The sequence below is a fragment of the Prosthecobacter sp. genome, assembly GCF_014879935.1.
Classification (GTDB): Bacteria; Verrucomicrobiota; Verrucomicrobiia; order Verrucomicrobiales; family Verrucomicrobiaceae; genus Prosthecobacter.
The window spans coordinates 1-56,018 of record NZ_JACSRD010000189.1; the positions used below are offsets into that span (position 1 = coordinate 1).

At 61.5% G+C, this 56,018-nt stretch carries 37 protein-coding genes, 3 tRNA genes and 1 other RNA gene; 17 read left to right on the forward strand and 24 right to left on the reverse strand.

Annotated elements, in window-relative coordinates:
• Nucleotides 1-654: 654 nt before the first annotated feature.
• Entirely contained in the window at nucleotides 655-1,230 is a 576-nt protein-coding gene (locus tag IAE77_RS20635; protein WP_294230889.1) for a Uma2 family endonuclease, read from the reverse strand.
• A gap of 169 nt (nucleotides 1,231-1,399) precedes the next feature.
• On the opposite strand from IAE77_RS20635, the gene IAE77_RS20640 reads away from it, so the two are divergent.
• Nucleotides 1,400-2,407, forward strand: a complete 1,008-nt coding sequence (locus IAE77_RS20640; RefSeq protein ID WP_294230891.1) for a metallophosphoesterase — start codon at nucleotides 1,400-1,402, stop codon at nucleotides 2,405-2,407.
• A 133-nt stretch (nucleotides 2,408-2,540) separates the two neighbouring features.
• Here IAE77_RS20640 and IAE77_RS20645 read toward each other — a convergent pair whose 3' ends face one another.
• From IAE77_RS20645 to IAE77_RS20700, 12 genes are all read right to left on the reverse strand, one after another.
• On the reverse strand, nucleotides 2,541-3,173 hold the full coding sequence (locus tag IAE77_RS20645; protein ID WP_294230893.1) for a DUF2959 domain-containing protein: 633 nt from the start codon (nucleotides 3,171-3,173) through the stop codon (nucleotides 2,541-2,543).
• A 95-nt stretch (nucleotides 3,174-3,268) separates the two neighbouring features.
• Entirely contained in the window at nucleotides 3,269-3,625 is a 357-nt protein-coding gene (locus tag IAE77_RS20650; protein ID WP_294230895.1) for a glutaredoxin, read from the reverse strand.
• A gap of 84 nt (nucleotides 3,626-3,709) precedes the next feature.
• Entirely contained in the window at nucleotides 3,710-5,992 is a 2,283-nt protein-coding gene (locus IAE77_RS20655; protein ID WP_294230897.1) for an ATP-binding protein, read from the reverse strand.
• Between the two features lie 138 nt (nucleotides 5,993-6,130).
• Entirely contained in the window at nucleotides 6,131-6,277 is a 147-nt protein-coding gene (locus tag IAE77_RS20660; protein WP_294230899.1) for a hypothetical protein, read from the reverse strand.
• An 11-nt stretch (nucleotides 6,278-6,288) separates the two neighbouring features.
• Nucleotides 6,289-15,021 carry an IPT/TIG domain-containing protein gene (locus IAE77_RS20665; RefSeq protein WP_294230901.1) on the reverse strand — a complete coding sequence of 2,911 codons (8,733 nt, stop codon included), beginning with the start codon at nucleotides 15,019-15,021 and terminating at the stop codon, nucleotides 6,289-6,291.
• Between the two features lie 140 nt (nucleotides 15,022-15,161).
• Nucleotides 15,162-15,938: a LuxR C-terminal-related transcriptional regulator gene (locus IAE77_RS20670; protein WP_294230903.1), complete on the reverse strand. Its 777-nt coding sequence runs from the start codon at nucleotides 15,936-15,938 to the stop codon at nucleotides 15,162-15,164.
• A 91-nt stretch (nucleotides 15,939-16,029) separates the two neighbouring features.
• Nucleotides 16,030-18,264 carry a hypothetical protein gene (locus IAE77_RS20675; protein WP_294230905.1) on the reverse strand — a complete coding sequence of 745 codons (2,235 nt, stop codon included), beginning with the start codon at nucleotides 18,262-18,264 and terminating at the stop codon, nucleotides 16,030-16,032.
• Nucleotides 18,265-18,329: 65 nt separating this feature from the next.
• Entirely contained in the window at nucleotides 18,330-19,094 is a 765-nt protein-coding gene (locus tag IAE77_RS20680; RefSeq protein ID WP_294230910.1) for an SWIM zinc finger family protein, read from the reverse strand.
• Nucleotides 19,095-19,103: 9 nt separating this feature from the next.
• The gene (locus IAE77_RS20685) at nucleotides 19,104-21,761 is read right to left on the reverse strand and encodes a DEAD/DEAH box helicase (RefSeq protein WP_294230912.1); all 2,658 of its coding nucleotides are present in this window, start codon (nucleotides 21,759-21,761) and stop codon (nucleotides 19,104-19,106) included.
• Between the two features lie 26 nt (nucleotides 21,762-21,787).
• Nucleotides 21,788-22,099: a type II toxin-antitoxin system RelE/ParE family toxin gene (locus IAE77_RS20690; protein ID WP_294230914.1), complete on the reverse strand. Its 312-nt coding sequence runs from the start codon at nucleotides 22,097-22,099 to the stop codon at nucleotides 21,788-21,790.
• Nucleotides 22,096-22,329, reverse strand: coding sequence for an addiction module protein (locus tag IAE77_RS20695; protein WP_294230916.1), 234 nt, complete (start codon nucleotides 22,327-22,329; stop codon nucleotides 22,096-22,098). The genes IAE77_RS20690 and IAE77_RS20695 overlap by 4 nt, the downstream gene beginning before the upstream one ends.
• 49 nt (nucleotides 22,330-22,378) lie before the next feature.
• Nucleotides 22,379-23,071 carry a Uma2 family endonuclease gene (locus IAE77_RS20700; RefSeq protein WP_294230918.1) on the reverse strand — a complete coding sequence of 231 codons (693 nt, stop codon included), beginning with the start codon at nucleotides 23,069-23,071 and terminating at the stop codon, nucleotides 22,379-22,381.
• A gap of 216 nt (nucleotides 23,072-23,287) precedes the next feature.
• Between IAE77_RS20700 and IAE77_RS20705 the strand changes: the two genes are divergently transcribed.
• From IAE77_RS20705 to IAE77_RS20735, 7 genes are all read left to right on the forward strand, one after another.
• Nucleotides 23,288-26,809 carry a DEAD/DEAH box helicase gene (locus IAE77_RS20705; protein WP_294230920.1) on the forward strand — a complete coding sequence of 1,174 codons (3,522 nt, stop codon included), beginning with the start codon at nucleotides 23,288-23,290 and terminating at the stop codon, nucleotides 26,807-26,809.
• A gap of 151 nt (nucleotides 26,810-26,960) precedes the next feature.
• Nucleotides 26,961-27,033: transfer RNA gene (locus IAE77_RS20710), tRNA-Ile, on the forward strand.
• 87 nt (nucleotides 27,034-27,120) lie between these two features.
• On the forward strand, nucleotides 27,121-29,307 hold the full coding sequence (locus tag IAE77_RS20715) for an N-6 DNA methylase (RefSeq protein ID WP_294230922.1): 2,187 nt from the start codon (nucleotides 27,121-27,123) through the stop codon (nucleotides 29,305-29,307).
• A complete protein-coding gene (locus tag IAE77_RS20720; RefSeq protein ID WP_294230924.1) occupies nucleotides 29,304-30,545 on the forward strand; it encodes a restriction endonuclease subunit S in 1,242 nt (413 codons plus the stop codon). The genes IAE77_RS20715 and IAE77_RS20720 overlap by 4 nt, the downstream gene beginning before the upstream one ends.
• A 53-nt stretch (nucleotides 30,546-30,598) precedes the next feature.
• Nucleotides 30,599-31,390, forward strand: coding sequence for a hypothetical protein (locus IAE77_RS20725; RefSeq protein ID WP_294230926.1), 792 nt, complete (start codon nucleotides 30,599-30,601; stop codon nucleotides 31,388-31,390).
• Complete coding sequence (locus IAE77_RS20730; protein ID WP_294230928.1) at nucleotides 31,390-31,899, forward strand: hypothetical protein; 510 nt, start codon at nucleotides 31,390-31,392, stop codon at nucleotides 31,897-31,899. Before IAE77_RS20725 ends, IAE77_RS20730 begins: the two co-directional genes overlap by 1 nt.
• A gap of 159 nt (nucleotides 31,900-32,058) precedes the next feature.
• On the forward strand, nucleotides 32,059-35,445 hold the full coding sequence (locus IAE77_RS20735) for a type I restriction endonuclease subunit R (RefSeq protein WP_294230930.1): 3,387 nt from the start codon (nucleotides 32,059-32,061) through the stop codon (nucleotides 35,443-35,445).
• Nucleotides 35,446-35,452: 7 nt separating this feature from the next.
• On the opposite strand, the gene IAE77_RS20740 is transcribed toward IAE77_RS20735, so the two are convergent.
• Nucleotides 35,453-35,526, reverse strand: a tRNA-Arg gene (locus tag IAE77_RS20740).
• A 53-nt stretch (nucleotides 35,527-35,579) separates the two neighbouring features.
• Complete coding sequence (locus tag IAE77_RS20745) at nucleotides 35,580-36,323, reverse strand: HAD family hydrolase (protein WP_294230932.1); 744 nt, start codon at nucleotides 36,321-36,323, stop codon at nucleotides 35,580-35,582.
• A gap of 107 nt (nucleotides 36,324-36,430) precedes the next feature.
• Here IAE77_RS20745 and ndk point away from each other — a divergent pair, with 107 nt between their 5' ends.
• The 5 genes from ndk to IAE77_RS20770 all read left to right on the forward strand — a co-directional run bounded on the left by ndk (nucleotide 36,431) and on the right by IAE77_RS20770 (nucleotide 40,062).
• Nucleotides 36,431-36,856: a nucleoside-diphosphate kinase gene (gene ndk, locus IAE77_RS20750; RefSeq protein WP_294230935.1), complete on the forward strand. Its 426-nt coding sequence runs from the start codon at nucleotides 36,431-36,433 to the stop codon at nucleotides 36,854-36,856.
• 43 nt (nucleotides 36,857-36,899) lie between these two features.
• Nucleotides 36,900-36,985 (forward strand) — tRNA-Leu (locus tag IAE77_RS20755).
• Nucleotides 36,986-37,187: 202 nt separating this feature from the next.
• Nucleotides 37,188-38,042, forward strand: a complete 855-nt coding sequence (locus IAE77_RS20760) for an AraC family transcriptional regulator (RefSeq protein WP_294230937.1) — start codon at nucleotides 37,188-37,190, stop codon at nucleotides 38,040-38,042.
• Nucleotides 38,043-38,341: 299 nt separating this feature from the next.
• Entirely contained in the window at nucleotides 38,342-39,499 is a 1,158-nt protein-coding gene (locus IAE77_RS20765) for a Gfo/Idh/MocA family oxidoreductase (RefSeq protein ID WP_294230939.1), read from the forward strand.
• A 71-nt stretch (nucleotides 39,500-39,570) separates the two neighbouring features.
• A complete protein-coding gene (locus IAE77_RS20770) occupies nucleotides 39,571-40,062 on the forward strand; it encodes a GNAT family N-acetyltransferase (protein ID WP_294230941.1) in 492 nt (163 codons plus the stop codon).
• Here IAE77_RS20770 and IAE77_RS20775 read toward each other — a convergent pair whose 3' ends face one another.
• Together IAE77_RS20775 and IAE77_RS20780 are read right to left on the reverse strand one after the other, a co-directional pair.
• Nucleotides 40,063-40,461, reverse strand: coding sequence for an HNH endonuclease (locus IAE77_RS20775; RefSeq protein WP_294230943.1), 399 nt, complete (start codon nucleotides 40,459-40,461; stop codon nucleotides 40,063-40,065).
• 20 nt (nucleotides 40,462-40,481) lie between these two features.
• Nucleotides 40,482-40,742, reverse strand: a complete 261-nt coding sequence (locus IAE77_RS20780; protein ID WP_294230945.1) for a hypothetical protein — start codon at nucleotides 40,740-40,742, stop codon at nucleotides 40,482-40,484.
• A gap of 157 nt (nucleotides 40,743-40,899) precedes the next feature.
• On the opposite strand from IAE77_RS20780, the gene IAE77_RS20785 reads away from it, so the two are divergent.
• The 3 genes from IAE77_RS20785 to IAE77_RS20795 all read left to right on the forward strand — a co-directional run bounded on the left by IAE77_RS20785 (nucleotide 40,900) and on the right by IAE77_RS20795 (nucleotide 45,075).
• Nucleotides 40,900-42,270 carry a DUF1501 domain-containing protein gene (locus IAE77_RS20785; RefSeq protein ID WP_294230947.1) on the forward strand — a complete coding sequence of 457 codons (1,371 nt, stop codon included), beginning with the start codon at nucleotides 40,900-40,902 and terminating at the stop codon, nucleotides 42,268-42,270.
• Nucleotides 42,267-44,024 (forward strand): DUF1549 and DUF1553 domain-containing protein, encoded by a 1,758-nt coding sequence (locus tag IAE77_RS20790; protein ID WP_294230949.1) that lies wholly within the window; start codon nucleotides 42,267-42,269, stop codon nucleotides 44,022-44,024. The genes IAE77_RS20785 and IAE77_RS20790 overlap by 4 nt, the downstream gene beginning before the upstream one ends.
• Before the next feature lie 76 nt (nucleotides 44,025-44,100).
• Entirely contained in the window at nucleotides 44,101-45,075 is a 975-nt protein-coding gene (locus IAE77_RS20795; RefSeq protein ID WP_294230951.1) for a hypothetical protein, read from the forward strand.
• A 38-nt stretch (nucleotides 45,076-45,113) separates the two neighbouring features.
• On the opposite strand, the gene rnpB is transcribed toward IAE77_RS20795, so the two are convergent.
• The 6 genes from rnpB to gcvT all read right to left on the reverse strand — a co-directional run bounded on the left by rnpB (nucleotide 45,114) and on the right by gcvT (nucleotide 52,437).
• An RNA gene (gene rnpB / locus IAE77_RS20800) (RNase P RNA component class A) lies at nucleotides 45,114-45,551 on the reverse strand.
• A gap of 45 nt (nucleotides 45,552-45,596) precedes the next feature.
• On the reverse strand, nucleotides 45,597-47,123 hold the full coding sequence (locus tag IAE77_RS20805) for a sulfatase (RefSeq protein ID WP_294230953.1): 1,527 nt from the start codon (nucleotides 47,121-47,123) through the stop codon (nucleotides 45,597-45,599).
• A 32-nt stretch (nucleotides 47,124-47,155) separates the two neighbouring features.
• Nucleotides 47,156-49,984 (reverse strand): aminomethyl-transferring glycine dehydrogenase, encoded by a 2,829-nt coding sequence (gcvP, locus tag IAE77_RS20810; RefSeq protein WP_294230955.1) that lies wholly within the window; start codon nucleotides 49,982-49,984, stop codon nucleotides 47,156-47,158.
• 48 nt (nucleotides 49,985-50,032) lie between these two features.
• Nucleotides 50,033-50,857 (reverse strand): aspartyl/asparaginyl beta-hydroxylase domain-containing protein, encoded by an 825-nt coding sequence (locus IAE77_RS20815; RefSeq protein ID WP_294230957.1) that lies wholly within the window; start codon nucleotides 50,855-50,857, stop codon nucleotides 50,033-50,035.
• Nucleotides 50,858-50,928: 71 nt separating this feature from the next.
• On the reverse strand, nucleotides 50,929-51,309 hold the full coding sequence (gene gcvH / locus IAE77_RS20820; protein ID WP_294230959.1) for a glycine cleavage system protein GcvH: 381 nt from the start codon (nucleotides 51,307-51,309) through the stop codon (nucleotides 50,929-50,931).
• A 12-nt stretch (nucleotides 51,310-51,321) separates the two neighbouring features.
• The gene (gcvT, locus tag IAE77_RS20825) at nucleotides 51,322-52,437 is read right to left on the reverse strand and encodes a glycine cleavage system aminomethyltransferase GcvT (RefSeq protein ID WP_294230961.1); all 1,116 of its coding nucleotides are present in this window, start codon (nucleotides 52,435-52,437) and stop codon (nucleotides 51,322-51,324) included.
• A 129-nt stretch (nucleotides 52,438-52,566) separates the two neighbouring features.
• Here gcvT and IAE77_RS20830 point away from each other — a divergent pair, with 129 nt between their 5' ends.
• The gene (locus IAE77_RS20830) at nucleotides 52,567-54,687 is read left to right on the forward strand and encodes a M3 family metallopeptidase (protein WP_294230963.1); all 2,121 of its coding nucleotides are present in this window, start codon (nucleotides 52,567-52,569) and stop codon (nucleotides 54,685-54,687) included.
• Between the two features lies 1 nt (nucleotide 54,688).
• Here IAE77_RS20830 and IAE77_RS20835 read toward each other — a convergent pair whose 3' ends face one another.
• Complete coding sequence (locus IAE77_RS20835; RefSeq protein WP_294230965.1) at nucleotides 54,689-55,897, reverse strand: MFS transporter; 1,209 nt, start codon at nucleotides 55,895-55,897, stop codon at nucleotides 54,689-54,691.
• Between the last annotated feature and the right edge of the window lie 121 nt (nucleotides 55,898-56,018).

The following is a 56,018-nucleotide window of genomic DNA, read 5'->3' on the forward strand; positions in this document are numbered from 1 at the left end:
GGCGCGCCACGCGCCTCCAGCTAAACGAGTCTTGCCTCCGCCTCCTGCTCGGATACACTCCTTCACGATTCCATAATGCATTCGCGAGATTGGCGGACGATTTTGGGCGAAATAAGATCGCACTAGGATTTGCTCACTCAGCAGGGGCAGGAGCTATACGAGCTATCCAGAAACGAGTTGCCGCCACCGGTGCAAAGATGGCAGGGCCGCATATGCGCTTTGTCTTTGGCTTGGGAATGGATGGTCAGACATCGCCTGGCAACATCTAGACGATCTGGCGCAGGGAGTAGAAGGCCTTGCTGGGTGCGGCTGGAGGACGGGAGGTTCTTCAAGTTTTTAGAGATCATGTCATCGATCCTTCGTCACCAGAACTCGAACAACAAATTGAGAAGCTCCTGAAGAGGCTATCCAAAACATCGAAGTGGCTGTCAGTGCAATTGATGAGCGGCTAATCTCGACCACATGGGAGGCATTTGATTTACTGCCCGACCTTATGATTTCGAGAGCCGTGCAGCTTGTCCGATCTGGATAGCAGGCAACGTAGTTTTTTCGCGTTTTGCCCCTTAGAATTTGAAATCATGGCAAGCAGCCGGGTTTCACCATCACGGCAACACAATGCCTGACACAATCAATCGAAGCTCATGGCGCCGAGCGTCACCAGCCGAGCTCGTCCACCTTCACGATGACATCCGGGAAACCGGGCATCGTGAGGCTGTCTCCCGACTTGCAGAGGCGTGACTGCGTGTAGGCAGCGCCATCTGGCCTGGTAAAGACGGTGATCTGGCGCGTGACGAGATTCACCAGCCAGACCTCGGGAATGTCGGCAGCGGCGTAGAGCGGGATTTTGGCGTTCAAGTCGTAGGACAGGCTGCTGTCGGCGACCTCGACCACAAGCAGGATGTCGGAGGGCGTGGGATGCTTCTCGCGATAAAAATCCTCGCGAAAGCGGACCACCACGATGTCCGGCTCCGGCTCGGAATATTCGTTGATGGTGACTGGATCCTGCACGGCGACGATGGCACGGTCCCCCAGGCGGCGGCTGAGGAGAAAGTTCAACGCCTTGACGGCTCCCGCGTGGTTTGGTCCGATGGACATCTTCTGAATGAGATAACCGTTGATGAGCTCCAGACGGTCGTCCTCGGTGAAGGCTCCTGACCGGATCAGCGCATGATATTTCTCGCAGGAGATGCGGGCCAGCGGCAGTTCGGGTGGAGTCGTCAGGACGGCCATGCGGCAGAGTTAACATCTCAAGCAGCGCTTTGCCAAGACTTTGCTTTTGGAGGATGATGCCGGGCAGAATTCAGGTGCCGTGGCAAAGTCGCCACAGGGGGCGAAAGCCTTGCTTCCAGGTGGAAACGACTGCGAGATGCCGGGAGGGCCACGCGTTTGAGGCTCCACGATGAATTCCAACCTGCTTTCCCGCCGTCGCGCCATTCAAACGCTGTTCTGCTCGTCTGCCGCGCTTGCCTTGAACCTCCGCCCGGATCGCGCCGCGGCCGAAATCGCGAAGGAGGCGCTGCATCTGCTCATGATTGGTGATTTCGGCACCGGCTCGGCGAATCAGGTGAAGGTGGCGGAGGGCATGAAGAAGTTCGTCGCTGACAAGAGCCTCAAAACGGAAGGCCTGCTGCTGCTGGGTGACAATTTTTACAGCCTGGACAAGGGAGGCTTCAGCACGGAGTCGCCACGCTGGCGGAAAGAGATCGAGGACATGTATCCCTCCAGCGTGTTTCCGGGGCCGATGTGGTCGGTGCTGGGGAATCACGATTACCATGACAATCCTGGTGGCGAGAAAGTGCAGCTCGCTTACTCGCAGAAGCCGGGCGTGCGCTGGAAGATGCCCGCGAAGTGGTATCGCTTCGATCTCGGGCCGGTGGGCAAGCCGCTGGCGACCTTCATCTGCCTGGACAGCAATCTGCCGGCGGTGTCTGGAGGAAAGGACAAGAAGACCGGCAAGCCGAAGCCCCACATGAGCGCCGACGAGGAGAAGGAACAGCTCATCTGGCTGAAGGCGGAGCTGGCAAAGCCGCGTGCGCCTTTCACCATCGCGGTGGGGCATCATCCGCTCTACTCAAACGGATCGCATGGCGACACGAAGGCCCTGCTGGCGCAGTGGGAGCCGCTGTTTGAGGAGCACAAGGTGCACGCGTATCTCTGCGGGCACGATCACGACCTGCAGCACCTGGAGATGAAGGGCCGCTTCACCACGCATCTGCTTTCCGGCGGTGGCGGGGCCAGCACGCGCAAGCTGCCCAATGAGCGTAAGATGCCCTTCGGCAAGGACATCCACGGTTTCACGCATCTGCAAGTCACCCCGGAGGCGCTGACCTTCACGCATCACAGCTTTGACGGTAGTGTACTGCACTCGGTAACGAAGAAGCTGGACGGCAGCTTCGTGGTCGGCTGAGGACCAGACCCCAACGCCATTCGCGTGAGCGTTTTGGAGTGCTCCAGCCCTCTGGAGCTTTGCGCAGCCTGAGGGACACTCGAAAGCGGCGGAGGTCCGCCGCAGTCCAGGACGCTGTCGCGTGCGCTGCGGATCAGAGCGTCTGGATGAAACGATCGGCCTCGGCGATGGAGCGGTTCATCTGCTCCAGCAGTCGCTGGATGTCGCCCTGGATGTCGTCGGCCTTGCCCCGGAGCGAGCCGATGGCGGCGGCGTTCAGATTGTGCTTCAAATAGAGGACTTGGTCGCGGAATTGACGCAGCACCGGGTCCATCGTCGATTCAGCGGCATGGAGGGACCGGGAGAGCTGCTCGAAGCGGGAACGCGTGTCCGCCAGCTTGCGCCGGCTGTCGGCGGCCAGGGAGGCGTTCTCATACTGGCGGATTTCCTTCTCCCATTCGCGGAAAAGGTCACGGGCGACGGTGTCCACCTCGCGGATCTGGCTGCGTACGGCCGTGGCCTGAGCCTCGCAGTCCTCGTATTCGCCTCTGAAGCGGTTGTAGGCGCTTTCGAGGTTGCCGCCGCTGTAGCCCGTGAGCTTTTTGAGCTGGGTGAGCGCGTCCTGGAACTCCTCGCCGGCCTCTTTTTGCTCGCCACGGGCAGCTTTGACGGCGCTCTTCAGCAGATCCCGCTTCTCGTAGCCGAGCTTCTCCCAGGCGGCGTAGTAGATGGAATTGCAGGAGGCCAGGGTGGAAAGGCAGAGGGCGAGGACGAGGCGGCAGTTCATGGGAGGTGGCGAGAGGAACGAAAAACGGATTAACAGGAGGCGAGCGAGAACTCAATCCTGTTAATCCGTTCGAAACGGGCGTGGAAGCCAAAAAATCAGCCCACGAACTTCAGCGTGCCCACCTGACCGGCGGCCATGGCGGCGTGCTGGGCATCGGAGCAGGCAGAATTCGTCGGGGCATCGGCGACGGCATCGCTTTTTTCGAGCAGGCCGTTTTGACTCATCCAGGCCTCCACCTCGTCGCCGCTGATGTCAGCGAGCATGGTGCCGTTGATTTCGACGCAGGGGGAAAGCGGCTGGCCGCTCTTCTGTTCCATCTCCCAGCGGAAGGCGGGATTCTTGATGATGTCCTTCTCCTCGTAATCGAGGCCGTATTTGCGGAAGATGGCGCGGACGCCCTCGCTCCAGCCACAGTAGGTTTTGAGATAAGCGGTGATTTTGGGTGTTTGCATGATGCGTTGGGTGGATACGCCGCGAGCGTAGCGGACGACGCGTCGAATGCAAACGGGCTGTCGCTCCGGGTGCCGCTGCCTCGGTCAATTCAGCGCCGTGTGCAGCGTGGCGAGCATGGTCTGCGCGGAATACGGTTTCGGCAGCAGATGCTTCACGCCCATCTCCGCCGCCGTGGCCAGGCCGCCCTGCTGCGTGATGCCGCTGGCGGCGATGATCTTCACGGAGGGATTGATGCGCTTCAGCACCTGGATCGTGGCGGGACCGGACATGACGGGCATCATCATGTCCGTGAGCACGGCGGCGATCTCATTGTTCCGGCGGCTGTAGATGGCCACGGCCTCCACGCCGTCAGCCGCCGAGAGCGTGCGATAGCCGAGCGCCTCCAGCGTGTGCTGGGTGACGCTGCGCACGTTTTCCTCGTCATCGACGACGAGGATGAGCTTCCCGCCACCGCTGGGGAGCTGCTCTTCGACCACCGCCTCGGCGGAGGCTTTCTCCGCTTCCGCCAAGGCTGGCAGGCACACGATGAAGGTGGAGCCATCTCCCGGCTCGCTCGAAACCTGGAGAAAGCCGCCATGGCTCCTGGTGATGGCCAGGACGGTGGAAAGACCGAGTCCGGTGCCCTTCCCGATCTCCTTGGTGGTGAAGAAGGGATCGAAGATCTTGTCGAGGATCTCCCTCGGGATGCCCAGGCCGGTGTCCTTGACACGGATGGAGATGTAAGAGCCGGGTTTGGCATCCATCTGCATCGATGCGGCGCTCTCATCGAGCGTGAGGCTTTGCAGCGTGATGGTGAGGGTGCCGCCGCCGGGCATGGCATCGCGTGCGTTCACGCAGAGATTCAGCAGGATCTGGTGCAGTTGCGTGGGATCGCCCATGAGCGAGGGCAGATCGGCCGGCGCGTCGATGATGCAGCGGATGTTTTTCGGGAAGGTGTCGTGGATCAGGCGCTGGATGTCCTTGATGGCGCGGCCGGGGCTGATGATGGTGCGCTCGCCCTCCACCCCGCGGGCGAAGGAGAGAATCTGCCGCACCATGTCCGCGCCACGCTTGGCACTGCTCTCGATGTTTGCCAGCACGCTGGTCATGCGCTCGTTCGTGTTCGTGGCACGCAGCAGCTCGATCGACACGAGGATCGGCGTGAGCACGTTGTTCAAATCATGGGCGATGCCGCCCGCCAGCGTGCCGATGCTCTCGATGCGCTGCGCACGCAGGAACTGCTGCTCCAGCCGCTTTTTCTCCGTCACATCACGCGCGACACCGAGGAAGCCGGTGATGCGGCCGTCCGGGCTGCGCATGGCCGTGACGCTCAAGGAGACCGGCACACGGCTGCCGTCCTTCTTGATGTAAGTCCACTCCCGCTCGCGGATGATGCCGCGCCGGGCATGCGCCACGAAGACCTCAAAGCCGGGCGTGATCTCGGTGCCGAGTTCGGTCGAGGTTTCCGCCGCCACGCGGACGACTTCCTCGCCATCATGGATGAGTTCCGGCGACTGCAGGCCGACCATTTCGTCACGCGAGTAGCCGGTGAGATTTTCCGCGCCGCGATTGAAGGTGATGATCACGCCTTCGGGATTCGTGCTGATGATGCTGCACGCGGCGTTCTCCAGGATCGCGTTTTGCAGGTAGGTCAGCTCCTCGAAGCGGTTCGTTGTCTCAATCAGACGTTTCAGCGGCGAGATCTGGCCGCGAGTCAGCAGGAACATCGCTGTGAAAACGATCAGCGCAGCCGCGCCGATCCGGAGCCAGCCCACCAGTGTGAAAGCATCGTGAATGTCCCCGCTCGTCGCCTGCAGCAGCTCGGCCACGCGCTCGAGATCGCTCGCAAAGGCATCGCACTCGGCCGGCAGGGTTTCCCCCGGACCGTCCGGCAGCAGAGTGCCCGCGCCATGCTTTTCCAGGTGGGGGATGATCTTCTGCATCGACTTCTCGATCGCGGCGAAACTGCGTCCCGCCTCGGACAGCCGGGCATCCATGGCAGGCATGCGCTCACCCGCCTCCGGTAAAAGCGCGTCGGATTCGAGCATCGACTGGTTTGCGCTCATCACCGCCCACGTCCGCTTCAGACGCTGCAACTGGAATTCCCTCTCACCGGGGCGTCCCTGCTCCGCCTGCAGCGCCAGCCGCACGAGCATCTGGCTTTCCATGCGCTGGCGGGCCAGCATGTTCATCGCCACCGCTCCCTGGGAGGAGCGCTTCTCCAGCTCCTGGTCCACCCACTTCAAAGTCACGAACGTCAGCAGCAGCAGGCCGGCGGCCGCGCCGCAGACGACCTTCGCGCGGGTGAAGAACTGCCGCAGACTGGGCAGTTCCTCGCGCACGGGAAGCGGGAAGGAGGGGCGTTGAAGAAAATTGGTGACACTCATGGGGCGCACTGGGAGAACGGGCGGCCTCGCCGGAACGCCTGAACCTACCCGCGAACCTGTCTTCCGTGGCTAAGCCCCGGCTTCAAAGGCGCCTAAGCCTTCCCGCATCAGCGGACGCAAGATGCCGGCCCATGCGGTTTACTGCCCCTTCCAGCCCAGTTTCTCCTTCAAAAACTCATAAGTCCCCACGCCGTGGATCATGTGCGGTCCATCGAAGTGCTCGATGGTCGTGCGGTCGCCGATGAGGAGCTTGTTGTAGAGGCGGCGGACTTTGGAGATGGGCACGACTTGCGCTTCTACGGAAGGTTCACTTGAACCCGACCGAACAACTGTGGAGTTACCCCAGGGGTGTACGGCTCTTCGTAGATGACGCGTTCCCATTCCGCGTTGATCAGGATGACGGCGGGAGTGTCTGTGAGCGGCTGCCAGGAGCTTGAATGGAGGTCGCCACTCTTTTCTGGAGTGTAGATGAGGCCGCTGCCAACGCGGCGGAGGAATTCGAAGCGGAAGGTGCCGGAAGTGGGCGTGTCGATTCGCGGCAACCCGCTTTCCCCGGTGCCTGGAATGAGGACGGAGACATCGGAGCGGGAGCCGTTCATGTTGAAGGCGTACTTCAAGAGATTGGGGACACCATCACCAAACGGTTCCGCATCAGGTTCCGCATCGTTCCCACTCAGGCCAGCAGCGGCTGCCCAGGTTAGCAACCGCTGAAACGCTTCGCTAGGCACTTGGACTCTGAAATTATCCGCATAGACCTGTCCCGCCGGGATCACCAGCCCTTCGGATAACCCGCTGATGCTGATTCTGAAACCTGCGTTGTTCCCCAGCAGCCAAGGGCTGTTGCGGGTAGTGCCTCCACCGGAGGCTCCCACGCCAAAGCTGCCATAGACCTGCCACTGGTAGCCGTCGCCACTGCCCGTGGTGTCATAGTAGGTTGTGAAGATTTTTGTCACCGGGTCGAAAACAAGACGGACTGCGCCATCCGTTACCCCGTGGCCCGAGGGCAGGGTGTTTGGCGGCACCTCGTCACCACCATGGACATTTGACCTCAAGGCAGCGAGGAATCCAGAACCGTCCGGGCCGACGCGATAGAGTTCCAAATACAGGCTGTCCCTTGCATCCTGCAAGCTGGTGACGGTTAGGCCAATGGAAGCGTTGTTGCCGACCACACCGTTGTGAACATCGACAATCGCCTCAAAAGCCTCGCTGTTCGTCGGCACGGTGGCCAGCCAGTGGCGCAGCGCCTCATCATAATCGCCATCCGGCGTGCTCACTCGATACTCCAGGCGGCCACCCGCTTCGATTAGCTGCGCACCTCCGTGCCCAGAGTCCGCCGCAGCCCACTTGGCCGGATCACTCACACTGTCGTTGAAGTCATCGGTGCCGGGCCAAGCTGGCTCAGAGATGCTAAAGTCGTAGTTTGATGTTGCTTCAATCAGGCTGGAACTACCGCCATGATAACCGCCTGTGATGCGCGCACGGACGCGGACTTGCCCGCTGCCGACCAAGTTAATGCCTGCTAACTGCCAGTTGGACGTTTCGCCCACCCGGCTTGCGTTTCCGAGTGGTGTCCAAGTCACGCCGCTGTCGCTGCTCTTTTCAAAGGTTACTTGTGAGACTTCCGGGGCGCTTCCTCCTCGGTTCCAACTGATCTGAGTCGGGGCTGGAACGCTGAGCATCTGAGTCGCTGGATCATTGCTCAGCCTTGCCAGGAAGCTGCGCGGAGTGGTGCCCACCATCGTGAAAGTGCCACCGAGAAGAATTCTTCCATCCGGGTGCAACACGACGCTCCAAACACTGTTGTTCACAGCAGGATTAAAGCCCGCGTCCAGGGTGCCGTTGGCATTGATCCGACCGATCCGGAACCGGCCGCTCCCTCCCAAGCTGTTAAATGCTCCAGCCAGAAGAATTTTCCCATCCGTCTGCAGGGCCATGCTTGTGATCGTTGAGTCTGCGTTAGGATTGAAGCCCGTGTCGAGCGTGCCGTCGGAGTTTAGTCGTGCGATCCGGTTGCGCGTGGCTCCGTTCACGTTGGTGAAGGACCCGCCGATCAGAATTCTGCCATCCGGTTGCAAGGCCACACTCCAAACGTTGTCATTCGCGGCAGGAGTGAAGCTCGTGTCCAGACTGCCGTCCTCATTCACTCGCGCCACAAAGCTCCTCGCTGTTCCACCCACGGCGCTGAATCCTCCTCCGAGGATAATCTTGCTGTCTGCCTGCACTGCCAGGCTGTACACCACCGTAGTAGCACCAGGGTTGAAGCCCGTGTCCACGGTGCCGTTTGCATTGAGTCTTGCGATCTGATTTCGAGTGCTTCCTCCCACGCTGCCAAACAAGCCTCCTAGCAGGATCTTTCCGTCCGCTTGTAGCGCCAAACAACGGACCGCCGAGTTCGCATTGGGGTTAAAGGCAGCATCAAGCGTGCCGTCAGCATTGAGCCTGGCGATCCGGTTGCGCGAGGTTCCTGCCACGGTTGTGAAGCTGCCTCCAATCAGGATTTTTCCATCTGTTTGCAAAGCCACGCTGCGGACAACATCCCCAGCGTTGGGATTGAAGCCCTGGTCCAGCGTGCCGTCAGCATTGAGCCGGGCGATGTTGTTCCGGGCAACGCCCTGAATGGAGGTAAACTCGCCAGCGATGATCGTCTTTCCATCGGGCTGCACGACCATGGCCTCGACATCGTAACCGATGGCGTTGGCGTCTAGAGAATCGGCGGCGATTTGCGTGATGTAAGTGTAGAGGGCAGCTCCTGTGCCCTGGCCGCCGGATGTCGTCACAGTTACATCCACGTTGCCTGCTGAGTGCGGTCCAGTCACGGCATGGATGGTGGTATCGTTGACCACGGTCACCCCTGTCGCTGCCACGCCGCCTATCGTTACGGACAACGCACCACTAAAGTTGGTCCCGGTGATCGTCACACTGGTCCCGCCTGCGGTGGTTCCTGTATTCGGCGCAATCGCCGTCACCGTTGGAGCTGCGACATAGGTGAACAGCGAATTGGCGCTGTTGGAACCGCCGGGAGTGGTCACCACCACGCTCTTGGCACCCGCTGTTCCGGCAGGTGTGGTCGCGGTAATGGTTGTGGCATTGACCACAGCGAAGCTCGTCGCCGCCGTGCCGCCAAAGGCTACGGCGGTGGCTCCGGTCAAATTCGTGCCGGTGATGGTAACGCTGGTGCCGCCAGCGGTACTACCGTTGGCTGGGGTGAGGTTCGTGACCGTGGGGGCGACGGCGACGCTGAAGCTGGCCACGGTCTCCACCAGGCCACCGGTGCCGTTATAATTGCCGCCGGTGGTGCGGCCACGGGCGCGGATGTGGCCGCTGGGGGGCAGGGTGAGGGCGGTGCGCTCCCAGCCGCCCGAGATGCGGGTGCCCGCGCCGAGCGCGCTGTAGATCGTGCCGCCATCGGTGGACAGTTCAAAGGTCACCGGCTCCACCTCCGGGGAGGCACCGCCGCGCAGCCACTGCACGCGGCTGGCGCTGGGGATGGTCAGGCTCTGCGTGGCCGGGTCATTGAGCAGCCGGGCGAAGAGGTTGCGCGCGGTCCCGCCCATGGTGATGAAGGTGCCCCCGAGAAGCACTTTGCCATCTGCCTGCACCGCCACGCTATTGACGCTGTTGATCGCATTGGGATTGAAGCCCGCATCCAGCGTGCCATTGGGCGCCACCCGGGCGATGCGGTTGCGCGTGGTCCCGCCCACGGTGCTGAAGAAGCCCCCGAGCAGGATCTGGCCGTCCGCCTGCACCGCCACGCTAAGGACGTCGTTATTCGCACCGGGATTGAAGCTTGCATCCAGCGTGCCATTGGCCGCCACCCGCGCGATGTAGTTGCGCGTGGTGCCGCCCACGCTGGTGAAGGTGCCCCCGAGCAGAATCTGGCCGTCCGCCTGCACCGCCACGCTACGGACTAGGCCGTTCGCATTGGGATTGAAGGCCGCATCCAGCGTGCCATTGGCCGCCACCCGCGCGATGCGGTTGCGCGTGGTGCCGCCCACGCTGGTGAAGAAGCCCCCGAGCAGAATCTGACCGTCCGCCTGCACCGCCAGGCTATAGACGTTACTGTTCGCACCGGGATTGAAGCCCGCATCTAGCGTGCCATTGGTCGCCACCCGCGCGATGTGGTTGCGGGCGTCCCCGCCCACGATGTTGAAGGCGCCCCCGAGCAGGATCTGCCCGTCCGCCTGCACCGCCACGCTATAGACGTCGTTATTCGCACCGGGATTGAAGCCTGCATCCAGCGTGCCATTGGCCGCCACCCGCGCGATGTGGTTGCGCGTGGTGCCGCCCACGCTGGTGAAGGTGCCCCCGAGCAGGATCTGGCCGTCCGCCTGCACCGCCACGCTATAGACGACGCCGTTCGCATTGGGATTGAAGCCCGCATCCAGCGTGCCATCGGCATTGAGCCGCGCGATGTTGTTGCGCACCACCCCCAGCACCGAGGTGAATTCGCCCGCGATGATCGTCTTGCCATCCGGCTGCACGGCGGTGGCCCCGACATAGCTGCCGACGATGTTGAGATTGAGCGGATCGAGATCCCCTGGGCCTGGCGCGACCACGGTGGCCACCTGCACGGCGGCACCGCTGCTGAGGCCGTTGGTGGTGACCACGGCGCTCAGAGCACCCAGAGTTAGCCCCGACAGGCTGGTCACGGTCAGGGACGTGCCCGTGGAGGCTGTGACAGTGCCGGTGCCCGTCGGCGTGAAGGCCACGGTGTTATTCCCCGGCGTGGTGCTGAAGCCAGTGCCCGTGAGGGTCAGCGTCGTCGCCGTGGTCGGCAGATTGGCCGTGGACAGGGTCACAGTGGGCGGGGCGACATAGGTGTATAGCGTGTTCGCCGCATTGGTCCCGCCCACGGTGGTGACGAGGACGCTGGCCACTCCTGCCGCATGAGCGGGCGTGATGCAGGTGATGGTGGTCGCATTGACCACATTCACGCTCGTAGCTGAGGTACCACCGATGGTCACTGCCGCGGCTCCGGTCAAATTCGTGCCGGTGATCGTCACGCTAGTCCCGCCGAGTGTGCTACCGCTGGCGGGATTGATTGCGGTCACGGTGGGCGGGGCCACATAGGTGTAGAGGGTGTTCGCCGCGTTGGTACCACCGGCGGTCGTGACCAGCACGCTGGCGGTGCCTACGCTGCGCGCTGGAGTCGTGGCGGTAATGGTAGTGGCGTTGACCACCGTTATCCCCGTCGCCGCCGCGCCACCGATGGTCACGCCCGTGGCTCCGGTGAAGCCTGTGCCGCTGATGGTCACACTGGTCCCGCCTGTGGTGGTTCCCGTATTCGGCGCAATCGCCGTCACCGTTGGAGCTGCCACATAGGTGAACAGCGAGTTGGCGCTGTTGGAACCGCCTGGGGTGGTCACCACCACGCTTCTTGCTCCGGCAGTGCCTGAGGGCGTCACACAGGTGATGCTCGTGGCGTTGACCACGGTGACACTCGTGGCCGCAGCGCCACCGATGGTCACCCCGGTGGCTCCAGTGAAGTTGGTTCCAGTGATGGTCACGCTGGTCCCGCCAGAAGTCGGACCGCTTGCGGGCGCAATCGACGTCACCGTGGGTGGTGCGACATAGGTGAAGAGCGAGTTGACGCTGTTGGAACCGCTTGGGGTGGTCACCACCACGCTGGCCGTGCCCGCAGTGCCAGCAGGCGTGATGGCGGTGATCTTCGTGTCATTCACCACACTGACACTCGTGGCCGTCGTGCCGCCGATGGTCACTCCTGTCGCGCCGGTGAAGTTCGTGCCAGTGATGGTCACACTGGTCCCGCCCGAGGTCGGACCGCTTGCTGGCGAAATCGCAGTCACGGTGGGTGCTGGGGCCACATAGGTGAACAGCGAGTTGGCGCTGCTAGATCCGAACGCCGTGTTTACCACTACGCTAGCCGTGCCTGCGGTGCCGGCCGGTGTAGTGGCGGTGATCGTTGTGGGATTTACTTCCGTGATGTTCATGGCCGCAACGCCACCAATCGTCACTCCCAGCACCCATGTGAAGTCGGTGCCGGTGATCGTCACGCTGGTCCCGCCTGCGGTGGGGCCGCTCGTGGGTGCAATGGACGTCACAGTTGGTGCCGCCACATAGGTCAACAGCGAGTTGGCGCCATTGGAACCGCCGGGCGTGGTGACCACCACGCTCTTTGCTCCGGCAGCGGCTGCGGGCGTCACACAGGTGATCGTCGTGTCATTCACCGCATTGACACTGGTTGCCGGTGCGCCACCGATGGTTACTCCGGTTGCTCCTGTGAAGTTCGTGCCAGTGATGGTGACGCTAACTCCACCTGCGAGAGGGTTTTTCGAGGGTGAAATTGACGTCACCGTCGGTGCGGCGAGATAGGAGAACAGCGAGTTGACGCTGTTCGAGCCGCCCGGCGTGGTCACTACCACGCTGGCCGCGCCTGCAGAGCGGGCAGGTGTGATGCAGGTGATCGTTGTGGCATTGACGACGCTCACGTTCGTGGCGGCAGAGCCGCCGAGTGTCACCCCCGTGGCTCCGGTGAAGTTGGTGCCCGTGATTGTCACGCTGGTCCCGCCAGAAGTCGGACCGCTCGCGGGCGCAATTGATGCCACCGTGGGTGCGGCGACATAGGTGAAGAGCGAATTGGCGCTGTTGGAACCGCCGGGCGTGGTCACCACCACGCTTTTAGATCCTGCCGTTCCTGCGGGCGTCACACAGGTGATGCTCGTGGAGTTGACCACGGAGACACTCGTGGCCGTAACGCCACCGATGGTCACGCCAGTGGCTCCGGCAAAGTTCGTGCCGGTGATCGTCACGCTGGTCCCGCCTGCGATGGGGCCGTTCGCGGGTGCAACTGAGGTTACAGTGGGTGGTGCCACATAGGTAAAGAGGGAGTTGGCACTGTTCGAACCTCCGGGCGTGGTCACCACCACGCTCTTGGCTCCGGCAGTTCCGGCAGGTGTCACGCAGGTGATGGTTGTGGCGTTGACCACACTGACACTCGTGGCCGCAGCGCCACCGATGGTCACTCCGGTGGCCCCTGTGAAGTTGGTCCCGGTGATGGTCACGCTGGTTCCACCCGTTGTCGGACCACTGGAGGGCGTGATCGCTGTCACGGTAGGTGCTGGGGCCACATAGGTGAAAAGCGAATTGGCGCTGTTCGAACCTCCGGGCGTGGTCACCACCACGCTCTTGGCTCCGGCAGTTCCCGCAGGCGTCAGGCATGTGATGGTCGTGGCATTGAGCACGGTAACACTGGTGGCCGCCGCTCCACCGATGGTCACACCCGTCGCACCCGTGAAGTTCGTGCCAGTAATGGTCACACTGGTCCCGCCTCCGGTGGGGCCGCTGGTCGGCGAGATCGCGGTCACAGTCGGCGCGGACACCACCTCCATTTCAAACCGTGTGTTGGAGCTGAAAAGCGTGTAGCCCTGCGCTCCTGGCAACGCCCAGCTTTGCCCTGCCAAGGAGACCCCGGGTGATCCATGATCAAATTCCGCTGTTACCTCATAGACTTGTCCTAAAGACAGGCTGCCGGGAGGCACGGTGCCAGAGATGGACTCGTTGAGGCCCGGGTTAGACCTTGTCTCATACAGAATGTCTTCGAGGTCTGAATACACTTCCAGAGAGAGCAAGCCCGGGCCGTTCGATATGTTGCTGGTGAGTGTGAAGCCAGCCAATGCCTCCGCTTCGCTGACGAGCAATCTGCCTCCACTCCAGGTTCCGGCGGAGGCTGTGATCACGGGCTGAACAGGATAGTTTTCGGCCCCGAAGGAGAGAACTACGGCAGGAGAGGTGCCGATGAGGAAATCGTAAGTGGTGTTGGGAAACTCGGCATCGAGCAAAGTCTTGGAAGGAAAATAGACCCGATATCCCCAACGGCCGTCATCAAAGATCAGGGCATACGGGCCACCGCCTGGGCGGGTAAAGCGGTTCGAAGACGAAGGAACGCTGGCGCTGTGAGACGGCCCTGCAAGAAAGCCATGCATGCTATAGTCATGCAGCAACGTGGTTCCCGCCGCAGTCTGGTCATGGTGCCGGGTCTTGGTCAGGCCGAGGACGCTCACGGATGGGGTCGGTGAGGCCACATAGGTGAAGAGCGAGTTGGCGCTGTTGGAGCCACTAGGCGTGGTCACCACCACGCTGGCCGGGCCTGCGGAGCCGGGCGGTGTGATCGCGGTGATCGTCGTGGCGTTGACCACGGTGACACTGGTTGCCGCCGCGCCACCGATGGTCACGCCCGTGGCACCGGTGAAGTTTGTGCCAGTGATGGTCACGCTGGTCCCGCCAGAAGTCGGGCCGCTCGCAGGCGTGATCGACGCTACCGTGGGTGGGTTGATGGAAAAATTGTCCGCATGCACGGTTCCACTAGCCACAACGAGGCCTTCGGAAAAGGCACTCACGCTGACCTTGAAGCCAAGGTTCTGTGTCAGTTGCCATGGGCTGTTGCGGATGGTGCCGCCCCCAGAGATGCCCACGCCAAAAGTGCCATATGCCACCCACTGGAAGCCATCCGCGCTGCCGGTGGCGTCGTAGTAAGCGGTGAAGATGAGGGTGGAGGGATTGTAGTTCAATCTGACCGAGGCCGTCGTGACTGCGGCATGTGAAGTTGGCATTGTGTAAGGCAGAACTTCCCCGCCTGCGGCTGCGGAGCTCAGCGCCGCAAGGAATCCCTTCCCATCCGAGTTGGGACCGCCACGGAAAAGCTCCATAAAGATGCTGTCCTCGTCGTTCTCCAGGCTCGTCACCACCAGGCCGATCGAGGCGTTGTTGCTGCCGGTTGGGGACACATTGTTGAAGACATCCACGATCACGTCAAAGGCATCTGAGTTGCGTGCCGAATTGAGAACCCAAGGGCGCAGAGCTTCGTCAAAGTCGCCGTCTGGGGTCGTCACGCGGTATTCCAGCCGGGAGTTGACCTCCATGAGCGAGGCACCGCCGGAAACAACATCCCCTCCCCATTTTGTCGTGTCTTTGCTGTTGTCGCTGAAGGTATCACTGCCGCTAAGCTGTGCTTGAACCGGAAGTGCCAGGGCTAGGCTGGTGAGTAAACCCAGAAGGCGGAGTGATGTCATGCGATGCGAGAGAGAGGATTGACTTCAGCGAGGCGCGGCGGTGACCTTCTACCAAGGTTTCACCGACACATGTTCAAGATTAAGAGCCGATCAGAGAAAGCTCGTGTAGCCGGACAGCAGGGCTGGGGCTACCCGTAATATTACGGATTTTGCATCACACCCAGCCGCTGCGCGACCGCCACGGCGGCGGTACGGGTCTCCACCCGCAACTTGGTCAAAATGGCGCGCACATGATCGGTGACGGTCCGGTAGCTGACTCCCAGAATCAGCGCGATCTCCTTGTCCCGCTTGCCCTCGGCGATCCATAGCAGCACCTCGCTCTCGCGCCGGCTCAATCCCGCCCGGCGGAGCATCAACTGGTCCGTCGTCTTCACCTGCGCCTTCTGCGGTTCCGATGCGGCCAGAGCCTGCGCGGTCTGGTGTGCAAGCACGATCTGCCTGCCAAACTGTCGAATGAGATCCATGTCCTCATTCGTAAAGCTGCGCAGCCCTCCCTTGTTGAAAACGACACCGCCCGCGTGGGTGCCGGTGAGGATAGGAATGGCCACCTGGTGGCGAATGCCCAGCGGCTTTAGTGCCAGATCATAATACTCCGTGAGGCGGAGTTGACGGTGAGTGATGAAGTCCGATAGCAGCAGCGGCTCGCGCGCCCCGGCCACGACAGCGGCAAAAGCGGGATTGTCCTTTGGCAGCACTTCGGCGATACGCTGCATCCGTTCAGCCCGTGTGGCTTCGTCAAACGGAGCGTTGACCCCCCCTTCGTAGCTGCCATCAGCCAGACTCCAAAGTTCAAATCCATTGAAGGTCTCAGGAAAGACATGCTGACAAGCTCGCATAACTCGTTCTGGAAATGCTCCCTCCTGGTGAGAATGGAGCATTTCTATCGCCTCAAGCAATGCGCGAATTTGTGAGGTCATGACGTGTTGCCTAAGTCAGCACAACCAATGCCACCTAGCTAGCGCTATCCTCTTATCAAGGAAGTGCTGAGCAAACCCCTCGATTCCCCGGTCATGGCTTTGAAACCCCGAGCTTCTCCTTCAGAAACTCATAGGTCCCCACGCCGTGGATCATGTGCGGGCCGTCGAAGTGCTCGATGGTGGTGCGGTCGCCGATGAGGAGCTTGTTGTAGAGGCGGCGGACCTTGGCGAACTCGTAGTTCACCCATTCGTCGATGCCGACGCCGTCGTTGTGGCCTCGTTCGACCATGAACGGGCGCGGTGCGATGAGGGCGGCCATCTCCGCGTAGTTGAAGGTGCGGCCCATGTTCCACTCCCAGATCTCGTATTCGTGCGTGTGGATGTAGCTCATCGGAAGGTCGTTGCTCACACACTTGCGCACCCATTCGTTGAAGTCGCCGCTGCAGATGCTCAGGCAGTAGTCCGTGAGCACCGCCGGTGTGCGCATGGCGGATTTGCCGCCGTAGCTCAGGCCGTAAAACGCGATCTTGTCCGGCATCGTGAAGGGTTGCGCTTTGAGCCATTCGAGAATGCGCTGATGCTGGCCGTTGATGACGCTGTAGAGCGTGAGGCCGAGCGGGTTCAGCTTCCGCTGAAGCGCGCGGAAGGCGTGCATGCCGCGATACGGATTGTGCGGCGCAAACGTGACGAAGCCCTGCTCCGCCAAGCGCAGCGTAAAGGCTTGGTAAGCTCCAAAAGCCCGCTGTGAGGCATCCGTGGTGATCGTGTCCTCCGGAATGCCTTCCAAACCATGCTGGCAGACGATGACCGGCCGACGTGTAGGCGCACTCGCCAGAGTGCGGGAATCAACGCCGTCCGCGTTCTGGCGAACGCTCCTACCATCCAGCTCCTTCGGCAAACACAGCCATCCCCACGCGAAGACATCGTCCCACACGTCGAGCGTGACCTCGTAGATGCGCACTTTGTCCGTCTCGCGCACGAAGCGGCTCTTCGCGTTCATTGGCAGGTTCGGATCGGGCAGACGACCAATCACCTCGTTCCAGAAGCGGTCGCGCTCGCCGGCGGTGTGCTTCTCGAACTCTTCGACCGATTTCAGCGGCAGCTTTTTCCAGAACTCGTTGTTGCGCTCGATCTCGGTGCTGAAGAGCAGGCGCTGCGTGAAGGTCTCCAGCTCACGCACGAGGCGTTTTTGCCGGGTGAGGTCTGGCTTGAGGCCGAAGGTGGTTCCGGTGACCTTTACCGTGCGCAGAGCGGAGTCCGCGGCATTTTCCGGGAGGAGATGACGGATGATTTGCTCGTTGTTCGTCTCCTGCGTGCAGGTCAGGATGCGGCTGGAGGGGGCGAGCTGCTTCGCGCGGTCGATTTCAGCGGCGAACTCGGAAAATGACGGCTCGGAGAGCTTCCCCGGTGCCGCAATTGCCCGCGCTCCCTTCGGCGCTTCCATTGAGACGAAGAGCTTCGGATAAAACAGATGCTGCAGGGCCAGCGGGCGCGGCGCGATGAGGCTGGTGACCTCCGCATCGCCCAGATCACGCAGCAGGCCGAAGACATTGCGCTCAATCGGCTCCTCCCATACGCCGTCACGCGGCGCGAAGTAGCCGGCGGAGTAAACACAGTCGATGCGCTCGTCGATGGCGGCCGCGTGCAGCGCCAGCATGCCGCCTTCACCCACACCCGCGATGAGCAGCGGCACCTGCGCCGGTTGCGCTTTGAACCAGTCCACCAGCGCGAGCGCCTTCTGCACCTCGTAACCGATAAGGTGACGGCCCAGTTCATAGCTTTGACGGTAAATCCACTCGCGATGCGAGCAGTTCGTTTTCACGCCATACTTGTCGTTCGTGCTGAACTCCGAATCGCGGCTGATGAGCGTCGGAATCACCACTTCGACACCTGTGGTGAGCAAAAACTCGTCCACCAGCTTCTCCGGCGTGCCGGACGCATCCGGCAGGTAGATCACCCGCGCCACCGGCCGGTCCTTCGGCTGGATGTAAATGCCCTCGCCATGCACCCCCTCAAACACCGGCCAGCGCACGCGGAAGACGCGGGAGATCGGCGTCTCCATCAGCAGCGCGGGCGCGGACGTGTTGCTGATGAGCTCGAGATCGGTGAAAAACACGCGCTCATCCACGATGCCGAGCGCCGCCTTCAGCTTCTCCCGAGTCGGCCTGCGTGATGATTTCGACTGGTCAATCAGCCTCAGCGCCATCCTGTCGATCCCCGCGACCATCGTGGCGGAGAAATCTGGATTCGGTGCGAGTGGTTGTGTGCCTGGCAGGACTTGAGCATGCAGCGATGTGGCGGCGAGGAGGATGATAAGCGGGCGCATGCTCTTCCATACGCGATCTGCCGCGGCGAGTTCTCACCTGCCTCCTTCAGGTGTTACCCCCTGCATCACCGTTTTTTCCGCGGAGACCTTTTTGCCGATTTGGGCGGTTCAGCGTCCGCAGCAGGCATGTCCACGGCCAGATCGATCCCAAAGATCGCCGAAAGGTCCGCCCCGGCCAGATCGCCGGCGCTAGCGGACAGATCGGTGATCGCCGTGCTGCTCGCGTTCGACAGCAGTTCCGCCTGATCCACGCCGCGCAGCGTGAACAGCAGCTCCGGCTTGGTGTCCAGCAGCACGCCCACACCGTAGAGAACGGCGGAGACATGCTTGCACATGTCCGCGTGGTCCGGGCACGAGCAGTCAAAGCGGATTTCCTTCGGCTTCGGGAACAAGCCGTTCTGCGGATCGGTCAGCAGACGCATCAATCCATCCCCCAGTTTCCCTGCGAGCAGGTCCAGCATCGATCCCACCTGTCCAGAGCCCTGCTCCACGATCTTTCGCCACTGTTTGCCCGGCAGCTTCTGAATGTGAACGCTCGTGTCATACAGCTCCGAGCCCGCCACCACCGCGCTGACCGTTCCCGCCTCGATCTCTAGGTTGTACACGTTTCCCTGCCGCAAATAGCTTCTCCCACGTGGCAGCCGCGATTCATAGTCTTGATACGACTCCAGATTCCGGCACCAAGCCTGCCCCCAGAACGTCGTGCACAGCTTTTTCTGCCCTGCTGGAGCCGCCAGCGCCTCAAACTTCTCCCCACGCTTCTTCCGCTTCGCGATCTCGCGCTGCAGCCGCTCTTTCTGCTCCCGGACGTCTTCGTAGGACCACCACATGGCGCTGTTTTAGACGATGGCGGTGTTTACGTCCAGCTTCACAAAGTCGAGCAGCTCCTCGCTGCTCATGTCGGTGAGCATTTTCTCGGCACCAGTTCCATCACCGACGAGGTCGTGGGCGAGAGACATCTTTTCGTCGATGAGGGCATCGATGCGTTGTTCGATGGTGCCTTGGCAGACGAATTTGTGGACGATGACGTTCTTTTTCTGGCCGATGCGGAAGGCGCGGTCGGTGGCCTGGTTTTCGACGGCGGGGTTCCACCAGCGGTCGAAGTGGATGACGTGGCTGGCGGCGGTGAGGTTGAGGCCGGTGCCGCCGGCTTTGACGCTGATGACCATGAAGGGCGGGCCGCCGGGCTGCTGGAAGGCTTCGACGAGAGCAGGGCGCTTCTTCACGCTGGTGCCGCCGTGCAGGATGAGGCCTTCGCGGCCAAACACGGTGCTCAGGTAGCGGGCGAGCGGATCGCAGGTTTCCTGGAACTGCGTGAAGATGAGGGCTCGTTCGCGTTTCTCGGCGAGTTCGCCGCAGATCTCGGCGAGGCGGGCGAACTTGCCGCTGTCGGCGGGAGACCACGCACCGTCGCCGTTCCAATGGCTGGGGTGGTTGCAGACTTGCTTGAACTTGAGCAGGAAGCCGAGCACGAGGCCTTGTCGCTTGATCGGCTCCATCTCTTTGTCGGCGAGCATCTTGGCGAGTTGATCGACGAGCTTCGCATAAATCGTCGCCTGGCGTTTCGTGAGGCCGCAGAAGGCCTTCAGCTCGATCTTGTCCGGCAGATCGCTGATGATGCGGCGATCCGTCTTCATGCGGCGCAGGATGTAGGGCCGCACGAGCCGACGCAGCGGAGCGTAGCCTTCGCTGGACTTTGCGCAGTGTTTCACGGCGTCGGCAAAGGCCGCGCTGCCGCCGAGCAGCCCCGGATTGAGGAAATCGAAGAGGCTCCAGAGATCGCCGGGACGGTTTTCGACCGGTGTGCCGGTCAAAGCGATGCGCGTGGGAGCCTGCAAGGCCTTCACCGCCTTCGCGGAGCCGCTGCCGCTGTTTTTGATGGCCTGCGCTTCATCGAGAATGACCATGCTCCACGCATGCGAGAGCCATGCGTCGGTCTTTTGCAGGAATTGATAGGTCGTGAGCATCACATCAAAGCCACGCAAGGCCTCCGCTGGATGCGTGGCGGCCAAAGCGAGCTTTTCGCGATCGGTCTGCGAGGGATGCGCGATGAAGAGTCGCAGATCAGGCGCGAACTTCGCGACTTCGGCTTTCCAGTTTCCGATGAGGGAGGCGGGAACAATGAGCAAAGCAGGAGCGCGGACGCCCTCGTCCGCTTTCTTCGCCAACAGCAACGCAATCACCTGCACCGTCTTCCCAAGCCCCATGTCATCGGCGAGGCAGGCTCCGAGGCCGAGTTGCGTCATGAACTTCAACCACGCGAAACCTTGCCGCTGATAGGGGCGCAGCGTCGCACGCAGATTTTCGGGTGGAGAGGCTTCTTCGGGGTTTTGGAGCTTTTGAAGCACTTCGGCGAGTTTTTCGCCGGCGATGACGGTGCTCCATTCGGGCACGAATTCGGCCACGTCGCCTTCCGCGGCCATTTTGGCCTCGCCAAAGCCTGCGAGGAGTCGCATGCCGTCGAGAAAGCCGATGCCTCCCTCGCCGGTGGCGTTTTGCACGCGTTTCCAGTGCGCCATGACCTGCTGCAACTTTTCGCCATCGACCTCGACCCACTTCCCACGCAGCGAAACGAGTCCCGTGTCGGCGCTGAGCAGCTTTTCGAGCTCCGCAGGCGTCAGCGGCTCGCCATCAAGGCTCTGCTCGATCTTGAAGCTCAGCAGCGTCCCGGCATGCAGGGAGGTCTTCTTCGGCGCATCAATCGTCACCGCGACGGTCGGGCGCGAGGTCTTGCCGGCTTTCCACCAGTCCGGCAGCTTCATGATGATGCCGCACTCTTGAAACACCGCCGTCTCGCGCAGCACGCGATACGCCTCCTGAGGCGACATCGCCATCGGTTGGAAGAGTCGCTTCGACTCCAGCCACTCGCGCAGCAGCTTTGATTTGTCCGCGGCGAGCCGCACGGGCTCCAGCAGCGCATTCAGCGCCGTTTGATCCTTCTGCCCGGCATAAAGCTGCAGCGCCCGCGCCAGCGGCAGATGCTGCGGCTGCCCGGTGGCGCTGAGTTTCTCCGTGAAGGTCGCCAGGAACGCAAAAGGCCGCTGCGTGTCCGTCTTGTTCTCCGCGAGATGAAAGCTCACGCGCCCCACGACATGCCACGCCGAACATTCCTCGCGCAGCCAAGACTCGACACCTTGCGTGGCGAGTTGGCCGATGTGCGCCGCAAGATCGTTCCACCATCTCTCCAAGACGTCCGCCGTGACATGCTCCGCGCCGATGAAGGGCGGCATCGTGGCGAGAAAGGCGGCGCGTTCCTCCAAGGAGGGCACTGGAAGCTGCTCAATGCTTTTCGTCTGGCAGAGCCGGGTGAACAACCGCTGCGCCCACTCCCGCAACCACCGAAACGGCGGCTCCAGCTCCGCCTCATGCAACTCGGCGGCCAAGAGACACAGCAGCGGCCCCGCCCCGCCACACCCGCTCATCTTCCGCTCAACCGACGACTCCGCCGCGCCTTCGAGCGTGAGGATTCCTTCAAGAGTGATGACGGGGCTGAGCATGGAGCGCTGAACACGGTTTCAGAGGCTCACTTCCGCCCTTTGAGAGTATCGCGAATGGTCCTGGGATCACGCCGCATGTCCAAAACTGCGACCACCGTCGTCACGCCCGGCTCGATGACGTAATAGATGCCGAAATAGGACCGACGAATGATCGCACGACGGTATTGCCGGTGCTTTTTGGGGAACAACTCGGGGGTCCACTCGATCCATGCGACGCTTTCCCGAAAGCGCTCCATGAAGTCCTCGGCTCCACGCCACTTCCAGGACTCATAAAAGTCCCGCGCATAGCGCAGATCGTGCTCCACCGGCTCCAGGAACTCGACAGGCTGGCTTTTCACCGTTTTGCCAGACGTTGTTCGAGCTGCTTGAGCGTTAGGCGCTTGGTTTTGCCGGCCTGATAGTCCTTCCACCGCTGGTCCAGGATTTCCTGATGCCACTGCGGCACGGGCGTTTCGTCGCTGATGCCAGACATCCAAAGCTCGTCAGCCAGTTGAAGGCGTCTGGCTTTGGAAAGGCGCGCGAGTTCAGGAAACGCCGCCAAACGGGATTGTTGTGGAGTTGCTGGCATGCCGGAAAGAACTGCGAGCCCTTGGTTTGTCCAACGCAATTAGACCCGGCTACTTCTTCAGCGCCGCCAGCACCTTCGCCTTGTCACACGCCAGAGCCGCGGCGAGATCCAGGACGAGGCCGGGGAAGATGCGGCTGCGGAGCTTGCCATGGCGGTCGGGCTTCATCTTGATGAACTGGCCTTCTTCGAGCACAAACCAGTCGATCTCGGCATCTTCGGTGCGCCAGACGATGTATTCGGCGACTTCAAGGCGGCGATAGACGCGGAGTTTGTCGCGCAGGTCGATGGAGGCCGTGCTGGAGGCAATTTCGACGACGAGTTCAGGTGAGCCGCAGAGGTAACCCTTGGTGTTCAGCCACACGCGACCGCCTTTGCGCGGAGGAGAGCAGAGAATGGCGTCGGGTTGAAAGGCGTTTTCGGTGTCGAGGAGCAGGGTGGCGTTGGGGTAGGTTTTGAGACCGTTTTCGGCGGCGTAAACACCCAACCAGAGCTGGATGACTCCATCGGGTTCGGCATGAGTGACGCGGACAGGGGATGGCATATGAACGACTCCTTCGATGAGCTGGGCTTTTTTCACGCCGGGCATGTCCTCGTAGCGGCGGATGAACTCGGTCAACGGCAGCATGTCGCCGTTTTCCAAGGGCGGACAGACGGGGGCGGTCCGACGTTGAGTCGTGCGGGCGCGGCGCTTGGGGGGCAGGACTGCTTGCATGCGTGACGATGCCATCAGGCTGATTTTCATGCAATCAGCTTCTCCCTTGAGGGTCATGGGCTGCCGACGGCGCACTTCGTCCGCCGATTCAACATCGCAGGAGGCTTTTCGATCAGATTTGTGGCTTCGAATGCCACAGCGGACCTGCGGGAGGAAAAAACAACGCAGCGACACTTTCCAACACGCATTGACTTGCTACCGTGCCTGTTCGCCCGCCGCTGACCGGCGTGCTTTTCGCACTCGCGCATGACCCATTTAGTGAACGATCTTCCTGCGCTGCTCCGGCAGTATGATGAACGCACCCGCCAGGAAGCGGAGCGTCTGGTGGATGACGACGCGGTGATGGGCCTGGAACTGATGGAGGACGAGATGATGGCCGAGGTGCGGCTCGACGAGCGTTCCGTGCAGGTGCGATGGCTTCGAGGTGACCGCGGCTGGCATGGCGAGAGCGAGGTCACTCACGATGACGACCTCGAAAATCTCGTGCTCTGCGCCAGTCTGGTGGCGGTGCTGCGCAAAGAATCGCGCGGCATGCTGCCGCAGACGCCGGTGGAGGAGGAGGACTTCGAGCACCTGCTGACGTCGAAGCTCGGCCGCCAGCTCACACCGGACGAGGAGAACTACCTGAGCAAGGTGGAGAAGCGCTACGAGCGCGTGCGCCTGACCGGCAAGATCTTCGATCAGGACATGGTGCGCCTGCATTCGAAATGGGCGATCCAGAGCGTGGAACCGGTCGCTCTTTGGCCGGAGGCACCGAAAAGTCTGCGGGAGTTCTGGAACTACATCGCACTGGCACTGGCGGACAAAGGACTGGCGCCACCGGCTTTCCTGCGCGGCATGGCTGACCTGGATGCAACGCGTGAGGCACTGCGCGAGTGGCGGCACGCCAGCACGGTGCCGACCTGGCGCAAGCGCATCCGCGAATTCATCGATGCGCGGCAGGATGTGGATCGCGGGCAGCAGCGTCCGCGCCGCCATTGCGAGTTCCGCCTTCTCGTCACGGTGAATGAGGTGAAGCTGCAGATCCAGCTCACGGGCGACACGCCTTCGTCCTTTACCACGGTGGACGCCGCGCTGCTGGACAACCTGCGCCACGATCATCGCGATGGTTTGATCGTCACCACCGGCCCGTCCGAGCTGCTGCTCGTTTCCGCCCTGGCTCAGAGCGAGGAGGACTGGAATGATTCTTTCCGTCTGGAGACGAAACATCACGCGCAATGGCTTTCCACCCTGTTCCAGCAGCCAGCGCTGCATGAGAAGATCGTCACGCTGGATGAAACGCCATTCCATCGCGCCGCAGAGCCGCTGCGCTGGGGCTCGAAACTGAGCGCGGACGGCCTCACGCTGTCCTTGCAGCTCGAAACGGCGGACGAAATGGCCGCGCCGCTGCCGCTGCGCATTTTGCGCGGTGCGGAGACGTTTTATCTGAGCGCGGACACGTTGTTCCGTGGCCCGATCTGGCTGCATGATGAATCACGCATCGAATCGGCCGTGGTCATGCCGTTGGAGGCGCTCGCCACGCCGGAAGGGGTCGCTTTCACACGCGAGATCGGCATCGAGCTGCCGGAGTCGCTGCGCAGCCGCGTGCGGCATGAGGATCTGCGGGTGAAAATCACGGCCGAGTGTGTGGCCAAAGTGCCGCACTCCGGCGGAGCGGAGTTTGTCACCTTCAAGGCCGAGGCGGTCGATGGCGAAGGTCAGTTGCGTGAGAAGCTGCGCATCTCCGGCTGGCAGCCCGTGGACGAAAAAAAAAAGCCTGACCGGAGCGACGCCATCATCTGCCGCGACCGACGCGCCCTCCGCGATGCCGAGGAGCTGCTGAACCAGCTCCGCCGCACCTGGGATCATGAGACTGACGGCTGGCGCGTGCGCATGGCGAAGGATTTTCCCGATCTTTTCCACCGCTGGGCCACGCATCTGCCGGAAAACATCTCGCTCACCACCGATGAGCGCCTGCAGACGATCCTGGCCGATCCGCTGATCGCCCGCGTGCGCCTGGAGGCCACGCAGACCGCGAACATCGACTGGCTCGACCTGAAGCTCGTCTTTGACATCGAGGGCGCGGACCTCAAACCGGCGGACATTCGTCGATTGATCGCGGCGAAGGGCGAATTCGTGCGACTGGCGGACGGATCATGGCGTCGTGTGAAGCTGGAGCTCAGCGAGGAGCAGATGGCGATGCTCGACAGCCTCGGCATCGACCTCGACGAGCACAGTGGCGAGGCACATCGCCTCCACTGGCGCCAGCTCGCGCAGGAAAAGGCGGCGGAGATCGTCAATCCGAAGGCCTGGGGCAAGATCGTGGAGCGCATGGAGGCTGCGAAGCTCGATGTGCGCCCGCCGGTGCCGGAGGAACTGACCGTGACGCTGCGGCCATACCAGATCGAGGGTTATCAATTCCTCACCTACCTCACCTCGAACCGCTTTGGTGGCATTCTGGCGGATGACATGGGCCTGGGGAAGACGCTGCAGAGCATCGCGTGGGTGCTGTGGCTGCGTTCACGCAAAAAAGCCGACGGGCCGCATCTGCCGGTGCTCGTTGTGTGTCCGAAGTCGGTGCTCGACGTGTGGGCGCTGGAGTTTAACAAGGCCGCGCCAAAGCTGCGCGTGCTCGTGCTGCATGATCGCGATCTCTTTGACCTCACACTCGTGCAGAACCAGATTGACGTGCTGGTCATCAACTACACGCAGATGCGCAATGTCGTGGAGGAGCTGAGCACCATCCGCTGGCTCGCCGCGATTCTGGATGAAGGCCAGCAGATCAAAAACCCCGACTCGCAGACCGCCCGTGCCGCACGGCAGCTTCGTGCGGACAACCGCCTCGTTTTGACCGGCACGCCGCTGGAAAACCGCCTGCTCGACCTCTGGAGCCTCATGACCTTTGCCACGCCGGGTGCGCTGGGTGAGCGGGCGTACTTCCACCGCCATTTCGACCGCCGCAAAGACTCCCGTGCGTCCGAACGTCTGGCCGCTCGACTTCGTCCGTTCCTGCTGCGCCGCACCAAGGGCCAGGTCGCGCGCGATCTGCCCTCACGCAGTGAGGAAAACATCCTTTGCGAGATGAGCGGCCGCCAGGCGGAGCTTTACAAGGAGGAGCTCGCCCGCGCGCAGCATCTCGTGCTCAGCAGTTCCGGCTTTGACATGGTGAACCGTCGTCGCTTCGCCATTTTGCAGGCTTTGACGCGGCTGAGGCAGATCTGCTGCCATCCCGGCCTCATCGATCACACAGCGACGAGTGAGGAAAGCGCGAAACTCACGGCCACGCTCGATTTGATCCAGGAACTCCACGCCGAAGGCCATAAAGTGCTGCTCTTCAGCCAGTTCGTGTCGATGCTGAAGATCATCCGCACGAAGCTGGAGGAGCTGAATCTGCCCTTCCACTGGCTCACCGGTGCCAGCACCGACCGTGCGGGCATCGTGAAGGCCTTCCAGGAGGACGAAAAGGCCAGCGTGTTCCTGCTTTCGCTCAAAGCCGGTGGCAGCGGTCTCAATCTCACCGCCGCGTCGTATGTCATCCTGTATGATCCTTGGTGGAATCCCGCCGTGGAAAACCAGGCCATCGACCGCGCCCACCGCATCGGCCAGACGCAGCCCGTCATGGCTTACCGAATGCTCACGAAGAGCACGATCGAGGAGAAGATCATGACGCTTCAGCACAAGAAGAACCTCATGGTCAGCAACGTCCTCGGCGAAGGCGGGTTCACCAACCTGCTCCAGCGCGAAGACTTCGAGTTCCTCTTCGACATTGAGGCGGAGCGTTCGGCCTAGTTGCCTTGTTGCTGTGCAACAAGGCCCTGTTCCACAGGAACAGGGCAACTTTGGCTCGGCAGCATCACTGCGAAAACCAGTTCACAGGACCGCAAGATCACCCCTTGCCGCTCCTCGCACGTCGTGCATACTCCGCGCACTCCGTGCGCACGCTCCTGTAGCTCAACGGTTAGAGCAGGGGACTCATAATCCCTTGGTTGCGGGTTCGAATCCCACCGGGAGCACTTATTTGTCTGCGTTGGCGCACCCGGCAGGAAAATGACCTGTGGCGGCGCATTTGAAGCCAGCCACTCTTTTTTGCCACACTCCGAATGACTCCCCACGCCCTCCAGGACATCGCCAAGCTCGAAGACACCCTCTGGGAGGCGGCGGACCAGCTCCGCGCGAACTCGAAGCTGACCTCCAGCGAGTATTGCTTCCCCATCCTGGGCATCATCTTCCTGCGCCATGCGACGAACCGCTACAATGCAGTCGCCGCACGGATCGAGGAGGAAAAGGCGGCCGGGAAGCTGCCGAAAAAGCTGCCCATCACGAAGGCGCACTTCATCGCCCGCCGGGCGCTGATGCTGCCACCGGAGGCTCGCTATGAAACGCTGATTGCCCTGCCAAAGGGAACAAACCTCGGCTCGGCACTCGTGGAGGCAATGAACGCCATCGAGCGCGACTTTGAGCCGCTGGCGAACCAGCTCCCGAAGGACTATGGGAAGTTCGACAACGACCTGCTGGAGTCCATGCTCCGCATCTTCGACAGCGAGGCGCTGCGGCGGGCCAGCGGCGATGTCTTCGGGCGCATCTATGAGTATTTCCTCATGAAGTTCGCCATCCAGGGCGCTCAGGACAATGGCGAGTTCTTCACCCCGCCCTCGCTCGTGCAGATGATCGTGAACGTCATCGAGCCGGATCACGGCGTCGTGGCCGACCTCGCTTGCGGCTCTGGCGGCATGTTTGTGCAGACCAGCCACTTCATGGAGGATCACGGGCAGCACACCATGGACCGCGTGACCTTCTACGGTCAGGAGAAAACGGCCACCACCATCCGGCTGGCGAAGATGAACCTCGCCGTTCACGGGCTGGAGGGCGAGATCATGGAGGCAAACACCTTCTACCAGGACGAGCACCGCCTCAGCGATGGCCGCCCGCTCTGGGGGAACTGCGACTTCATGATGGCGAATCCACCCTTCAATGTGGACATGGTGGACGAGGCGAAAGTGAAGGGCGACCGCCGCCTGCCCTTCGGCCTGCCGGGGGTGAACAAGAGCAAGACCATCTCAAACGCGAACTACCTCTGGATCAGCTACTTCCACTCGTATCTGAATGCCAAAGGCCGCGCCGGGTTCGTCATGTCATCCCAGGCCAGCAGCGCCGGGCATGGCGAGGCGGAGGTGCGGCAAAAGCTCGTCGCCACCGGCGATGTGGACGTGATGATGTCCATCCGCTCGAACTTCTTCTACACGCGGTCGGTGCCATGTGAGCTGTGGTTCTTTGACAAAGGCAAGCCCGCCGAGCGCAAGGACAGCGTGCTCATGCTCGATGCGCGGAACGTGTATCGGAAGGTCACGCGGAAGATCTTCGACTTCAGCGCCGAGCAGCAAAAGAACCTCACGGCCATCGTCTGGCTGTATCGGGGCGAAAGACTGCGTTTCGCGGAGTTGGTGGCGGAATACCGACAGGAGTGCCTCGCGGCGGCGGCGCAGCTCCACCATGCGGCCCACTTCTGCCATCCGCAGGGACCAGCCTACGAGACGGAGTTTCTCATCGGTTGCCTGAACAAGTTCACGGCCATGCTCAAGGGGCCTGACGACTGCATTAAAGGGAAGCCCACGCCTGCCGATGTGGCCGCGTATCAGGCGCTCGCCTCCCTCCTGCCAGAGACCTGGAAGGAACTTCAGGCAGCCTCAGAGCACCTGCACCACCTGCTGGAGACCCACCGCTCCAGCATGGAGGACGGCAGCGACCCGCGCCGCGATCTGGACGCCGCCATCGGCCGCTACACCTGCAACCTCAGCCGCATGGAGGCCGCCGCCGCGCAGATGGACGCCTTTTGCCAGCTCGCCGCCCGTTTTGGCAAGGAAGTGACCCAGGCGGCAGACTTCGCCGCGAAGCAGTTCGGGGCGCACCGTCTGGATGTCTGGCGGAAGGACTGGCGGGTGCCCGAGCGCATGGAAACACTGCAAACAGCCTTGGCCGCCGTCTCCGAGGCCACGCGGACCTACGCCTACTTCCGCAAGCAGGTTCACTGGCTGCTCCATCGCTTCCCTGAGGGCGTGTATGTGGACGTGCCCGGCCTGTGCAAGATCGCCAGCAAGGCCGACATCGAAGCTGCCGACTGGAGCCTCACCCCAGGCCGCTACGTCGGCGTCGCCCCGGCGGAGGTGGACGAAGATTTCGACTTCGGCCAAGCCATGCGGGACATCCATGTGGAACTGAAAGACCTGGACCGCGAGGCCAGCGAACTGGCCGCGAAGATTCAGGCGAACTTTGAGGGGCTGGGGATATGAAGTGGCCGGTTGTCGAAGTCGAATCCATTAAAGCCAGCGAGCGCAATGCACTCGTTGGCGGTCCATTCGGTTCTGATCTGACGAGCAAGAGCTACGTCGAAGATGGTGTGCCGGTGATTCGTGGCAACAATCTGCCGGATCACACCGCTTTCCATGATGGAGACTTCGTTTTCGTTTCTGATGAAAAGGCACTGAGTCTCTCGGCGAACACCGCAGGACCAAGAGACTTGGTCTTCACGCAACGAGGCACGCTCGGGCAGGTTGGCTTGATTCCCGATCTGCCAAACTATCCCCGATATGTCATCTCACAGAGTCAGATGAAGCTGACGGTGAATGCATCAAAGGCCGAACCTCGTTTCGTCTATTACTACTTCAGGCTGCCGACGACCGTTGAAACCATCAAGAGCCATGTCAGCTCGTCGGGCGTGCCGCACATCAATCTCGGTGTCTTGCGACGTTTCAAAATCCCACTGCCGCCACTCAAAGACCAGAGGCGTATCGTTGAGGTAGCCGCCGCCTACGACGACCTGATGGAGAACAACCGGCGGCGGATGGCGTTGCTGGAGGAGTCGGCGCGGCTGCTCTACCGGGAGTGGTTCGTCCACCTCCGCTTCCCCGGCCACGAACCCACCCGCCACATCAACGGCGTGCCGCAGGGGTGGGCTCTGAAGCCCTTGGAGGAAGTCGCGGAGTTCCGACTCGGCAAGATGCTGGACGAGAAGAAGAATCGTGGCGAGCCGCTGCCCTATCTTGCCAACGTGAATGTGCGCTGGGGTGAGTTCGACCTCACGAACCTGCGCGAAATGCGCTTTGAGGAACATGAACTGGAGACGTTTGGACTGAAGTTCGGAGACATCGTCATGTGCGAAGGCGGCGAGCCAGGCCGCTGCGCCATTTGGAAGGAGCAGATGCCCGGCATGATGTTCCAGAAGGCCATCCACCGCATCCGCTGCCGCGAGGACATGGAACCCGAGTATCTCTACCAGAGCTTGCGGCACCAAGCGGAGACCGGCCACTTCGCCACGCTATTCACGGGAGCGACGATCAAACACTTCCCTCGCGAGAAGCTCGCCAAAGTGACCGTGGTCGTTCCTCCAAAGCGCCTGCTGGACCTCTTCACGAGCTTCGCTCGACCGATTGAAACCCAACTGGCCCACTTGGAGGCCGCGAACAAGCGTGCAAGAGATGCCCGCGACCTGCTGCTGCCGCGCTTGATGAGCGGGGAGATCGAGGTTTGAGGCTCGTGGAGTCCAGTCTTGTCAGGCAGGGCTAATGCCGTTAAAGGTCCCCAATGACCACCGCAGACAGCCAGATCGAATTTGTCCTCAGGGGCAAGATGGAGGGCGTGGAGATCACGCCGTCCACGATCAGCTTTCCGCGTTTCAATGAGTTCAACCAGCAGGTGGAGGCTTTCATCAGCGGCAGTGAAAAGATCAAGCTGGATGAGGTGAAGGTGAGCGTGGAGCCGGGCTCCTATCTGCTGCGCACAGCGCTGCCGCTCATGGTCATGGCTTCCCTGGAGTCTGATTTGAAGAGGCTGCAACGTGAGGACTCGCTGGGAGAGGTGGACCCGAAACGGGCGGAAGTGATCGCGAAGTGGCAGGCTCGCAGCAAGGCCAACGCCGACTTGAGTCATGTGATCCGGCCGCTGGATGGCAAAAGCTTGAAACCCATCGAACTGAGCGTCCATACCGATTACCGGATGGGGGAAATAGTGCCCTGGGTGAAGGTGGAGAAGTATCTTTTCGGCACGGTGATGGACATGGGCGGGGTGCAAAAGGCGAATGTGCATATCCGGCTGGACGACTCCGGTCAGGTGGTGCGCATCGGCACCAATCAGGGCTACTTGAAAAACAATAGCAATGACCGCCTCTACCAGAAGGTGCTGGTGCGAGTGGAGGCGGAGCAGCACTTCAGAACGGGAGAGTTGAGAAACCTGCGGCTTCTGGCCTTTGAGGATTACGCCCCCGTGTATGACGAGGCGGCGCTGGATCGCTTCGCCGCCGCTGGTCGCGCAGCGTGGGCTGATGTGCCAGACGCGGCGCAATGGGTGCATCAACTGCGGGGAAGCGCGGTGCTCTAATGGCTGCGGGTGTCATCCTCGATACAAGCTTTCTCATCACGCTGGCGGACCCGGTGCGGAAGCATCATGAGGCTGCGCGGAAATACTGGCGTTACTTCACCGAGAACGCCCTGCCGATGTATCTGCCCACGATTGTGGTTTCCGAGTTCTACATCAAGCAAAGCCTGCCACCTGAAATCCTGAGAGCCTGCGTGGTGCTGCCGTTCAATTGGGATGATGCCATCAAAGCCGCGTCCTTGGACTTCTCCAAAGCGGACCGCCAAGGAGCAAGCCGGGACGCCCTGAAAGACGACGTGAAAATCATCGCTCAGGCGTTGGTGAAAGACGCGGCCTTCCTGATCACGGACGACAGCAGTTCCTTCTACAAGTTTGCGGAGGCTCTGGTGTCCTCAGGCACAGCCCAATTCCGCCCCATCAAGCTCGAAGATGGGTTTGACCTCGCCTTCTTCAACCAAGGGCAGCGGGAGCTAAACCTCCAGAGCGACGATGAAGAGGCCGAATCGCCGTAAGCGAGCAGAGCAGGCGTCTTGTTCACGTTTTGGGGCATGTTCACGGCCAGGTGAACATGGCCAATAACGTGAACAGCCACCGAAAAGAAGATCGCAGGGCTCCACCGGGCGCATTTCAACAGGTGCAAAAACTTCTGCGCCTGCTTTTATTGCCTGCGAATGGCCTACACCGACATCAACAGCGAGGACCGGCTGGTTCAGCAGACCTTTGCCGAGCACCTGGAAGGCGTGCTGGGCTGGGAGTCGGTGTATGCCTACAACGAGGAGACTTTCGGCCCCGAGGGAACCCTGGGACGCCAAGACAAGCGGGAGGTGGTGCTCACGCGTGACCTGCGGGCGGCGCTGGTGCGGCTGAATCCCGGCCTGCCGGACAAGGCCATCGACGAGGCGGTATCAGTGATGACGCGGCATGATTTTTCACGCTCGCTGCTCCAGCACAATGCTGAGTTTTACCGCTTCATCCGCGATGGCGTGCCGGTGGACTACAAGGATGAAAAAGGCCATCTCCGCAGCACGCGGGCGCGGATGATCGACTTCGACTTTGTGGAGAACAATCGCTTCCTGGCGGTGCGTGAGCTTTGGATCACCGGACTGCGTGCGCCGAGCTACAACCGTCGTGCGGACCTCGTGTGCTTCGTGAACGGCCTCCCGCTGGTCTTCATCGAGCTGAAGGCGGTCTATAAAAACATCCGCGCAGGCTTTGACGGCAATCTCTCCGACTACATGGACGACCATGTGATCGGCCACGCCTTCCATCACAACGCCTTCCTCATCGTGAGCAATGGCGACAATGCCCGCTACGGCTCGATCACGAGCGGCTGGGATCACTTCTCCGAGTGGAAGCGCAACGATGAGAAGGACAAGGGCAAGGTGAAGGCCGAGGTGCTGCTCAACGGCATGCTCGCGAAGGACCGGCTGCTGGACCTCGTGGAGAACTTCATCCTCTTTGATGCCAGCAAGCCGGGTAAAACACGCAAAGTGGTCGCCCGCAATCATCAGGTGCTCGGCGTGAATCTGGCCGTGGAGTCGGTGAAGCGGCAGGAGAAGTTGAAACGGCAGTTCCCCGTGCGCCGTGAGGTGAAATACACGATGTCGAAGAAGGCATCGAAGGAGTGGTTCACGCCTGCGGTGGAAACAAAGCCGGGGGAATCTCTGCTCGTAGCTGAGGACATGCCGCCAGCCGTGGACGATCTGCCTCTCGTGACGCGTGCGCACCCGGACCTGGGCAGGTTGGGCGTCTTCTGGCACACCCAAGGCAGCGGCAAGAGCTACAGCATGGCTTTCTTTGCCGAGAAGGTGCGGCGGAAGATTCCCGGCGTCTTCACCTTTGTCCTGATGACGGACCGAGACGACCTTGATGAGCAGATTTACCGGACCTTTGGCGGCTGTGGTGTCATCGACCCCAAAAGGACGCCCCGTGCCAGCAGCGGCAAGGAACTCAAGAAGCTGCTCGGCGAGAATCACGCCTACATCTTCACCCTGATTCACAAGTTCAACCAGGAGGTCACGGAACCCTACAGCGAGCGGGATGACATCATCGTGATCTCCGACGAGGCACACCGCACGCAGGCGGGGAAATTCGCCCGCAACATGCGGCTGGCGCTGCCAAACGCGGCCTTCCTCGGCTTCACTGGCACGCCGCTTTTCAAGAACGACCACCTCACGAAGCGCATCTTTGGCGGCTACGTCTCCCGCTACGACTTCAAGCGCAGCGAGGAAGACGGCGCGACGGTGAAACTCGTGTATGAAAACCGGGGCGAGAAGCTCGGCATCACCACCCTCGATCTGAATGACCGCATCGCGGAGGTGATCGAGAAAGCCGACATGGATTTGGACCAGCGGGCGCATTTGGACAAGCTGCTGGGCAAGGACTACGAGGTCATCACGGCGGATGAGCGGTTGGAGAAGATCGCGAAGGATTTCGTGGATCATTGCGCGGCACGTTGGGAGTCGGGCAAATTCATGCTCGTGTGCATCGACAAGATCACCTGCGGGCGCATGTTTAATCTCATCGCTCCACATTGGCGGGCCAAGACGGAGTCCGTGAAGGCTGCCGCACTAGCAGAAGCCGACGCAGACAAGAAGGCCAAGCTGACCTCGCAAGCGAGCTGGCTGGAAGAGACGATCATCGAGATTCAAATCAGCGAGCAGCAGGGCGAGGTGGCCGATTTCAAGAAATGGGGCGTGGACATCATCCCGCATCGCGAGCGGATGAAGAAGGGCTTTGAGATCATCAAGGACGGCAAGACCGAGACCCTGAGCATGGAGGACGCCTTCAAAGCGCCGGAGCATCCCTTCCGCGTGGTGATCGTCTGCGCGATGTGGCTGACCGGCTTCGACGTGGAGAGCCTGGGCACCCTTTACATCGACAAGCCGATGAAGGCCCACACGCTGATGCAGGCCATCGCCCGTGCGAACCGGCGCTGCGAGGGCAAGGACTTCGGCCTGATCGTGGACTACAACGGCATGCTCAAGAGCCTGCGGGCCGCGCTGGCGCAGTATGCGCTGGGCGACGATGGCGAAAATGGCGGCGACGAGGTGGTGGCACCGATTGAAGAGCGCGTGCAAGCCCTGGAAGAAGCCATCGCCGCGACGGAGGCCTACCTGAAAACGCTGGGCTTTGATGCGGGACAATTGATCGGTGCCAAGGGCTTTACCAAGACGGGTCTGCTTGCCGATGCGGTGAACGCCATTTACACCAGCCGGGAGACAAAGCAGCGCTTCGAGATCATGGCGCGGCAGGTTTTCCTCCGCTTCAAGGCGCTGATCATGGAAGAGGCCATCTTCGCCTTCGCCGAGCGTCACGACAATCTGGAGGCCATCTACAAGAAGCTGGAGGAACGCCGGGACATGTCCGACGTAACGGCGGTGCTCAAAGAATTGCACCTGATCGTGAACGAGGCCATCCGCACGATGTCTCCCGGAGGCGACCAGTCAGAGGCGAAACTTTACGACTTGAGCAAGATCGACCTGGAAAAGCTGCGGGATGAGTTCGCCAAAAAGGTGAAACGCAAGGCCTCCGCCGTGGAAGACCTCCGCGCCCTCATTGAGCACAAGCTCGCACTCATGATGCGGGCCAATCCCGAGCGGATGGACTACTACCGCAAATACTCCGAGATCGTGGCCGACTACAACCGGGAGAAGGACCGCGTGACCATCGAGCAGACCTTCGCCCAACTCGCCGACCTGCTCGCCAGCCTCAACGAGGAGCAGCGCCGGGCGGCTGAAGAAGGTCTGACCGAAGAGGAACTGGCTATCTTTGACCTCTTGAAGAAGTCCAAGCTGACCCAGAAGCAGCGCGAAACGGTGAAGCAAGCCAGCAAGCACCTCCTCGCGAAGGTGCTGGAAGTGGTCGCCACCAGGCACGACTGGATCGCCAAGGAGCCGACCAAGGCAGAAGTCGAGGTGCTCATCCAGACCGAGGTCTTCACTCTGCTGCCCGATCCGCCCTTCGACGAGAACGAGAAACTGGCGCTGGCAGGGCGTGTCTATCAGCACGTCTTCGAGCAAAGCGCCGCCGGTGTGTTTGGCCGGGAGGCGGCGTGAGAACAAGCGCACCTGGCAGGGATCGAACCTGCGACCTACGGATTAGAAATCCGCTGCTCTAGTCCACTGAGCTACAGGTGCCTGGAATTGCGTGAGCGATCATAGTTCCGTCCGCCGGATGAGCAAGGGCGCACTCACTCGGGATGGAGGCCGAACACTTGCAGGACGACGCGGAACATGTCTCCGGCCTTGCTGCGATACGGGCGGGCCGGGTGCAGGATGGTCCAGCCGCGCAGGCTTCCGATGTCGGCGAGCCTTTTGGAGGGATGCACGAGCACGCCGTAGCCGGCGTATTCGAGCAGCGGGAGGTCGGCGGCGCTGTCGGAGTAGCTCCAGCAGGTGGCACGCTCCTTTTCTGTGAGCGCGGTCACGCTGGGAACCTGTTCCTCCATGGCGACGATCTTGGCCTCGTGCTTGTTGTTGCCAGTGACGAGTGGCGGCATCCCGGGAAAGGTGTCGCCGATGTCAAACCGCGTGGCGATGCAGTGGTCGAAGCCGAGCGCGTGGGCGATTTCATGGGCGTAGAAGTCCGGACTGGCGGTGTTCAGCACCAAAACGCGGCCCTGGTGCTTGTGGCGGAGGATTTCCGCCCGCAGGTCCTGGTAGGCCCACTTCGGCACGCAGACCTCGGCGAATTCATGCGCGTAGTTGGCAAGCCGCTCCCGCGGCATGCCGCGAAGGTAGCTCAAAAAGGCACGCTTCGCCGTCGCCGTGCTGGCGAGGCCGCAGGCACGTGCCAGGGCGACGGGAATGAACAAGCCGTGCAGCAAAACGCGCCAAGGCTCACGCCGGAGGACGAAATTGCAGAACAGCGCCTGCGTGTCGAAGGGCAGGAGCGTGTGATCGAGGTCGAAAAAGGCGAACGAGCGGGAGGGCATGACGCATGAAAGCCTAAGCGCCGCGTTTCCATCTGGCAAAAGATTCCCAGCCTTGACGGATGCAGGCGTGGACGGCACTGTGCGCGCCCTTTCCCCCGAAATCTCCCATGGCTCAAGAAACCACCCTCATCCTGCTCAAGCCTGACTGCGTCGAACGCGGCATCAACGGCGAAGTCATCAAGCGCTTTGAAGACGAGGGCTTCCGCATCCGCGGCTGCAAGATGATCAAGCTGACCGACGAACTGCTGAAAGAACACTACGCGCACATCGCGGACCGTCCGTTTTTCCCGACCGTGGCCGAATTCATGAAGAGCAAGCCGGTGATCGCCATTGCCCTGACGGGTGAGAACGTGATCGCCCACGTGCGTGACCTGCTGGGCCCGACGGACTCCAACGCGGCGCCGAAAGGCACGATCCGCGGTGATTTTGGCACGGACAAGATGACCAACGTCGTCCATGCGTCCGATTCCGCCGAGGCGGCCGCCGTCGAGCTGGAGCGCTTCTTCCATCACGGAGAGCTTTTCAGCTATTGAGGCTGACAGCAGTTCCGCTAGACTCCCGGCACGTCCTTCCCACGCCGATGTGGTGAAATGGTAAACACAGCGGACTTAAAATCCGCTGCCCGAAAGGGCTTACCGGTTCGAGTCCGGTCATCGGCACCACCTTGGCTGGTGGAGTGCTGGTGTGCTGGCGTTTCAGTGCTCAGCGCGTCGGGACTGCCGTTGGCGGGGGCCATGTTGAATGGGGTGGAGCAGGTGGAAAAAGGGGAGCGGTTGGTAATGGAAACCACTATGCGCGTTTTGCGGCCGGTCATGAGGACACGAACCGTAGCGGCCGACAATATCGGAACAATGGCGGCATGGCATGATCGGCATCGTCAACACGAACGAAACACGCGCCATGAACACCACCACCTCCCACACCACTGCCCGCCAACGCTTCATCCAGAACCTCGCTGAAAGCGAGCTGTTTCAGCGTTACCAGAAGGCCTTCCATACTCTCACGAGCCTGCCGCTGAATCTGGAATCTGTGGGGGAGGATGTGCACATCGACCACGTCACCACCCGCACGGGAGTCGCCGGTGTCGTCGAAACCCAGGTGCCTGTGCGTGTTGGCAAGAACACCATCGCCGTCATGCTGACTGGCGGTGTGCGTCTTCAACCCGCGAATGCCGACACCTTTGCCCCGGTCGCCAAGGCTCTCCTTGATGAAGGCCGCTCTGCCACGGAAGTGCGCAGTGCCCAGGTGCAGTTCGAGCACGTGCCGGTGATGCCGCCGGAACGCTACGACGCCGCGATCGCGATCCTGCAGTCCTTCTCGATGCAGCTCGGCGAAAGCGCCCATCGCCTCCTGTTTGCCAATGCCACGCACGAGCCCGAGGCCGTCCGCAACGCGAAGATGTTCATTCATCAGCACCTCGCCGAGCCAATGTCTTTGGAAGCCGTCGCGAAGGCCGTGAACGTGAGCCCCTTCCACTTCTGCAAGCTGTTCAAACGCGCCACCGGCCTCACCTTCACGGATTTCGTGAACCGCGCCCGCGTGGAAAAGGCCAAGCGCATGCTGATGAAGCCTGCCGCCCGCATCACCGAGGTGGCCTACGATGTCGGCTTCCAGAGCCTGTCCCATTTCAACCGCAGCTTCCGCCGCATCGCTGATGAATCCCCTACGGAATTCCGCAGCCGCATGAAGAACGGCGCCCCCGCCATGATGGCAGCGTAAGCCGCACCTAGAAAAGCTTGTCGCCATGCGCATCGCACCGCGATGTTTCGACGACACGGCCCCGGAGAGAAGAACCTGAGCGCGTTGGGTGACCCTCTCCGGGGTTTTTTGTGCCCGGACGGCTCGGGCGACCGGGAACAGCAGGACAAAATGGAGCGATGGCCCGGCACCCTCGCACGCGGCACTCCACATCGGCGAATCCGCCGGCAGTCGCATGCGGACTTGACCCGCCTTCCGCCACTGCGCAAACTCGCGGCCCTCACTCATTCCCAACCCACAAACCCAGCACAGCATCTTTTATGAGCCGGAAAATTCGTTATGGCATGGTCGGCGGCGGACGCGGCGCCTTCATCGGCGCGGTTCACCGCATCGCGGCGGCACTCGACCAGCAGATCGAACTCGTCTGCGGCGCCTTTTCCTCCGATCCGCAGAAGTCCAAAGACAGCGGCGCCGACTTCTTCCTGCCCGCCGAGCGCTGCTACGGCAGCTATGAGGAGATGATCAAGACGGAGGCCGCGCTCCCCGCTGACAAGCGCATGGACTTCATCGCCATCGTCACGCCGAACCACGTCCACTTCCCGCCTGCCAAGATGGCCCTCGAAAACGGCTTCCATGTCCTTAGTGACAAGCCGGCCACCTTTGACCTCGCTGAAGCGAAGGAACTCGGCGAACTCGTGAAGAAGACCGGACTCATCTACGGTCTGACCCACAACTACACCGGCTACCCGCTCGTGAAAGAAGCTCGCGACATGATCAAGGCCGGCAAGCTCGGCAAGATCCGCAAGGTCGTCGCTGAATACCCGCAGGGCTGGCTGGCCACGAAACTTGAAGAGAGCGGCCAGAAGCAGGCTTCCTGGCGCACGGACCCCACGAAGTCCGGTGCCGCCGGTTGCGTGGGCGACATCGGCACGCATGCCGAAAACCTCGCCGAATACATCACCGGGCTGAAGATTTCCGAGCTCGCTGCCGATCTCACGACCTTCGTCGAAGGCCGTCTGCTCGATGACGATGCGAACATCCTCCTCCGCTTCGAAAACGGCGCGAAAGGTGTGCTTCACTGCTCGCAGATCAGCGTTGGCGAGGAGAACAACCTCAACATCCGTGTTTATGGCGAGAAAGGCGGCATCGAATGGCACCAGAAGGAGCCGAACACGATGCTCGTGAAGTGGCTCGACCAGCCGATGCAGGTCTATCGCACCGCGAACGGCTACCTCGGCAAGAACGCCGCTGCCGCCAGCCGCACGCCGCCAGCGCATCCGGAAGGCTATCTCGAAGGCTTCGCCAACATCTACAAGAACTTCGCCGGTGCCATTCGGGCACGTCTCGATGGCCGCACGCCGACGGAAGTCGAAAACGATTTCCCCAAAATCGAGGACGGCATCCGTGGCATGGCCTTCATCGAGTCCGTCGTCGCCTCCAGCAAGGCCAACGCCGCCTGGACGAAGCTCGACGCATGAGGCACGCGTCCCGCTCGTAACTCATCCAAGGCACCGGGGCATGAAAACCTCGGTGCCTTTTTCTTGAAGCCATGTCCATTTCCCTCCGTCCCGCCACGCTCGCTGATCTCGACGCCATCAACGCGATCTACAATCACTACGTCGAGCACAGCACCTGCACCTATCAAACCGTGCCCAGCACCGCGCAGGAGCGGCGTGACTGGTTCGATGCGCATGGGCCCGAGCACCCGGTGATCGTCGCTGAGGAACACGGCATCGTCATCGGCTGGGGCTCGCTCAGCCGCTTTCATCCCCGCCAGGCCTACTGCCACAGCGTCGAGGACTCGGTTTACATCCACCACGAGCATCAGGGCAAGGGCATCGGCACGCTGCTGCTGGGACGGCTCGTCGAATTCGCCAAACAAATCGGCCATCACACCGTTCTCGGCGGCATCGATGCCGAACAGATGGCCAGCATCGCACTCCACGCGAAGTTTGGTTTCGACAAGGTCTCTCATCTCAAGGAAGTCGGCCACAAGCACGGCCGCTGGCTCGATGTGATCTGGATGCAGAAGATGCTGTGATCACGGCCACTCACCCAATCGCATGAGCCACAGCCTGTGGCGAAGCTGGATGGGGTTGTTCATGTCCAGCAGCCATGCCGTTGTGCGCCCGGCGGGCGTCCTGCCGATGATGCGGGGCGGGTGCGTTTCGAAGTTGCTGGTCCACTGGTCGCGGCGGGGGTGAAACAGCACCGTCACCAAGCCGGAGTCAGGATCAAGGCCGGTGAGGTTGGTTCCTTTGCGCCAATTGCAGTCCGGGCAGGCCAGCGCGAGGTTTTCATCGTCATCCGCGCCTCCATGCTGGCGGGCGATGATGTGTTCAACATGGAAACGCAATCCAGAATCCGTCTCCGGGATGCCGCAGTACTCGCAGCGATGGCCCGCACGCTGGCGCACTCGTTCAGTAGTCGCTCGGGTCATCTGTCAGCACGTGTCGAGGTTCAAGCCGCCGCAAGGAGAAGCCGGGCTTCCGCTTTGAGCATCGACAGGACGGAATTCACCTGGACGAGATCCTGTAATTCCGCTTCCTCGTCAGCGGTGAGCGTGCCTTCACGGCGGCCCGAAGCCAGATATTCGTAGCGTTGCTGCGTGTCCTCCTCCACCTTCAATGACACCAGCTCACGCGCCAGTTCCCTGCTCATGCGCTGACTCATGGGCCGCAACAGACGTCCCAACGCGGTTGATTCGGGCGAAATGGTCATGACCTAGTTTGTGCGCCATGCCTCCCTGCCGCAAGCCTAGACTTCCAATCGTAGCGCTGGCGTCAGCTTGGCACTGATTTCCCTGCAGCGGGTTCTTCGCATTGACTTCCGACGGGCAAATCCGCTAGAACCGTCCCCTAGCCAACGTCTTGACGCCATGCAAACGGACCTCGCCACGCTCTCCCGCCGCCGCCTTCTCGGCTCGACGGCAATGGGACTCTCCAGTGTGGCGCTGTCGTCCCTGATGGCCGAGTCACGATCCCATTTTCCCGCGAAGGCGAAGCGTGTGATCTGGCTCTTCATGCACGGCGGCCCCAGCCACGTCGATTTGTTCGACCTGAAGCCCGAACTCATCCGCCACGCGGGCAAACCGCTGCCAGACAGTTACGGTGCCGTCGAAACGCGGCGCAAAGTCGCGCAAAACCCGCTGCTGGCCCCGGTGAAGCGGTTTCGGACGCACGGACAGAGTGGCATCGAAATCAGTGAGTTCCTTCCACACATGGCCGAACTCGCGGATGAAATGTGTGTCATCCGCAGCTGCCACGGTGACAGCGTGAATCATCCGCAGTCGGTCTATCAGATGAACACCGGCTCCATTCAGATGGGAAAGCCGAGCATGGGAAGCTGGGTGGCCTACGGACTCGGTTCCGAAAACGCCGACATGCCCGCGTTCGTCGTGCTGCCCGATCCCGGTGGCGGTTTGAAAGGCGGCCCGCCCGCATGGGGCAGCGGCTTCCTGCCCGCGACCTATCAAGGCACCACGATGCGTGCGGGCGAGAGTCCCATTCTCGATCTCCACGGCCCGCAGAGCATCGTGCGCCAGCGTGCCACGCTCGATCTCATCCAGCAGATGAATGCGCAGCATCAGGCGCGGCACGAAGCCGACAGCGAACTTGATGCCCGCATCCGCGCCTACGAGCTCGCCTTTCGCATGCAAAGCGCCGCTCCGGAAGCCGTGGACATCTCGCGTGAAACCGAGACCACCCAACGCATGTATGGCCTCGATCATCCGCAGACGAAAGAATTCGGCACGCGCTGCCTGCTCGCCCGTCGGATGATCGAGCGCGGCGTGCGTTTTGTGCAGCTTTACTCCGGCGACACGAATGGCTGGGATGCCCATGAGAATGTGATGAAGAATCACAGCGACCTCTGTGCCCGCACCGACAAGCCCGTGGCCGGTTTGATTCGCGATTTGAAGCAACGCGGCCTGCTGGAAGACACGCTCGTCATCTGGGGCGGTGAATTCGGCCGCATGCCGATGAGCGAGAAGGGCGTCGGCCGCGATCACAACCCGTGGGGCTACTCCACCGTGCTGTTTGGCGCGGGCGTGAAACATGGCCACGTTCATGGCGCCACAGATGAGTTCGGCCTGCGTGCCGCCCAGGACAAAGTTCACGTCCACGACCTGCACGCCACGATCCTGCACACCCTTGGGATGGATCACGAACGCCTCACCTTCCGCCTCAACGGCCTCGACCAACGTCTGACCGGTGTGGAAGGTAACGTCGTCAAAGGCATCCTCGCATGAAGAACGCCTGGATCGCTCTGACGCTGCTGCTCGCGATGAATCACGCCCACGGCGTCGCCATTCGCGCCTCCAGCGATCCGGTGAAGGATGAACCGAAGATCACCGAGAAGGACAAGGACCACTGGGCTTTCAAACCGCTCGCGAATGCGGAATTCGAAGCGCGGAATGCGGATTGGCAGAAAGCGATCCGCGAACTCGATGCCCTGGCAAAAACAGAATCAAAAACGGCGGATGCGGCAACTTTGATTCGACGCATCACCTTCGATCTGACCGGCCTGCCGCCCACGCCGGAGGAGATTCGTGCGTTTCAGAATTCCGCACTCCGAAATCCGCATTCCGCATTCGAAGTGCTCGCGGACAAACTGCTCGCCTCTCCTGGTTATGGCGAGCACTGGGCCCAGTGGTGGCTCGATCTGGCACGCTACGCTGACACGGACGGCTTCGAATACGATGCTGAGCGCGGTCGTGCCTGGCAGTATCGCGACTGGGTCATCGATGCGCTGAATCGCGACATGCCGTTCGATGAGTTCGTGCAGAAGCAGATTGCCGGGGATTTGATGGGCGATGAAACAGGCACCGGCTTTCTCTTTTCCGCGCCCGACATGCCGGATCTCAACAATCAAAACGAGCGCCGGCACGTGCTGCTCAACGACATCGCCACCGCCGTCGGTTCCGTGTGTTTCGGCCTCACTGTTGGGTGTGCGCAATGCCACGACCATCCTTACGATCCGATCAGCCAGGCCGACTTCTACCGCCTGCGGGCTTTCTTTGACAACACCGTGCTCCCAAAAGAGCGCAAGCCCCTCGGCCCCTTCGTGCGTGTCTTCACCGAAGGCGTTCCCGCGAGCACCGTGTTCGTGCGCGGCGACTTCAAACGCCCTGGCCCTGAGATTCAGCCCGCTTTTCCCCGTGTGTTCGGCAGCACACCCGCGAATGCCGACCGTCTCGAACTCGCAAAGTGGATCACGAGCAAAGACAACGCGCTTTTCCTGCGGGCGATGGCCAATCGCCTGTGGCAGCAGCATTTCGGCAAGCCGCTTGCGGCTGTTCCCGGCGATCTCGGTCATCAAGGTGAGGCACCGACGAATCCTGCGCTCCTCGACTGGCTCGCTGCCGAGCTGCCACGCCAAAACTGGAGCCTCAAACGCCTTCACAAGGCCATTGTGATGTCGAATTACTACCAGCAGGCCAACGCACCACGCAAACGCCTCACCGGCGAGATGCTGCGCGACACGATGCTCGCGGTCAGCGGACGTTTGAATCCCAAAACCGGCGGCCCCGGCGTAAAACTGCCACTGCCGAAGGAAATCAGCGAGACGTTGATCAAAAAGCAGGCCGAACCGACCGCCGATGTCACCGAACACGACCGGCGCAGCATCTACACCTTCGCACGTCGCAACCTGCGTCAGCCGTTGTTCGAATTGTTCGACCGTCCCGACGCGCAGATCAGTTGCGCCCGCCGCAACACTTCCACCACCGCCCCACAGGCGCTCATGCTTCTGAATTCCGAGTTCGCCCACGACATCGCGGCGAAAATTGCCGCTGATTTGACCGAGAAGCACGGTTCCGACGCCTCCGCACTCATCACGGCCGCCACCTTGCGCTGTTTGTCGCGTGAAGCCAAGAAGCAAGAAATCGACGCGGGGCAAAGATTTCTGCAAAAGCAGACCAAGCTCACTTCCAGCTTCCGCGATGCATTCGCGGATTACTGCCTCGCCTTGCTGAATTCGAACGAGTTCCTCTACATCGACTGAGGGATGGAAAAAAGGCTGCCAACGCCGAAGGCCAGCCATCCAAGAGAGGCGCAAAGGCGTTTCATCGTCCGGATTCATGTCAAAACTTCAACTCAGCACCTTTCCAGACGGTTCCGCCTCGCGAGCTGAGCTGGCAGCATTTTTGAAGCGGCATGATCCGGCTCCAGGGGGGATCGAGTGGGAGCAGCGAATGCGCTTTTGGTGGGATGAAAACCCGGCGGCGGCGGAAAGTGACGAGCGTGGGCGATGGGTGCATGACGAAGGGCGTCTGGTCGGCTTTGGGGGCTCCATTCCCATTCTGTATGCCTGGCAGGGGAAGCCGGTCGTCGCTGTTGCGGCCACCACGCTTTGTGTGGACCCAGATTTTCCACGAGGCGCCGCTCTGATGTTCCTCAAACAACGTGCCGTGGCCGAGCATCACCTGATCACGCACACCACTCCCAATCCGCGTGTGCAGGAGGCGCTGCTCTCCCTGGGAGCCCGTGCAGAGACGACGATCACACGGCACTTTTTCCCTGCCGGGGCGGCTTCGTGGCTGCGCGGACGCGCCTATTGGCCGGCGCTGCCGGCTGACAAGCACCTCGTGACGGGCCCCCAGGAGATTCATTCGCTGAAGCAAGCCTACAGGCACAAGGACCGCCTCGAAAAGTGGATCACCCCGGAGTATCTGCGGTGGTTTTGCTCTTCGCCCATGCGTCCGCATCATTTGGTTGGCGCGGTCGATGCACGCAACACGCTGAGTTCCTATCTGCTGGTGACACCTCGGCGGATCAAAGGCTTGCGGAGCTGGGATGTCATCGAGACGTTCACGACAGAGGAAGACGACACTGAGCTGCTGGCGTTGATCGGAACGCTGGTGAAGGATCCTGCGCTGCTTCCAGGAGGTGCTGCCGTGGTCACAGGCGCTGCGTTTGCCGACGATCCCACTTGGGATGGTGCTCCAGCGATGCTCAGGCGGCGGCAGCAGGTCTGCCATTTCTTTTTGTTGCCCGAACCATTGCGCCACGTGCCCAAACACACTGTCATGGCAGAGGGGGACCTCGGCTTGTGAGAGAAAGGCGAAGGCGCCGGGATTTCTCCCGACGCCTTCATGTGGATCGGCCCTCATAAGCCGGATTCTGTGTCCCCGATGCCTTGCGGCACCTGGCTGTGATCATTTATCTGTCAGGCTGAGCGACCAGCCCGCCCCTGCTCGCGCAGTGGTGCGACTATTACCCGGAGCTATCCGTCCCTTGCGGGACTTGTGGCCAGGCGGGCCGTTTCTCCTGTTCTGTCTTGCACCGCATGAGGTTTGTCGTGCCCCCTTCCTCGCGGTCGGGGCGGTGGGCTCTTACCCCGCCGTTTCACCCTTACCCGTCCTTCGCTCTTGCGAGCTACGGAGGGCGGTTTGTTTTCTGTGACACTGTCTGTGACCGCGGCTTGCACCGCAGCCCCCACGCTTTCACGTGGCATGCTGCCTTGTGGTGTCCGGACTTTCCTCTGGCATCCGCCTTGCGACGAAAACCAGCGATCACTCCGGCCGACCCAGGCTGAGACTAACGAGTGCCGCCCCGAAGGGCAAGACGGGATTGTTTACTCCTCGTTCTTTCCCTTCTTCTTTCGCGGCTCCTCGGGCAGGGGCTGGCCTTTCTGTGCGGCCTCCCATTCGGCGTAGCCTTTGTTTTTGCGGCTGCCGAGATACTTGTAGGTGTCGAAGATGGCTTCGTTGCCAAGCGCCCGCGGATCTTTTTCGTCCTTGAGCATGCCTTCCATCCTGGCGCGCAGTTCCTTCTTTGTGGCGGCGAATTTTGGATCTGAGGCCAGGTTCTTCAGGCATTCCGGGTCCTTCTGGAGATCGTAGAGCTCTTCCTCAGCGCGATAGGCAAATGCGAGTTCATAGAATGGCCCTTTGTTCTCCACGAGGAACGCCTTGGTCGGGCCGTCATCGCAGTTGCGATAGCCGGTCTCTGGATTGCCGGCGGGCCAGCGTTCCGGATGATAGTTGTGGCTGTAAAAGAACTCGGGCGTGCGGATCGCGCGCACGGGATAGCCCCAGTCGTTCGGGCGTCCGATGTCATGCCGTTCCTTGCCTGCGAGCATGGTTTTACGGTCTTCCACAAAGCCGTTCTTGTCGCTCTTCAGGATGTTCACCAGGCTTTTGCCGCTCATCTGCTCATGAACTGGGAGGCCGGCGAGTTCAAGGTACGTGGGCGCGAAGTCACGGACATTGATGAAGTCCTCGACGACTCGGCCCGGCTTGATGCCTTTGCCCCAGCGCATCGCCAGAGGCAGATGATAACCGTCTTCATAAATCTGACCCTTCACACGTGGGAAGGGCATGCCGTGGTCCGAGGTGATGACGACGAGCGTGTCTTCGAGCAGTCCTTCCTTCTTCAACAGATCAAGCGTGCGCCCGATCTGCTGATCGCCCCACTCGACCTCAATCGCATAATCGGCCAGATCACCGCGCACGGTGGGATTGTCAGGAAAATAGCCGGGCACTTTCACGTCTTCGAGTTTCTTGCCCAGACGCACGCCGGAATCGAGCTCATAGCCGCGGTGCGGTTCCTTGAAGCCCATCCAGAAGCAGAAGGGTTTCGTCTGGTCACGCTGGGTCAGGAAGGCTTCGAAATTGCGCGCATAGTCATTCGTGCCGATGCCTTTGGCCGGCGGCTTTTGGGTGAACTCATCGAATGACGGCCCGGCAGGATTGCGTGTGCGGCCTTCCAGTTTGAAATCGCCCGGACCCCAGCCCTTGCCGGTCAATCCGACATTGTAGCCGCTCTTTTCGAGCAGATCGGGATACACGGCGAACTTCGGCGGGAAGATGCCTCCATGACAGACGGCCTCCTCAAGCTGCCAGGAGTTGCGACCCGTGAGGATCGTGGCGCGGCACGGGCTGCACTTCGGATTCGAGGTGAAGGCGTTCTTGAACAGCACGCCTTCCCTGGCCACACGGTCAAAATTCGGGGTCTTCACCCAGTCGCATCCATAAGCACCCGCATGCTGCCAGCCCCAGTCGTCGAAGATGATGAACAGGATGTTGGGACGCGGCGCTTCAGCGGCATGGGAGGTCGGAATCCACGTCAGGGCGAAAAGCAGGGTCAGAAGCAGCTTCATGGGCGCTGAAACGCGCATGAAGGCCAGGCCTATCAATTCGCCGCCGCTTCCTCGACACTCACACAGGTGCAGACGAGATGGCGGTCGCCATAGACGTTGTCGATTCGTGAAACCGGCGGCCAGTACTTGCTCTCCTGCACCCACGGCAGGGGGAATGCGGCCACCTCGCGCGTGTAGGCATGCGGCCAGTCACTTTTGGTGACAGCGGCCGCGGTGTGCGGCGCTTGTTTGAGCGTGTTGTCAGTGGGGTGATACTGGCTGCTCTCCACGCCGATCATCTCGGCATGGATGCACTGCATGGCCTCGCAGAAGCGGTCCAGCTCGGCTTTGCTCTCGCTCTCCGTCGGCTCGATCATCAGCGTGCCCGCCACCGGCCAGCTCATCGTCGGCGCGTGATAACCGAAGTCCATGAGGCGCTTCGCCACGTCTTCGACCGTGACTTTGTGGAAGTGGCTGAAATCGAGGATGCATTCGTGGGCGACGAAGCCCTTGGAGCCTTTGTAGAGCGTGGGGAAGTTCGTCTCGAGCTTCTTCGCGACGTAGTTCGCATTCAGGATCGCGAAGCGGGTGGCATCAACGATGCGCGGACCCATCATCGCGATGTACATCCACGAAATGGTGCAAATGCTGGCGCTGCCCCATGGCGCGGAGCACACGGCGCCTTCATGGCGCTCCTCAGTCCAGGTGTGATGACCGGGCAGATGCGGCCGCAGATGCGCGGCGACTGCGATCGGGCCCACGCCCGGCCCGCCGCCACCGTGCGGGATGCAGAAGGTTTTGTGCAGGTTGAGATGGCAAACGTCCGCGCCGATGCGTCCGGGCGAGGTGAGACCGACCTGGGCGTTCATGTTGGCACCGTCCATGTAAACCTGGCCGCCGTGCTCATGCGTGAGCTGGCAAATCTCGATGATCGACTCCTCAAACACACCGTGGGTGGACGGATAGGTGATCATGAGCGCCGCCACCTTGCCTTTGTGGGCCTCCAGCTTCGTTTTGAGGTCATCGAGGGCCACGTTGCCTTGGTTGTCACAAGCAACGGGCACCACGTTGAAGCCGCACATCACGGCACTGGCTGGATTGGTGCCATGTGCGGAGGTCGGAATGAGGCAAACGTCGCGATGATCCTCCCCGCGTGCGGCGTGGAAGCGTTTGATCGCAAGAAGGCCGGCGTATTCGCCCTGTGAGCCGGCATTTGGCTGCAGAGAGACCGCATCGAAGCCGGTGCACTCAGCGAGCCAGGCCTCCAGATCGCCGAACATCGTGCGGTAGCCCTCGGACTGATCGCGGGGGCAGAAAGGATGCAGTCCGTTCACCTCCGCCCAGCTGAGCGGCATCATTTCCGCCGCCGCGTTCAGCTTCATCGTGCACGAGCCAAGCGGGATCATGCTGCGGTTCAGCGCGATGTCTTTCGACTCCAGGCGATGCAGGTAGCGCATCATCTCTGTCTCGGAGTGGTATGAATTGAAAACCGGATGCGTCAGAAACCCCGAAGCGCGGTGATGCGACGCGGAGCAGTGCAGGTGATGCGCATCATCGAGCACCGGTTTCTGCTGTGCCTTCGAAATGCCAAACGCGGTGAGGAGATTGAGCAACTCCTCCTCGCGCACACGCTCATCAAGCGCGATGCCGACAGTGGTGTCGTCGATTCTGCGCAAGTTGATGCCAAACAGCAGGGCGCGCTTGAGAATGTCGTCGGCGCTGCGAACGCGAATGCTGATCGTGTCGAAAAAGTCATCGCTGAGCACGTCCAGCCCGGCGCGAAGCAGCTCACCCGCCAGCCAGACGGCCGCGCCATGCACACGATGCGCGATCGCCTTCAGTCCCTGCGGGCCATGGTAAACCGCATACATCGACGCCATCACCGCGAGCAGGACCTGGGCGGTGCAGATGTTGCTGGTGGCCTTTTCACGACGGATGTGCTGCTCACGTGTCTGCAAAGAAAGACGATAAGCGGGCTTGCCGGACGCATCTTTGGACACGCCGATCAGTCGTCCTGGCAGACGCCGCTTCAGCGCGTCTTTGACCGCCATGAACGCCGCATGCGGACCTCCGAAGCCAAGAGGCACGCCTAAACGCTGGCTGTTGCCCACGCAGATGTCCGCGCCGAACTCCCCTGGCGGGCGCAAAACGGTGAGCGCGAGCAAGTCTGCGCTCACGACGAGCAAAGCGCCGGCTTCATGAACTTCAGTGGCAAGCTCGGCGTGATCATGAATGACTCCAAGCGTGTCCGGATACTGCACCAGCACGGCGGCGAGGCCTTTGGTGCCATCGTGCCTCCATTTCATCGCGTCACCGACCTCCACGCGGATGCCGAGCGCGTCCATACGCGTGCGCACGACCGCGATGCAATGCGGATGGCATTTGTCGGAGACAAACACCCACGCCGCACCGGGAACTTGAGCCACGGCGAGACCGAGCGCCTCGGCGCAGGCGGTGCCTTCATCGAGCAGCGACGCGTTGGCAACATCCAGCGCCGTCAGATCGCGGATCATCGTCTGGAAATTGATCAGCGCCTCCAGACGCCCCTGAGCGATCTCGGCCTGATAGGGCGTGTAGGCGGTGTACCAGCCCGGATTTTCGAGAATGTTCCGCTGAATCACCGGCGGCGTGAAAGTGTCGTGATATCCGAGTCCAATGAACGAGCGCAAAACCTTGTTCCGGCCCATGATCTGGCGCATGCGGCGCAGCGCCTGCTCCTCGCTGAGCGGCGGCGGCAATGTCAGTCCCTCGCGCACCCGGATGCCCTCAGGCACCACCTTGTCGATCAATTCATCGAGCGTTTTGAAGCCAAGCGTTTGCAGCATGCTCTCCGCCTCGGCGGCGGAAGGGCCAATGTGACGGCGGGAGAAATTCGTGGGCATTCGGGGGCGGGCGTTTCGGGCGGAACGGTAACAAGCCGCGGCCCGGTGTCACTTCCCAAACAGCGCCCAGAATTTTTTCTCCGATGCCTTCTGCTTGCCCTTGGCCTCACGCAGGAACGGCGCGAGCGAGGCGAGGTTCATGATCCAGTGATTGATCAGATTGAAAGGCCGGCGCAGCGGACGCTCGAAATCGACGAAGAGCACCACGCGGTAGCCGTCCGTGTCGTTCCACACCTCGTGGTTGTAGGTGTCGTCAAAAATCACCGCCTTGCCCTCCTGCCAGGCATAGACCTGGTCGGCGATGCGGATGCGGCACATGTGGCGCGGCTCCGGCACCATCAGGCCCAGGTGAAGACGCAAAACGCCGGCCCACGGCCCACGATGATGCGGAATGTGCTTCCTGGGCGAAAGGATCGAGAAGAAACCCGTGGTGCAGCCGGGGATCATTTCGAGCACCTTCATCGTCTCCGGGCAGTGGCGGGCATTTTCCTCGCAATCCATGCCCACGCCTTTGAGAAAGAAAGTCTTCCACTGGTCATCGCCCTGGATCATGCCGACTTCCTTCACGATGTCCTGGAAGCTCGGCATCGCGTCGCGATATTTCATCACCGCATCCAGTTCGGCGCGGACCTTCTGCCAGTTCGCCTCCACCTGTGTCACCCATGGAAAATGCCGCGAGTCATAGATCGGCGGATCACCCTGGATCGAACAGTGGGCCAGCACCGCCTCCACGATGTCCTGGAGCTTGTCGGTCAGGCTTTCGAGCCAGCCTTTGGCCGCGAAGGTGCGGTGGCGGCGGTGGTAGGCACCAATGGGCTTCAGGTCGAAGCCCTCGGGGACAGTGGCGACAGGGGAAGACGCTTCAGATGACATGGTTCAAAGGCAGCCATGAGTAACGAATCCGTCACCTTTTGCAGCCAAAAACAGCACGCCAAATTTGCGCGTCAGCCGATGTGTTTGCGATACGCCTCGGCATTCATCAAGGCGTCTGCCTCGGCCGCGTTCGAAGGCTTGATCTTGAAAATCCAGCCCGCGCCAAACGGATCGCGATTGATCAGGCCGGGATCGGCCGAGAGAGCGTCGTTGGCTTCCACGATCTCGCCAGAAACGGGCGCGTAGATGTCACTGGCGGCTTTCACCGACTCCACCACGCACACCTGCTGCCCGGCGCTGACCTGCGTGCCGATTTTGGGCAGATCGACAAACACGACGTCGGTCAGCTCCGCCTGGGCATGATCCGTGATGCCGACTGGAGCCGGAGTCTGCTGCGGGTCGATCCATTCGTGGGAGTCGCGATAGCGGAGGTTGTCGGGGACGTTGCTCATGAGGGTGACGAGTTAGACGGAAGGCTTGCGATAGAACGGCTTTTTCACCACTTCCGCGGGGAAACGACGGCCACGGATTTCGATCTCGATGGCAGAGCCGGCTGCTGCGGCGCTCAAAGGAAGATAAGCCATGCCGATGCCGCAGCCGAGGCTGGGCGATTGCGTGCCGCTGCACACCTCGCCGACGATTTGATCGCCTTGAGCGACCGGATAATGCGGGCGTGGCGGCGGCGTGGCACCGGTCATGCGGAACGCGGTCAGTTTGTCCGGCAATCCCTCGGCTTTTTGCTTCACCAACGCCTCACGGCCAGTGAAATCGCCTTTGTCGAGATCCACGAAGAAACCAAGTCCGGCCTGCAACGGCGTGCGTGTCTCGGAAAGGTCGTTGCCATTGAGCGGATAGCCCATTTCGAGCCGCAGCGTGTCACGAGCGCCGAGCCCACAGGGCAGCCCGCCAGCAGACTTCACCGCATCCACGATCTTGCGGAACCAGTTTTCGGCGGTTTCGATGGGCATGAAGAACTCAAACCCTTCCTCGCCCGTGTAACCGGTGCCGCAGAGCCACATCGGCCCGCTGTCAGTCATGGTGACCAGGATTGTGTTGTGCGCCGGGAACGAATCGGCGTTGCCAAAAACAGCCACGGCCACTTCGCGTGCTTTCGGCCCCTGGATGGCCAGACCGGCGGTGAAATCGCTCGCGTTGGCCATCATCACGTCATCGTCTTCGGTGAGCTGGGATTCAATGTGCGTCCAATCAGCGTCGATGCGCGAGGCGTTCACCACGAGGAAGAATTCCCGTTCGCTCGTCCGATAGGCGATCAAGTCGTCGATCACGCCGCCCTGTGCGTTCAGCAGCAGCGTGTACTGGCCCTGCCCGGGCGTCAGTTTGGCGATGTTGTTGGTCAAAACGCGGTTCAGAAAGGCTTCCGCGCCCTTTCCGCTCACGATGAACTGGCCCATGTGCGAGATGTCGAACACGCCGACGCTTTGACGCACGGCCTTGTGCTCCTCGACAATGCCGGTGTATTGGACAGGCATGTTCCACCCGGCAAAGGGCACCATGCGCGCGCCCATTCCCACATGCACGGCATGCAGGGGAGTCTGGCGCAGGGTTTCAGTGTCGGACACGGCGCGCGCATCTTGTGAAGCGCGTTCGTTTTGTCAAACCACGCGGCATTTTGAGCAATGACTCGGAAAGCTTGTCGTTTGCAGCCCCCCGCATTCCCTCCATAGTTTTGCGCCACGCCAACCCCCACCATGGCCAACCCCTTTCTTACCCAGGATTTCCACATCCGGTGGTCAACGCTGACCCCTGATCACATCGAAGCCGACATCCGAGCCGCCCTCCAGCAGGCGCAGGCAAATCTGGACGCCCTGATCGACCAGGACCGCGGCAAATTGAGCTTTGAATCCGTTGTGCTCGGCCTCGATGAGACCACCCGCGGCCTGAACGAGGCCTGGGGGCTGGTGACGCACCTTGACTCGCTGTGCAACGCACCCGCCTTGCGCGAGGCGCATAACAAGATGCTGGCGGAAGTGAGCGCGTTCTTCGCCAAAATTCCACTCAACGAGCACCTGTGGGACCTGCTGGTCACCTACAGCAAGACCGACGAGGCGCGGAAGCTCGCCGGGGTGCGCAAGCGTGCGCTCGATGAAGCCATGGAAGGCTTCATCCAGGCGGGAGCCGATCTGCCACCGGAGAAAAAGAAGCGCGTGGAGGAAATCGAGTCGGAGCTGTCCCAGCTCACGCAGAAGTATTCTGAGAACGTGCTCGATTCGACGAACAAGTGGGAGCTGATCATCGAGGACGCGGACAAGCTTCGCGGCCTGCCGCCCTCCGCCATCGATGCTGCGCGCGCCGATGCCGCGGCCAAAGGACTTGGCACGGCTGAGAAGCCGGTGTGGCGTTTCACTTTGAAGGCCCCGTCCATGATCCCGGTCATGGAATACCTCGAAGACGAGGGCATCCGCCGTCAGGTGTGGGAGGGGTCCTGCTCCATCGGCCGCGGTGGCGAGCATGACAACACGGACCTCGTGTGGAAGATCCTCCGCCTGCGCAATGAGAAGGCGAAGATCATGGACAAGGCGAATTTCGCCGACCACGTGCTGGCCCATCGCATGGCAAAGACGGGCCGCAGCGCCCTGCGTTTCATCGAGGACCTGCATTCACGCGTGCGCGAGGCCTTCGAGCGCGAAACGATCGAGCTGCAGGAGTATCGCGCCGACACCGCGCACCAGGCCACGGATCTGTTCCAGCCCTGGGAGGTGGCCTTCTGGGCGGAAAAGCAGCGCAAGGCCAAGTATGACTTCGATGAAGAGGAACTGCGTCCCTACTTCCCGCTCGACAAGGTCTTGAGCGGCATGTTCCAGCTCGCCGAGAAGGTGTTTGATCTGCGCATCACGAGCCGTGAGGTCGTTCATGTCGGACCAGGCCAGGAGGCTCCGGCAAACGTCAGCGCACAGCCAGGGAAACAAGGTCCCGTCGAAGTCTGGCATCCGCAGGTGAAGTTTTTCGAGGTGCGGAACGAGAAGGACGTCCACATCGGCTCCTTCTACGCCGACTGGCATCCGCGTGACTCGAAACGCGGCGGCGCCTGGATGAATTACCTGAAGATGGGGGTGCCACCGAGCGGTGAGCGTGACCGCCGTCTGCATCTGGGCCTGATTTGCGGCAACATGACGCCACCGGTCGATGGGAAGCCGGCACTGCTGACGCACGACGAGGTCTGCACCGTGTTTCATGAGTTCGGCCACCTGCTGCACCAGCTTTGCGGCAATGTGGCGATCCCCGCGCTCAATGGCGTCAGCGTTTACTGGGACTTCGTGGAGCTGCCTTCCCAGCTCATGGAGAACTTCTGCTGGGAGCGTGAGAGCCTGGATCTCTTTGCCCGCCATCATGAAACCGGCGAGGTGATCCCGGCCAGGCTGTTCAAGAAGATGCTCGCCGCGAAGAACTATCGCAGCGCCAGCGACATCATGCGCCAGCTCGCCTTCGGCAAGCTCGACCTCGAACTGCACATGCATCACGCCACGGACGAGGGCGCGGACATCGACAAGCTCGCCCGCAGCCTGTTGAAGGACTACTTGATGCCGCTGAAGACGGAGCAGCCGACCATGGCACGCCGTTTTGGGCATCTGTTCAGCAGTCCCGTCGGCTACGCGGCCGGCTACTACAGCTACAAGTGGGCCGAAGTGCTCGACGCGGACGCCTTCACCCGCTTCCAGAAGGAAGGCGTGCTGAATCCCGCCGTCGGCCGCGAATTCCGCGACACGATCCTCAGCAAAGGCAATTCAGAGGACCCGGCGAAGCTCTTCCAGGACTTCATGGGCCGCGATCCGGACGCCATGGCGTTGCTCGTGCGGGCGGGGCTGGCATGAGTCACTCGTGGCTGTGCACGCGTCCTCGATAAGCGACTGCAAAGAACAGACAGACAGCGGCGGTCAGGGCGGTCTCGCCCCACCAGAAGCGTGGCCAGTTCGTGTGTCCGGCCTTGGTGCAGGCCTCATGCCACCAGCCGCCGCCGAGGTAGCCGCACAGATTGCCCACGCCACCCATCAGCAGGGCCAGCAGGGCCTGGGCACGCACGCGCCACTTCGGGTCGATGCGCTCCTCCAGGTAGATCTGGGTGGTGATGAAGTAGAGCGTGAAGGCGAAGCCATGCAGCACCGTGCCAACCATCACCCAACCGGTGGTGGCGAAGGCATTGAAGGAATAGCGCACCACGCAGATCGCGATGCCGGAGAGGAACACCCACTTCAGCCTCACGCGGGCCAGAACGCCGGCCAGCAGCAGCATGACGACGACCTCTGTCGTCTGCCCCAGTGACAACACGGCCGAAATGTTTTTCACCCCGAGGTCATGCAGATGCCGGGACGTGTAGGGATAAAACGCTGCCAGCGGAATGCAGTACAGGGCCGCTGTGATGAAAACGACGCGATGATCGCGATGTTTGAGCAATTCTAGCGCGTCCAGGCCCAGGATCTGGCGCCAGGTCCGATGCCGGAGGACCTCCCCGGGCGGAATCGAAGGCAGACGCCAGGTCAGGGTCATCACCACCAGCCACAGGCCGGCCGCCGTCACGCCGCCGAGCAGGGACGCGTCTGCCTGCAATACGAAACTGATGATCCAGCATCCGACCATCCACCCGCCGGTGGCCCAGGCCCGCAGCGGGCCGAACTGGCGTTTCGGGTCGTAGAGCTGGGAAAAAACGATGCTGCTGGCCACGCTCCACACGGGGGTGGCCACGAGCGCCTGCACCTGTGCGCAGATCAGAACCGCCGCGTCGCTCCAGCCCCACCACAGCGAAGCACAGGTCAGGAGCAGGGCCGCGCTGGTGGCCGCTGTCAGCCAGCGGAGCAGCAGCACGGGCGAATGTCTCTGATCCGCCATCGCTCCGACGAACAACGGCGAGATGAACGCGGCCACGGCCGTCGTGGAAAACACCCAGGGCACCAGATGGCCGCGACCGTGCGCGGTGAAGACATTGGCCAGCGGCACGCTCCACATGCCCATGGGCATCGCCGTGCAGAAAAACATCGTCGCAAGCGTGCGGCGGCTGGCTTTGGCGTCCGGGGTGGATTCGGGCATTGTTGGGGTGTCTTGGAATAAGCGAGACTGCGGGAAACTCCAATCGGCAGGAATGAAAAAAGCGCTCCTTGCGCCCCCGCCGTGCCTTTCCATCTTCCGCGACCTTTCGCCCAACCCACCC

What these genes read in the sequence shown, in the direction of transcription:
- IAE77_RS20730 (WP_294230928.1), top strand. Translation starts at nt 31,390, where the DNA reads ATGGCTGCGGGTGTCATCCTCGATACAAGCTTTCTCATCACGCTGGCG.
- IAE77_RS20775 (WP_294230943.1), bottom strand. Translation starts at nt 40,461, where the DNA reads ATGACCCGAGCGACTACTGAACGAGTGCGCCAGCGTGCGGGCCATCGC.
- IAE77_RS20650 (WP_294230895.1), bottom strand. Translation starts at nt 3,625, where the DNA reads ATGCAAACACCCAAAATCACCGCTTATCTCAAAACCTACTGTGGCTGG.
- gcvP (WP_294230955.1), bottom strand. Translation starts at nt 49,984, where the DNA reads ATGCCCACGAATTTCTCCCGCCGTCACATTGGCCCTTCCGCCGCCGAG.
- IAE77_RS20785 (WP_294230947.1), top strand. Translation starts at nt 40,900, where the DNA reads ATGCAAACGGACCTCGCCACGCTCTCCCGCCGCCGCCTTCTCGGCTCG.
- IAE77_RS20705 (WP_294230920.1), top strand. Translation starts at nt 23,288, where the DNA reads ATGACCCATTTAGTGAACGATCTTCCTGCGCTGCTCCGGCAGTATGAT.
- ndk (WP_294230935.1), top strand. Translation starts at nt 36,431, where the DNA reads ATGGCTCAAGAAACCACCCTCATCCTGCTCAAGCCTGACTGCGTCGAA.
- IAE77_RS20700 (WP_294230918.1), bottom strand. Translation starts at nt 23,071, where the DNA reads ATGAAAATCAGCCTGATGGCATCGTCACGCATGCAAGCAGTCCTGCCC.
- IAE77_RS20830 (WP_294230963.1), top strand. Translation starts at nt 52,567, where the DNA reads ATGGCCAACCCCTTTCTTACCCAGGATTTCCACATCCGGTGGTCAACG.
- IAE77_RS20770 (WP_294230941.1), top strand. Translation starts at nt 39,571, where the DNA reads ATGTCCATTTCCCTCCGTCCCGCCACGCTCGCTGATCTCGACGCCATC.
- IAE77_RS20790 (WP_294230949.1), top strand. Translation starts at nt 42,267, where the DNA reads ATGAAGAACGCCTGGATCGCTCTGACGCTGCTGCTCGCGATGAATCAC.
- IAE77_RS20725 (WP_294230926.1), top strand. Translation starts at nt 30,599, where the DNA reads ATGACCACCGCAGACAGCCAGATCGAATTTGTCCTCAGGGGCAAGATG.
- IAE77_RS20670 (WP_294230903.1), bottom strand. Translation starts at nt 15,938, where the DNA reads ATGACCTCACAAATTCGCGCATTGCTTGAGGCGATAGAAATGCTCCAT.
- IAE77_RS20665 (WP_294230901.1), bottom strand. Translation starts at nt 15,021, where the DNA reads ATGACATCACTCCGCCTTCTGGGTTTACTCACCAGCCTAGCCCTGGCA.
- IAE77_RS20835 (WP_294230965.1), bottom strand. Translation starts at nt 55,897, where the DNA reads ATGCCCGAATCCACCCCGGACGCCAAAGCCAGCCGCCGCACGCTTGCG.
- IAE77_RS20675 (WP_294230905.1), bottom strand. Translation starts at nt 18,264, where the DNA reads ATGCGCCCGCTTATCATCCTCCTCGCCGCCACATCGCTGCATGCTCAA.
- IAE77_RS20685 (WP_294230912.1), bottom strand. Translation starts at nt 21,761, where the DNA reads ATGCTCAGCCCCGTCATCACTCTTGAAGGAATCCTCACGCTCGAAGGC.
- IAE77_RS20735 (WP_294230930.1), top strand. Translation starts at nt 32,059, where the DNA reads ATGGCCTACACCGACATCAACAGCGAGGACCGGCTGGTTCAGCAGACC.
- IAE77_RS20815 (WP_294230957.1), bottom strand. Translation starts at nt 50,857, where the DNA reads ATGTCATCTGAAGCGTCTTCCCCTGTCGCCACTGTCCCCGAGGGCTTC.
- IAE77_RS20695 (WP_294230916.1), bottom strand. Translation starts at nt 22,329, where the DNA reads ATGCCAGCAACTCCACAACAATCCCGTTTGGCGGCGTTTCCTGAACTC.
- IAE77_RS20765 (WP_294230939.1), top strand. Translation starts at nt 38,342, where the DNA reads ATGAGCCGGAAAATTCGTTATGGCATGGTCGGCGGCGGACGCGGCGCC.
- IAE77_RS20645 (WP_294230893.1), bottom strand. Translation starts at nt 3,173, where the DNA reads ATGAACTGCCGCCTCGTCCTCGCCCTCTGCCTTTCCACCCTGGCCTCC.
- IAE77_RS20745 (WP_294230932.1), bottom strand. Translation starts at nt 36,323, where the DNA reads ATGCCCTCCCGCTCGTTCGCCTTTTTCGACCTCGATCACACGCTCCTG.
- gcvH (WP_294230959.1), bottom strand. Translation starts at nt 51,309, where the DNA reads ATGAGCAACGTCCCCGACAACCTCCGCTATCGCGACTCCCACGAATGG.
- IAE77_RS20655 (WP_294230897.1), bottom strand. Translation starts at nt 5,992, where the DNA reads ATGAGTGTCACCAATTTTCTTCAACGCCCCTCCTTCCCGCTTCCCGTG.
- IAE77_RS20795 (WP_294230951.1), top strand. Translation starts at nt 44,101, where the DNA reads ATGTCAAAACTTCAACTCAGCACCTTTCCAGACGGTTCCGCCTCGCGA.
- IAE77_RS20715 (WP_294230922.1), top strand. Translation starts at nt 27,121, where the DNA reads ATGACTCCCCACGCCCTCCAGGACATCGCCAAGCTCGAAGACACCCTC.
- IAE77_RS20805 (WP_294230953.1), bottom strand. Translation starts at nt 47,123, where the DNA reads ATGAAGCTGCTTCTGACCCTGCTTTTCGCCCTGACGTGGATTCCGACC.
- IAE77_RS20780 (WP_294230945.1), bottom strand. Translation starts at nt 40,742, where the DNA reads ATGACCATTTCGCCCGAATCAACCGCGTTGGGACGTCTGTTGCGGCCC.
- IAE77_RS20635 (WP_294230889.1), bottom strand. Translation starts at nt 1,230, where the DNA reads ATGGCCGTCCTGACGACTCCACCCGAACTGCCGCTGGCCCGCATCTCC.
- IAE77_RS20640 (WP_294230891.1), top strand. Translation starts at nt 1,400, where the DNA reads ATGAATTCCAACCTGCTTTCCCGCCGTCGCGCCATTCAAACGCTGTTC.
- IAE77_RS20680 (WP_294230910.1), bottom strand. Translation starts at nt 19,094, where the DNA reads ATGTGGTGGTCCTACGAAGACGTCCGGGAGCAGAAAGAGCGGCTGCAG.
- IAE77_RS20720 (WP_294230924.1), top strand. Translation starts at nt 29,304, where the DNA reads ATGAAGTGGCCGGTTGTCGAAGTCGAATCCATTAAAGCCAGCGAGCGC.
- IAE77_RS20760 (WP_294230937.1), top strand. Translation starts at nt 37,188, where the DNA reads ATGATCGGCATCGTCAACACGAACGAAACACGCGCCATGAACACCACC.